Origin of the sequence: Brevibacterium aurantiacum (assembly GCF_900169065.1) — a bacterium.
GTDB classification, from domain to species: Bacteria; Actinomycetota; Actinomycetes; order Actinomycetales; family Brevibacteriaceae; genus Brevibacterium; species Brevibacterium aurantiacum.
The window spans coordinates 57,672-115,342 of sequence record NZ_FXZB01000012.1; the positions used below are offsets into that span (position 1 = coordinate 57,672).

Consider the following 57,671-nt stretch of genomic DNA (forward strand, 5'->3'; position numbering starts at 1 on the left):
GTGGTTCCCCTGACCAACCTCAAGGACCGGTTCGCGCGCGCCGAAAATGCCACACGCCTGCCTGTGCCCCCGAACTCGGTGCTGGTGTCCTGGACCGGCATTGCCCCGCCGAAGGGACAGTGGGCTGTTCGCGACAGGATCTCCGGCAATGAGATTCGGTCCACCGCCGAGGCTGGTGTGGAAGAGATCAGCAGCGGAGCTCCCGAAGGCGCGGGATCACATGCTGTGAAGGCGCTGCGTTCGCGTGTGTGGTCGAAGCCGATGGCTGCTCATGATGGCACCGAGCTGCCCGGCGGGCTCGCGTTCGCCGCGAATGCACTGCGATTCGTACCCGAGACGGGGACCGCCTCGGCGGGGGAGTCCGAGGAATATGACGTCTTCGAGACGTCCGGCTGGCTGCGGATCTCGACACCGGGCGGTCATCTGCTGACCCGAGCGAAGTAGACCCAGCACAGCAGGTCTCCTCAGGTCATGAAGACTGCAGACATAAAGGCTGCAGATGTGAGATGCGGAGTGTTCTGCTCAGACCGGGTTGCTGTTGGTGTTGACCATGGCCGTGGCCGCACGCTGGAAATAGTCCCAGAAGATTTCGTCGTAGAGCGGCGCAAGTGCCACATCGTCGAGAGCTGCCCGCATCGAGGCTAACCACCGGTCACGCGCATCGAAGTCGACAGGGAAGGGGAAATGGCGCATCCGCAGGCGCGGGTGACCCCGTTCCTCCTGATAGGTCGTCGGCCCACCGAAGTACTGTTCTAAGAACATCTGGAGCCGATGCTTGGCTCCAGTGAGGTCGTGCCCCTCCGGGTACATGGCGATGAGCACCTCGTCTTGGTCGACATGCTCGTAGAAGACATCGACAAGACGGGTGAAGGTGGGATGGCCACCGACCGCTTCGAAGATGGTCTCGTTCGATGTCTGAGTCATGGTCAGCTCTCTCCGTCTGCGGCATCGGTGCCGGATTCATCAGTGGTCGACCGGATCTCGTCATCGCTGGGCAGCGGTGAGGGTCCATTGTCGGTCGTCTGCCGTGTCGTGTAGGTGGGCCGAGGCTCGTCCTCGGAGTTGCTGCTCGTGGTCGAATCCGTTGAGTCAGTCTCTCGAGGAAGCGTCCTGAGGACGGTCTCCTGAATGATCGGGATGGTGATCCCACGCCTGTCGAACTCATTCGTGAGTTCCGCGCGGAAGGCACGTTCGACCATCCACTGCAGATTGGGCTTCGTCTTGATCATCGTCCTGATGACCCTGTACTCGGCTGACAGAGACTGGACACCGGCGATTTCGGGGACTTCGAGCATCGCGGAGGCCACCTGCGAGTCCTTGGCCATTTCAGCGGTGACCGTCTCTGTGATCTCACGGTAGGTGTCCATCGAAGTGGAGTAGTTGACTGGGATCTCGAGCACGGCACGCGCCCAGCCCTGCGACAGGTTGCCGACTCGCATGATCTCGCCGTTGCGCACATGCCACAGTGTTCCCGTGAGATCACGGATTGCTGTCTTGCGCAGGCCGAAGTCCTCGACCTCGCCGACGGCTTCTCCCAGGTCCACGGTGTCGCCGATGCCGTACTGGTCCTCGATGACCATGAAGAATCCCGAGAGGTAGTCCCTGACGAGTTCCTGCGCGCCGAAGGCCAATGCCACACCGACAACACCTGCCGAGGCCAGAATGGGTGCGATGTTGAAGTTGAGCTGGTCGAGGATCATGAGGACTGCGACGGCGCTGATGAGGATCGTCGCCACAGACGAGAGCATCCGACCGACAGTCTTCGCACGCTGAGCACGGCGTTCGCGGATCGTCGCCGGGTCGATGCCCGTCCGCTGCGATTCCATGACCGTGGCCGAGAACTTGCCGTTCTCCGCAGCCTTCTGACTGCCGACGGTGCCTTTGGCCACGGCAGTGGAGAAGCGTCGGATGAAGTACCGCATCACCATGTTGAGCACGATGGCGATGACGATGATGATGAGGATCCTCAACGGAGCGTCGAGGAGAAAGTCCCAATCGATCTTGGGTGCGGACAACAGGTCGGTATTCAAAGCATCGAAAGTCATGATGCCACGAGCCTAACGACCGAAGGTCAATGCGCCCTTGGAAGTGCTGGACACTTCCTGAGCATTCAGGGCCCGCTGGGCATCGGCAAGATTCTCACGCATCAGGCGCACGAGCCCCTTGGGCGCGGCAGGGTGATCGGCCAGCCAGCCCTCGGTGGCCTTGACCGTGTGCTCGCTGACCGGGGGGAACAGTCGCAGAGTCATGGTCTGTGCCATTTCGAGGGTGCGGGTCTCCCACCATCCGGAGACTCGTTGGAAGAACTCTGTGGAGAAGTCACACAAGGGCGCTTGTGAGGTGAGGATCTCACCCGTCTCGGTCTGCAGACCGGAGGCGAATCCCAGAGCGAGAGCGGCCAGTTCCGAATTCGGAAGCTCAGCCTCATCGAGGATGCGGGTGAAGGCCTCCGACTTCGCCGCCGAGGTGGGGCGAGCGCTGCGTGCCGTCGCTGCCTGGCGTGCTCCGGTGGCCGAAGGATCGGTCTTGGTCATGGCCGTGATCGCGGAATCATCGATCGCGTCGTGCGCCGCAAGAGCGATGATGAGCTCCCAGGTGAGATCGGTGTCGATGGTGATCCCGTGGACCAAGTCCCCGGACGCGTCCAACCAGGACTGGAGCTGTCCGAGCTGCTCCTGAGTCGTTGCGTGCTTGATGAAGCCGCGCAGGAACTGGAACGCCTGATCGGTGCCGCCGGGTACCGACCCGAGAAGCTCTGCGAATCGATCGGCGACAGCGGTATGAGCCTCTGCACGTGACTCCGGAGGCAGGTAGGACCCGACCGCGGTCTCGAGCTGACGCATCTGAGTGAGCAGACCCGAGGAGTGCGTGACTGCCGCACAGTTGTCGAGGACTGTGGCGATGTAGTCCTGTGCCGGGCGCTGTCCGTCGCGGACGGCGTCCCAGAGTGTGCCGAGGATGAGCAGCTGGGTCAGAGAATCATCGAAGTCGCCCAGTCGGGCGGCGGCGACGTCCATGCTCTCATGATCGAAGCGCACCTTCGCATACGTCAGGTCCTCGTCATTGACGATGATCACATCGGGCTTGGGCAGGCCGCGGGCCTCGTCGAGTGTCGTCGACTCGGCATCGATGTCGAGTGGGAAGCTGTGCGTGCGGACAAGGCGTCCCTGCCCGTTGTCGGAATAGAATCCGATGGACAGACGGTGGGGCCGCAGGGATGGCACCGGCTGCCCCTCGATGATCCACGGTCTCTGGGTCACACGAAGCTCGGTGACCACCTCGGCGTCGTTGTCCGTCTCGGTGTCGACTTCGGCTTCGATGAGGTTGACCCCGGATTCCTCGAGCCACAGCTTCGACCAGGAGGCCAGGTCCCGACCGCTGGTGGCCTCAAGTTCGCTGAGGAGGTCCGGCAGTTCTGTGTTCGACCACGCATGCTTGTCGAAATAGCGCCTGAGACCGGCGAAGAACTCCTCCCGACCGACCCATGCGACGAGCTGTTTGAGCACGGAGGCGCCCTTGGCGTAGGTGATGCCGTCGAAGTTGACCTCGACATCGGCGAGGTCTTCGATGCTCGCGACGATCGGGTGTGTGCTCGGCAGCTGGTCCTGGCGGTAGGCCCACGATTTCTCGATCGTGGCGAAGGTCGTCCACGCGTCGCTGTATTCGGTGGCCTCAGCGGTGGCCAGTGTGGACATGAATTCGGCGAAGGACTCATTGAGCCACAGGTCGTTCCACCACTTCATGGTGACCAGGTCCCCGAACCACATATGTGCCAGTTCGTGGAGCACTGTCACGGTCCTGCGCTCGACGAGGGCCTCGGTGGGCCTGGACCGGAAGACGTAGTTCTCCAAGATCGTCACGGCACCGGCGTTCTCCATCGCACCGGCATTGAACTCGGGAACGAAGAGCTGATCGTACTTCTCGAACGGGTAGGACACCCCGAATTCGCGTTCGTAGAATTCGAAGCCGGCGCGGGTGATGCCGAAGAGGTTCTCTACGTCGAGATGCTCGAAGAGGGAATCACGGCAGTACAGCCCCAAGGGTACAGGGGAACCGTCGGAGGAGGTCAGTTCCGAATGCACGCTGCGGTAGGGGCCGGCCACGATCGCTGTGATGTAGGACGAGATCGGAGTCGTCGGCGCGAACTGCCACACAGCAGTGTCGTCGACCGGAGCTTCGTCGAGTTCGGTGAAGACCTCACTGGGATCGCCGGGAGTCGGGGTGGGGGAGTTCGAGACGACCGTCCAGCGGGATGGAGCGACGACCGTGAAGGAGAACGGCGCTTTGAGGTCGGGTTGTTCGAACACGGGGAAGACACGTCTGGCGTCGGGGACCTCGAACTGTGAGTAGAGGTAGACCTCGTCGTCGATGGGATCGATGAACCGGTGCAGACCCTCACCGGTGTTCATGTAGGAGAAGTGCGCATCGATGGTGAGTTCGTTCTCTGCGGCAAGGCCAGGCAGAGTGATGCGTGAGGGGGAGACGACCTCGGAGGTCTCGAGATCGAGTCCGTTGAGCCGGATGCGTTCGACGCTGGCTGTGATGGCATCGATGAAGGTCGTGGACTCCGGCGTTGCGGTGAAGCGGATGCGGGAGTGAACTCGGAAGCTCTCACCCACTCCCGTGAGAATCAGGGTGTTCTCGTAGCTCGAGACGTCGACGAGTGATGAACGTCTGCGAGCTTCCTCGCGGGTGAGGTTGTATTGGGGCACTTTGAGGTGACCTCCGCTTCGGGTCCGGGTGTACCTGGCCATTCTTTCATGGACGCATTCTTCTTCGGTGGCAAGGCTTGATAAATTGGCCTCGGAGATCGCGGGTGGTCCGCTGCTGCCCGCACCCAGCCTAATGAGGAGTGAAAATGAGCAGAGAGACACTTGACCTGTGGTTCGACACGGCCTGCCCGTGGGCGTGGATGACGTCGCGCTGGGGTCTGGAAGTCGCCAAGGTCCGTGACATCGATGTGAAGTTCCATGTCATGAGCCTGAACATCCTCAACCGGGACAAAGACATCCCCGCCGACTATCGAGCGCTCATGGATCGTGCTCTGGCACCCATGCGCATCGTCACCGCGGCCATCGCCGAACACGGCGAGGAGATCACCGAGCCCCTATACACGGCGATCGGAACCCGCATCCACCCAGGTGGAGAGAAGGACTTCGACAAGGCCGTCGCCGAGGCGTTGGATGAGGTCGGTCTGCCGGCTGACCTGATGAAATACGGCGAACGCGATGACTACGATGCGGCGCTGCAGGAGTCCCATGATGAAGCGCTGGCTCTCGTCGGCGACGATGTGGGCACACCCATCTGCCGAGTGGCCGGCACCGCCTTCTTCGGCCCGGTCGTCACACCGGCTCCGAAGGGTGAGGACGCAGGTCGTCTCTTCGACGGGGTTCTCGCTGTCGCCTCGACTCCAGGGTTCTTCGAGCTCAAACGCACCCGCAACCAGGGCCCGGTCTTCGACTGACTGACCCTCAGACACCACCGCACCATCACACGCACAGTCTTTCCCCGGCACCTCGTCCGGGACATCTCGAAGGAGTGACCATATGAAGGTTCATCTCGGCACGGACCACGCAGGATTCGAATTCAAAGAGACCCTCAAAGCCCACCTCGGCGATTCGGGTTTCGAGGTCGTCGACCACGGTGCCCACGAATACGACGCACTCGATGACTATCCCGCCTTCTGCATCGCTGCGGCCCAGGCCGTCGTTGATGATCAGGCGGCAGGCGTCGAGGCCCTCGGCGTCGTCATCGGCGGTTCGGGCAACGGTGAGCAGATCGCAGCGAACAAGGTCAAGGGGGCACGGACGGCTCTCGCGTGGAACACCGATATCGCCAAGCTCGCTCGTGAGCACAACAATGCCCAGATCGTCTCGGTCGGGGCCAGGCAGCACACAGAGGCTGAGTCCATCGCCATCGTCGACGCGTTCTTGGCAGAACCGTTCTCCGGCGAAGAGCGCCACGAGCGTCGGATTCGGATCATGGACGCCTACGAGGCCGAAGGTCCCTCGGCGCTGTGAAGATCCGAGGTGCGGTGCTTCGCGAGATGGGGGCCGCCCGCCCCTATGCGAGAACTGAGCCGATGTCGATCGAGGAGCTCGAGCTCGATGGGCCCGGCCCCGGTGAGGTGCTCATCCGACTGAGCGCTGCCGGCGTCTGCCATTCCGACCTGTCCGTCGTCGACGGCAACCGTCCACGGCCCCAGCCGATGCTCCTCGGCCACGAAGGCGCGGGCATCGTCGAAGAACTCGGCGAAGGCGTCACCGACCTCGAGATCGGTGAGCAGGTCGTGACCGTGTTCCTGCCCCGCTGCGGCGAGTGTGCGAACTGCCGCACCGACGGCAAACTCCCGTGCACACCGGGAAGCGCCACGAATGGGGCCGGCACGCTCCCATTCGACGGACACAAGGTCCGACTCCACGACGATTCGGGCGCCGAGGTGCTCCATCATCTCGGTGCATCGGTCTTCGCCTCCCATGCCGTGCTCAACCGCGCCTCCGTCGTTCCGGTCGCCTCCGATGTTCCCGCGTCGATTGCGGCAGTGCTCGGCTGCGCGGTGCTCACCGGCGGTGGAGCGGTCCTCAACGCGGGATCTCCCGGACCCGAGGACGAGATCATGATCGTCGGTTTGGGCGGAGTCGGCATGGCCGCTCTGATCACGGCGCTGTCGATTGAGACTGCGGGTGTGATCGGCGTCGATGCGAATCCGGACAAACTGGTTCGAGCCAAGGAGCTGGGCGCGGTCGAGGTGTACACGCCCGAGCAGCTGGGGGAGCGGCGGGCACCGATCGTCATCGAATGCGTTGGTCATGCCCGCGCCTTCGAAACCGCGTTCTCGGTAACAGCTGTGGGTGGGAAGACCGTCACAGTGGGACTGCCCGCCCCCGATGCGCAGTCCCACATCACCCCTGTCACACTCACTGCCGAGGCACGCACCGTCATCGGTTCGTATCTGGGTTCCGCAGTGCCCAGTCGTGACATTCCCGTCTACGCGGATCTGTGGCGTCAGGGCAAGCTGCCGGTCGAAGAGCTGGTTTCGGACACGATCGGACTCGAGGACCTCAACGCGGCCTTCGACGCCCTCGCCGAGGGAACTGTCGTGCGGCAGGTCATCGACTTCCAGCGCTGAAGTCGATTGTGACAGCTGCCCTCAGTCGTCGGTGCTGAAGTCAGCGGGAATGTGCAGGATCCGGTCGTCGGCGGCGGCCGGATCCCCACGTCCGTCGGTATTGTTCGTCAGTAACCAGATCTCGCCTTCGGGTCCGGACACCACGTCGCGCAGTCGACCGAACTCGCCGGCATAGGCGACCTCAGCCTCGGCGAGGTCCGAGAGGGGCACGGTCCGCAGCACCTGGCCGCGAAGATTGGCGATGAGCAGGCGGTCATCACTGATGGCGATTCCACTCGGACTGGCCTCATCGGGCCGCCACTGCTGAACCGGGTCGATGAAATCACCCCCGTCGGCCCCATCCTCTGAGATTCCTTCGACCTCCGGCCAGCCGTAGTTGCCGCCGGGTTCGATGATGTTGAGCTCATCCCATGTGTCCTGACCGAACTCGCTGGCATACATCGTGCCATCGTCATCCCAGGCCAGCCCCTGAGGGTTCCGGTGCCCATAGGAGAAGACGAGTGAGTCGGGGAAGGGATTGTCCTCAGGCACCGTGCCGTCGGGCTTCATCCGAAGGATCGAGCCTGAGAGCGACTCGCGTTCCTGCGCGGAGTCCTGATTCCCTGCGTCACCGACCGTGGCATAGAGCATTCCGTCGGGACCGAACGCCAGACGCCCACCGTTATGGAAGCCGGCCTTCGCGATGCCGTCGACGATCGTCTCCGGTGAGCCGAGCTCAACCCCGTCCGAGCCTGTCCTGAGGGGGAACCGTTGGATCCGGTTGTCCGACTCGGCGGTGAAGTACGCGAAGAGACTGTCCCCACGCACGCTCAGACCCAAGAGCCCGCCCTCACCAGAGGCGGACACGCCGGCGACCGTCGTGACCTCTCTGGGCTGTGCTGGGCGTTCGTCGTCGACTTCGAGGATGCGAGCGGAGTCTCTCTCACTGACCAACGCCGTGCCCTTGTAGAAGGCGATCGACCATGGAGCCTGAAGATTCGTCGCCACCTCCTCGGGGTCTGCGGTGGACCCGCGTTCCTCGCCGGTCGTGTCGCCGGCAGCTGATGTGGGCGACGACGAGGTAGCCGAGGGGGCAGGTGGACGATCGGAGCTGCAGCCGCTGAGAACCAGCGCCAGAATGAGCCCGGCAGCGCGGCTTCGATGATGAGTCGTCGTCGGAGATGTTCCCACCTGCGGGTTGGTGCGCCGTAGAGCTGGGGGTGAAGGACGCGAACTCAGGGGACTGCTGTCGTGGTCTCGGATCGACATGGGCGGCGTACCTTTCGGCCTCGGCAGTCTGCGACTCTGCTCTCCCATTGTCTCCCACACGCGCCCACGGTGTCTTCCGGCGGATCCGGGGTGTCTCCCAGGCAGGTCCGTGGCGTGAATACGAAGAAAGCCACCCGGACTTTGAGTCCGAGCGGCTTCACTATCGTCGGGATGACAGGATTTGAACCTGCGACCCTCTGTTCCCAAAACAGATGCGCTACCAAGCTGCGCCACATCCCGCGACGAAGACAATCTAACCACAGACAGGGGGACAGATGCACATCGATTCGGCCTGATGGCGTGAATGGGATGCAGCTCACAGCTGTCGGTCACGGTCGCGTCGAGCGCTGTGACCCAGCTCATCTTCAATCGATTTGGCGGCCGGTGCGGATGTCGACTATAGTCGTTAACGCAACACGGGGATGTAGCTCAATGGTAGAGCCTCAGTCTTCCAAACTGATGGTGCGGGTTCGATTCCCGTCATCCCCTCCGCTTACCGGCCGGACCATATGGTCCGGCCGGTTTTTTGGTTCTGCGCTCATTCCTCCCGGTGCGATTCCTGCCATGGTGCCGTGCATTCGGACAGAGGTAGAATTCGGGAGGATCCGGAAGTGTGCGCCCGGGTTCCCACGCAGGCTCTCTGCCCGAACGACATTGCATGACACCACGCCGGATGACCGAGGCGGCTCCATTCACAGCCGAAGGCAGCCCACGTCAGAAAGTCCGTTTCCACATGACATCCGATCCCCAGCGCCGTCGACCGTTCCGGTCCCGGCCGAGTCGCCGTCAGCTCCTCACCGGTGCCCTGAGCGGTGCAGGCGTGCTCGGTGCCGGCTTCGTGACATCGTCGGGAACCGACATCCTCGCCGAGGTGGGCCGGAATGATCATCTTCGCTCGGTCACGGTCGCCTTCACATCGGGGACCACTCGGGAGGGTGTTGGGGCAGAAGCGGGACTGGAACTGCAGCCAGATTCCCGTGTCATGCCCGGAATCGAGGATCCGGGGCCGAAGCAGCGGCAGAGGGAATTCCTCGATCGGTGCTCGTCGTGGCTATCGCGGTTGCCCGAACAACGTCGCGATCTTGCCACCTCGGCGCTGCTCGATCTCTGGGTTCTCACCGACTCATTGCCTGCGACAGTGGCCAGCTGGGCCCAACCTTGGCGCTATATCTGGCCACGGGACGCGGCCTTCGCCGCTGTCGCGCTGGCCCGAGTCGGCCTGATCGATCTGGCATGGAATCATCTCCTCCATCTGCAATCTCTGCAGTCATCCGATGGATCGTTCGCCGCGCGTTTCACTCCCGATTCGGGGGAGGCCCCGGACGCGCGCCCCTCCCAATTCGATGCGCTGGGTCTCCTTCTCTGGGGCGTGAGTGAGGTTCATGCCTCGTCGACCCGCGCTGAAGGCGCTGCCGGAGGCACCGTGGACCTCGAGGCCATGGCCCCGATGCTGCGACGGTCCTCCGCGCGTCTGCTCCACCGGACCGAACGCGGCACCGCGCTGCCACCGGTGTCCTCTGACTACTGGGAAGTCAGCGAATCCCAAGTCACTCTGGGCACGGCCGGTCCCACTCTGCTGGGTCTGCAGGCGCTGGTCGATCTCGCCGAGCACACCGATGGGCTGTGGGCACACATCGATGGGGGAGTCGAGGCTCTCGGCGACAGCTGCGCGGCGTACGAGGCGACGTTTGCTCGCACATTCATCGCCAACGGACTGCAGCGCTACCCAACCTCGGGGGGACTCGATTCGGCGGTGGCCTACCTGCCGGCAGCGGGTGCGGGTCTGGGATTGGATGCATCGACGCTTGACCATGTGTGGGACAGGCTGAGCCAACCTGCTGGTGGGATCAAACCCGGCCACGGGTGGATCTTCGACCAGACGAGCTGGACACCGTCAACGTCTCTCATGGGCCTCGGGTTCGCCCGTATAGGGGCCCGAGTGCAGGCCGAAGGGATTCTCGACTGGTTGGGTGAGTACCGCACTCAGGCCGGTTCCTTTCCTGAGAAGGTGAGCGCAGAAGGTGCTGCGCTGTCGGTGGCTCCTCTGTCGTGGACGGCATCCAATGTCATCATCGGCCTTGACGAGCTCCATCCCCGGTGATCCTGACCTTCGGTGGAAGTGCGTGTGCCCGACCCGGTGGCGCAGGCACGGGTCCGGCGGTCCGCCGCCGTCGGTGCGGATTGCGCTCCTCGCGAACTCATGCCCGGCAGTGGCCCGCCTGTTTCGTGTTTTCTCCCAGGTTTCGCGTAATATGGGTGACTGCGTCTTGCGGACGTGCGCGATCTCATCGTGGACTTTCGCTCCCTCCCGGTCACCAGAAGACCGAATATGCATGACTGTCGAAATTGAAAGGTCGCACTGTGAAGAGCTCCGTCGAGCAACTCGACCCCACGCGGGTCAAGATCAGCGTGGATGTCCCATACGCCGAACTCAAGCCGAGCATCGACGAGGCATACAAGACCATCGGTGGCCAGGTGACCATCCCCGGCTTCCGCCAGGGCAAGGTCCCTGCTCGAATCATCGATCAGCGCGTTGGTCGACCTGCAGTGATCCAGGAGGCCGTCAACAACGGTCTTGACGGGTTCTACCGCGAAGCCGTCGAAGAGAACGATCTCAAGCCGCTGGGCCAGCCCGAGGTTGAGATCTCAGAGGTCCCCGGCCTCGACGGCACCGAAGACGGCGACCTGACCTTCACGGTCGAGGTTGACGTTCGCCCGGCGATCGAACTGCCTGCCTACGACACCATCAGCGTCGAGGTCGACCCGATCGAGGTCACCGATGACGACGTCGATGCCGAACTCGAGCAGCTGCGTACCCGTTTCGGGACCCTGAGCTCCGTTGACCGTCCAGCAGCCAAGGACGACTTCGTGACCCTCGACCTCGTCGCCACCATCGACGGCGAAGAGATCGACACCGCCTCCGACATCTCCTACCAGGTCGGTGCCGGAACCATGCTCGATGGCATGGACGAAGCACTCGACGGACTGTCGGCAGACGAGACCACGACCTTCGAGACCACCTTTGCTGGTGGAGAGCACGCCGGCGAGACCGGTACAGTCTCCATCACGCTCAGCGCGGTCAAGGTTCGCGAACTGCCGGAAGCCGATGATGACTTCGCTCAGCTGGCCAGCGAGTTCGACACGATCGACGAGCTGCGCACGGACCTGCGTGAGCAGGCTGCCAAGCAGAAGGAGACCGACCAGGGTGCTCAGGCACGCGACAAGGTCCTCGAATCTCTCATCGAGACCCTCAACGTGCCGGTTCCCGAGAAGGTCGTCACCGACGAGGTCGAGCGCCACCTCGAGTCCGAGAGCCGTGTGGACGACGATGAGCACCGCAAGGAGGTCACCGAGGAGACCGAGCGCAACCTGCGCACTCAGTTCATCCTCGACGCGATCGCCGAGGCCGAAGAGGTCGAGGTGACACAGCCCGAGCTCATCGAATACCTCATCTCCGCTTCACAGCAGTACGGCATGAACCCGAACGAGTTCGCGCAGATGCTCGACAGCTCCGGGCAGGTCAACGCACTGGTCGGAGAGGTCTCGCGTCGCAAGGCCCTGGCCGCCGCCCTCGCCGGTGCCGTCGTCAAGGACACCGAAGGCAACGTCGTCGACATGGAAGAGTTCACCACTCCTCCTGAGGAAGAGGCACCAGAGGGCGCCGAGGACTCAGACGAGACGGCTGAGGACTCAGACGAGACCGTCGTGGCCGAAGGCGACGACGAGAAGTGACGTCGCACCGCCTCGGCGGTGACTGAGCTTTCAACGGTGGGTACGGGAATTATTCCGTGCCCACCGTTTTGCATAGTTCCACCCAGGCACCACAGCGACGTCGGCCCTTGCGTGGCGCCGCGGTTCACGGTCCATGAGTCCGAATCCGATGCACGATCACGCTGATGGCGAACACAGGTGCTTCGACGGACTAAAACGGACCGTTGAGCAGTTAGAGTCCATATCAAAGCAACCAAAGACCAACAGGAGTGAAACGTGAGCGCACACGAAATGACAGCGCCCGTCGGCCTCGACGCCGGTGGGGCAATGGGTCTCGATGACCACATCTTCAACCGTCTGCTCAAGGAGCGCATCATCTGGCTCGGCTCGGAGGTGCGTGACTCCAACGCCAACGCCATCTGTGCACAGATGATGCTGCTGGCGGCAGAGGATCCTGATGCGGACATCTCGCTCTACATCAACTCCCCGGGTGGTTCGGTCACCGCGGGAATGGCGATCTACGACACCATGCAGTACATCAAGCCCGATGTGTCCACCGTGGCCATGGGAATGGCCGCATCCATGGGACAGTTCCTGCTGTCCTCGGGTGCACCCGGCAAACGCTATGCCACGCCACACGCTCGCATCCTCATGCACCAGCCGCTGGGCGGCATCGGAGGCACCGCCACCGACATCAAGATCCAGGCCGAGCTCATTCTGCACATGAAGAAGCAGATGGCAGAGCTGACTGCCGAACAGACCGGCAAGACCCTGGAGCAGATCCTCAAGGACAACGACCGCGACCACTGGTTCACCGCCGAAGAAGCTCTCGAATACGGCTTCATCGACAAGATGGTGACCCGTTCGTCCGACGTCACCGACAACTGAGTGGGAGTCAAGGAAGAATGAATTCAATGAACTTTATGCCTGGGTCCACCGCTGGCAACATGCCGCAGTCCCGTTATGTCATGCCCCAGTTCGAAGAGCGGACTCCTTACGGCTTCAAGCGCCAGGATCCCTACACGAAGCTGTTCGATGATCGTGTCATCTTCCTGGGCGTCCAGGTCGACGACACCAGCGCCGACGATGTGATGGCTCAGCTCCTGGTCCTCGAATCGCAGGATCCGGACCGTGACATCACGCTCTACATCAACTCGCCAGGCGGCTCGTTCACTGCGATGACGGCCATCTACGACACGATGCAGTACATCAAGCCGGAGATCCAGACCGTCTGCCTCGGTCAGGCAGCCTCAGCTGCCGCGGTTCTTCTCGCCGCCGGCACCCCCGGCAAGCGTCTGGCTCTGCCCAACGCCCGCGTCCTCATCCACCAGCCCGCTATGGAGGGCCAGGGACAGGGACAGGCCTCGGACATCGAAATCCAGGCCGCAGAGGTATTCCGGATGCGCCAGTGGCTGGAGACGACATTGTCCGACCACTCGAACAAGTCCCCGGAGCAGGTCTCGAACGACATCGAACGTGACCTCTTCCTCACCGCCGAACAGGCGAAGGACTACGGACTCGTCGACCAGGTGCTGACCTCGCGCAAGGCAGTCTGAGACACACGAACATCTTTGGGCCCGGACAGGCGGCGTCTGTCCGGGCCCAAAGCAGTCTGTGGCGGCGGGAGTTGCCACAGGGTGTGGCGCCGAGTAGTTTGGGCCTTCTCGACAGTTTGGGTGGGTCCGGGCTCTCCGACACACCGAATGACGGTCCTGGCCGCTCATGTCAGTCCCGTATGGGAAGCTATTGAGGTACAGGAAACACGGGCGGTAGAGTTGGGGTCAGGTGCCCCGGCGGAAGGTTGTGACAGTGGCTCGCAGTGCGGACGGAGCAGACCTGCTCAAATGTAATTTCTGTGGGAAATCGCAGAAACAGGTTCGGAAACTCATTGCCGGACCTGGCGTTTACATCTGCGATGAATGCATCGGGCTGTGCAACGAGATCATCGAAGAAGAGCTCAGCGAAGGCACCGCCGAGCACACCGAGATCGAACTGCCCAAACCCCGCGAGATCTTCGACTTCCTACAGGAATACGTGGTTGGTCAGGAGCCCGCGAAGAAGGCTCTCTCCGTCGCCGTCTACAACCATTACAAGCGCATCCGCTCTCTGCAGGGTGCAGAAGACACGAAGACCCTGGGCTCAGACGACACCGAGGTCGAGATCGCGAAGTCCAACATTCTTCTCGTCGGCCCCACCGGATCCGGTAAGACCTACCTGGCGCAGTCGCTGGCCAAGCGGCTCGATGTGCCGTTCGCCGTTGCAGACGCGACCGCACTGACCGAAGCCGGCTACGTCGGCGAAGACGTCGAGAACATTCTGCTCAAACTCATCCAGGCCGCGGACTTTGATATCCAGAAGGCCGAACACGGCATCATCTACATCGACGAGATCGACAAGATCGCCCGTAAGTCGGAGAACCCCTCAATCACTCGCGATGTCTCCGGTGAAGGCGTTCAGCAGGCGCTGCTGAAGATTCTCGAGGGAACCCAGGCATCAGTTCCGCCGCAGGGTGGGCGCAAACACCCCCATCAGGACTTCCTCCAGATCGACACCACGAACGTGCTGTTCATCGTCGCCGGAGCGTTCGCAGGCATGGAAGAGATCGTCGCCGGGCGCAAGGGCAAACACGGCATCGGGTTCGGGGCGCTCCTGCAGTCGAAGAACGACGAAGAGGACCTCTACGCCGACATCCTGCCCGAGGATCTGCTGAAGTTCGGACTCATTCCCGAGTTCATCGGACGTCTGCCGGTGCTGGCCACAGTCTCCACACTTGACCGCGCCGCACTGATCTCGATCCTCACAGAGCCTAAGAATGCTCTGGTCAAGCAGTACCAGCGCATGTTCGAGTTCGACAATGTCGAACTCCGCTTCGAGACCGACGCACTCGAAGCCATCTCCGACCTTGCCCTGCTGCGAGGAACCGGTGCACGCGGCCTGCGGTCCATCCTCGAAGAGGTCCTGCAGCCCGTCATGTTCGATGTTCCTTCACGCGAGGACATCGCCGAGGTGGTCGTGACCAGAGAAGTCGTGGACAAGAACGCAGCCCCCACGCTGGTTCCTCGCGAGCAGCCTCGGGCATCCAAAAAATCAGCCTGACGTCCCTCGCTAGATGCGGCTGTTCGCTGATACCCGGCCCTTAAGGTACGACAACTTCCGCCGCCTCTGGGTGGCCAATATCGTCACCGTCATCGGCGCCCAGATGACTGTCGTGGCCATTCCCGCACAGATCTATCACATCACCGGGTCATCCGGGTACGTCGGCCTCAGCGGCATCTTCGGCCTGGTTCCGCTCATCGTGTTCGGACTGTGGGGCGGTTCACTCGCCGATGTCATCGACCGACGCAGACTGCTCATCGTCTCCACCGCGGGACTGATCATCGCCAGCACCCTGTTGGCAGTGCTCGCGCTCATGCAGGTCGACAACGTGTGGCTGCTGTTGAGCGTGTTCTCCCTGCAGCAGGCCTTCTTCGGTCTCAACCAGCCCGCGAAGGGTGCGCTGCTGCCCACCATTGTTCCGCTGGATCTTCTGCCGTCGGCCAATTCGCTCAATATGACCGTCATGACACTGGGCGCCGTGGCGGGCCCGATCATCGGGGGAGCACTGATCCCGGTGGTGGGCTACCAGATGCTCTACCTCATCGATGCGCTGTTCCTGGCCACCACCCTCTACGCGGTGATGCGTCTGCCTGTTCTGGTGCCGCTGAAGCAGCCCGACACTCGCTCCGGTTTCAAGGGCGTCATCGACGGCTTCCGCTATTTAGGCACGAACACGGTCGTCATGGTCTCCCTGCTGGTCGACGTCATCGCCATGGTCTTCGGTATGCCCAGAGCACTGTTCCCGCAGATCGCCACGGAAACCTTCGGCGGTCCACCCGCCGGCGGCATCGTCTTCTCACTCCTGTTCGCCTCGTTGGCGGCAGGCAGTGCTCTGGCAGGCATCTTCTCCGGTTGGGTCTCCCGTGTCGAACGCCAAGGTCTGGCAGTGATCGCAGCGATCCTCGTCTGGGGCGCCGCCATGTCTGTATTCGGTCTGTCGCTCGAGTTCGCCTCACACTTCTGGACAGCGGCCCTCATCGTCGCACTGTTCGGCCTGGCCATCGGCGGCGGCGCCGACATCATCTCCTCAGCCTTCCGCTCTACGATGCTGCAGGAGGCTGCCAGCGATGACATGCGCGGACGAATGCAGGGCGTGTTCATCGTCGTCGTCGCCGGCGGGCCCCGCATCGCCGATGTCCTCCACGGCACCGTCGCCGAGCTGACGACCACAACCATTGCGGCCTCCGGAGGCGGCCTCCTCGTGATTGTGCTCGTCATCGCCTGTGCACTGATCTTCCCGACGTTTCGGCGCTATCGCGTCGAGCGCGGAGGAGGCCATCACTCACGGACACCCGTGTCCTGACGAACTCTCCAACACAACGACCCCGAGGCAGCCCGGTGAATACCGGGCGACCTCGGGGTCGTAATATGTGCAATCCGAAGCTTCCTGTCGTCCCAGGGCGCCTCGGGCTTGGTCTGACTAGGCCTGAGCCGTATACACGGCGTTCTCAGCAGGCTGGACGACGACGAAGCCTGGGCCGTGGAAGGCAAGCTGAACCGATTCACCCGAACCACGACCGAAGAACGTCCCGACGCTGACATCGGTCTTGATCTGTGGGGCCAAAGACGAGGACCAGCACACCGCAGCCTGCGGATCGACGAAGGTCGGCTGCTGTGAGCAGTCGAGGACCATCGGCTCGCCCTTGCAGCAGATGGCGGCCGTACCCACACCGTTGAGCTCGAGGTTGAACAGTCCCGAACCGCTGGCCATGGCACCGATTCCGCCCTTGATTCGTTTGATCTCCCAGTTGAGAGCATCGTCGAATGCCAGCAGATTCGAGGTGTTGACGGTCAGCGCATCCTGCTGACCTTCGAGCGCCATCATGAAGATGTTCGAGGCCTCACGAGCGAAGAAGACTTCACCGTGACCTTCGACCTTCATCACATTCCCACCCTCGCCGGTGGCGGCCTTCTTCATGAACTGACCCACAGACTTCGATCCCTGGTGGGTGAAACGGACGTCGCCCTGATACGCGACCATGGCACCCTTCGTGGCGATCATGGGGGCGTTGGGGTTGATCACTGTGCGCAGCATCTTGTTCGACTGCAGAGTCCAGCGTTCCTGGTTCTGAATCTCCGCATTCCGCTTCGAAAAGAGTTCGCTTCTCATTGTGCAAGGGCCTTTCGTCCATGAAGAAGATCGTGAGTACTTCTGTTGTCGAGTCCATCGTATGCGTCCGAAGCCGCAGACGCCCGGAAGTTCCTGTTCTTATCTTGGAACACAGGGGGACAGATCAGTCCTGTTCGACGAAGTCGATCGCGGCAACCGTGATCTCCTCGCTCTTCTCCTCAGTGACGAGCTCCTGGATGCGTCCGGCAGCCTGCAGATCGCCTTGAGCGCTGCCGATGGCGGCGACGATAGCTGCAGGGGCATGGATGGTCAGGCTGCGGACCTGCGTCTTCTGGGAGACCTTCGCCTCGGTCTTCGCTCGCCGAATCTCGGTGAGCACCGAGGCGACTGAGACCAACAGTTCCGGGTCCACTGAGGACTCGGGATGTGTGAGCTGCTCGTCACCTGGCCAGGGTGACCTGTGCACAGATCCGGTCCGCCACCAGGACCACACCTCTTCGGTCACGAAGGGCATGAAGGGGGCGAACAGACGCAGCAGGACATCGAGCGCAGTCGCGAGCGTGACGTGGGCAGAGAGCTGATCGTCATCCCCGGTGGCACCGTAGGACCGGTCTTTGACGAGCTCGACGTAGTCGTCGGTGAATTCCCAGAAGAAGCTCTCCGCGGCACGAAGTGCATGCGCGTAGTCGTAGGCCGCCATGTGCGTCGAAGCGGCATCGACCACCTCGGCGAGTTTCTTCAGCAGCGCCCGATCGAGATCGTGGGTCACCGAGCCGAGCTGACCGACAAGACCGGAGTGCACGCCCTGTGCGAGTGCGAACTTCGAAGCATTGAGCAGCTTCATGGCCAGACGCCGCCCGATCTGCATCTGCGTGACGTCGTAGGCGGTGTCGGAACCGAGCTTGGCACTGGCAGCCCAGTAGCGGACGGCATCGGGGCCGAATCCCGGCTTCGTCTCGGCGAGGATGTCGGTGGGAACAACGACATTGCCCTTCGACTTCGACATCTTCTTGCGATCCGGGTCGAGGATCCAACCTGACAGGCCGGCATGCTTCCACGGTGCGGCGTCATTGAGCGAGTTCGCGCGGACCACGGTGGAGAACAGCCAGGTGCGGATGATGTCGTGACCCTGTGGACGCAGATCGAAGGGGAAGACCTTGGAGAAGAAGTCGTCATCGCGGCTCCAGCCGCCCAGCAGCTGCGGGGTCAACGACGAGGTCGCCCAGGTATCGAGCACATCCGGGTCGGCGGTGAACCCGCCGGGCACATCTCGTTGGTCGGCTGTGAACCCGGCGGGCACCTCGGCGATGGGATCGATGGGAAGGGACTCGGGAACGATCGGATCCGAGTAGTCAGGTTCCCCGTCCGAGTCCAAGCGGTACCACAGCGGGATGGGCACGCCGAAGTAGCGTTGACGCGAAACGAGCCAGTCTCCGTTGAGGTTCTCCACCCAGTTCTCGTACCGGGAGCGCATGAACGTCGGATGCCACTCGATCTCGCGTCCGCGTGCGATGAGGGCATCGCGAAGCTCAGCCGAGCGACCGCCGTTGCGGATGTACCACTGGCGAGAGGTGACAACCTCGAGAGGCTTGTCGCCCTTTTCGTAGAACGGCACCGGGTGAGTGATGGCCTCGATCTCGCCGATGAGGTCACCCGACTCGGCGAGCATCTCGGCGATGTCCTTGCGAGCGGTGAAGGTCGTCTTTCCCGCCAGCTTCTCGTAATTGGTTACAGCATCCGGTTTCGGCGATGCCGCGATCCACTCGGGAACTTCGAGGTTGAGTCGTCCACCACGGTTGATGACGGCACGCGTGGGCAGGTCGAGCTCGCGCCACCAGGTGACGTCGGTGAGGTCGCCGAAGGTGCAGACCATGGCAATGCCCGTGCCCTTGTCCGACTTCGCCAGTTCATGGGCGCGGACTTCGACGCTGACGCCGAAGAGCGGTGAGACGACTCTGGTGCCGAAGGATGCGGTGTAGCGCTCGTCCTCAGGATGAGCAACGAGTGCCACCACTGCGGGAATGAGCTCCGGACGGGAAGTGAGGATGATGATCGGATCCGCCGAGGTGTCCGCGAGACCGTCGGGACCTTCGGGGTAGAAGTTCACCTTGTGGTAGGCGCCGTCCTTGTCTCGATCTTCGAGCTCGGCCTGCGCGACAGCGGTGCCGAACGTGACGTCCCACATGGTGGGGGCGTCCTGTGAGTAGGCATGCCCGTTGGCGAGATCGGTGAGGAAGGCCTTCTGGCTGACAGAGCGGGAGGTGTCGTCAATGGTTCGGTAGGTGTACTTCCAATCCACGGACAGGCCGGTGGAGCGGAAGAGTTCCTCGAAGACGTGCTCGTCCTCAGCGGACAGCTTCTCGCAGAGTTCGATGAAGTTCTGGCGCGAGACCTTGACGAAGTCACGGGAGTTCTTCGGAGGCTTTGCCGGTGGTTCGAAGTCAGGATCGTAGCTTTGAGTGGGCTCGCAGGTGACCCCGTAGTAGTTCTGGACGCGGCGCTCTGTCGGCAGGCCGTTGTCGTCCCATCCCAAGGGATAGAACACGTTCTTTCCCTGCATGCGCTGATACCGAGCGATGATGTCGGTCTGCGTATAGGAGAAGACGTGCCCGACGTGCAGGGAGCCCGACGCTGTGGGCGGGGGAGTATCGATCGAATAGACCTGCTCACGATCCGTATCGACGTCGAAGGCATAGACCTCGTTGTCGCTCCACGCGGCATCCCATTTGTCGCGAAGTCCTTCGAGAGCCGGCTTATCCGGCAGGTTCACTGACTCGTGCGTCGAGTCCGAAAAGGCAGGTGTGTTCATAGTTGTTGATTTTCTCACCCGGGCGGCCTGGGGCCAAACCGATGACTGGGTACGAGCGGGTTTCGGCGATTCAAGGGTGTGACACACACGGAACGCGGCGTGAGATGCGGCGGTCGCTGAAAATGAGATTATTGGAGCATGGCGCCCTTGGACAGAATCGGATCAGAGAACCTGCCGCCCACGTCGACCGCGTGGATGAATCCTGCTCGTGCGATCGCGATCGTGGCAGTCGTGACCATCCATTCGCTGGGGACCGTCGTCGAAGAGAACTATGCGGGCATGGGCCCAGACTGGTGGGTGGCCAACGGGTTCGACTCCGCGGCCCGTTGGTCGGTTCCCGTCTTCATCATGATCTCCGGCGCACTCGCCTTGGACCCGGCACGCGGCAACAAGCCACGAAAGTTCCTCAGCAAACGGGTCTGGAGAATCGGGATTCCCCTCGTGTTCTGGACCGCTGTCTACGTCGTCTTCCGCCGCTTCTATCTCCTCCCGACCGATGACGGTTGGAACCCGGGAATCGCCATCCTCACCGGGTCCCCGTTCGTGCAGCTCTACTTCCTCTACGTCCTCGCTGGTCTGACGCTGCTGACGCCGTTCTTCCGACTGCTCAGCGTTCACGGCTCCAGGCGACTGCAATGGGGTACGGGGCTCATCTTCCTGGGCATCGGAATGCTCGACCAGTGGGTGAGCATCGTCTTCGACGTGGGCGAGGCCAATATCGCCACCCGGTTCCTGCCCATGGCCGGGTTCTATATCCTCGGATGGGTGCTGCGGGACGTGGTGCTGTCCCCTCGCGGGGTCGTTCTGGCCTGGCTGGCCCTGGCCGGAGCGATTGCGATGACCATCGTCTGGGCCGGACTCGGCCCGGGGGAGAAACCATGGATCTTCCCCTACGAATATCTCTCACCCGGCGTCGTCATCGCCTCCTTGGCGGCCTACCTTCTGCTCCACCACCATATGAACACCGGTTTCCGGTTGCTGCACTGGTTCTACCCGTACTCCTTCGGGGTGTTCCTGCTCCACCCGCTCCTGCTCTACCCATTGCGCAATGAGATGGGCCTGCCCACGACCGTCCCCGGTGTCATTCTCCATGCGATCGTGATGCCGATCGTCTACACGATCATCTGTGCTGCCATCACCTGGCTGGCGGTCAAGATCCCCGGAGTCCGCGCCGTGTTCGGCGAAGGTGGTCCACGCAATCCCCACGCGAAGCCGAAACCACGGGTGCCGCGGGCAAGGAAATCCACGTCGGCACCGAAGACAGACACCGACACCACCAGTGCCTAGAGGCCACCGTGCTGCGCCAGTCCGGCCGCAGAACTCCGTAGACTGAAGACACGACCTCGGCGAACAAGGCATCGCCCGGTCGAAGCACGCACAGAGGCGGCTGGATCCAACGGATCACCGGGCACCAACCAGAAGGACGGAGAAGCACAGCGATGGAAACACTCAGAGCGGTCGTGACAGGGGCGAGTTCGGGAATCGGCGCCGCAACGGTTCGTCAGCTGCGGGAACAGGGCTGGGACGTCGTCGCTGTGGCCCGGCGGGAGGAGAAGCTGCGCGCACTGGCCGACGAGACCGGCGCCAGCTATATCGTTGCCGACCTCACCGACGACGATGCGGTTGCCGCACTCACCGCCGAGGTGCTGGCTGGGGGACCGGTGCACTCCCTCGTTGCCAATGCCGGCGCCGCGTACGGCACCGACACGGTCGCTGAGGCCTCGGTCGACGGGTGGCGTGACATGTTCGACGTCAACGTCCTCGGAGTCCTCCGGGTCGTCAAGGCCTTCCTGCCCGCACTGATCGAATCCGGGCGCGGAGACATCGTCGTCATGTCCTCGACCGCCGGGCATCAGGCCTACGAAGGCGGCGGCGGGTACGTTGCCGCAAAGCACGGGACACATTCCATCGCAGCGACGCTGCGACTCGAACTCGCCGGTGAACCCGTGCGCGTCATCGAAATCGCTCCCGGAATGGTCGCCACCGAGGAGTTCACGCTGAAGCGAGTCGGCGGCAGCCAGGACAAGGCCGACAAGGTCTACGAAGGGGTGGAGAATCCACTGACCGCCGAAGACGTCGCAGACGCCGTCGTCTACTCGCTGACCAGGCCGCACCACTTCAACGTCGATCTGATGGTGATCAGACCGATCGCACAGGCCGCACAGCACAAAGTCGCACGCAACACAGGACTCTGAGCAGGGAGGCCGGCGGCCCATGCGCGGTGACCGATGCGCGCCTGCGGACGTGGAGTGGTCGACACCCACGGCCAAGGTATACGATTGAGGATGCAGTGATCCGGCCATCACCGGGGAGCATCCGGAAGAACAGCGTATTCGACCCTGACCGACAATGTCGGCAGGGGAGGGGCGCCCAGTAGAACCGGGCGGTTGGACCCGTCATCACTCCGGCTATGAGCGATCCTCCGATCGTCTGTCTCATCCGACAGACGTTCACGGCGGATAAGCGAGGTGGTACCGCGGCAGACATGTCGTCCTCGTGACAGTGACCGCAGTGACTCAAAAGGACGCTCATGACGCAACCGTTGTATCCCAAGGTATCGACCTCGGCCTTCGGCCTCAGTGCCTCGCCGGACTTTCCCGCCATCGAAGACGCCGTACTCTCGTACTGGAAACAGGACGACACGTTCCAAGCCTCGATCGATCAGCGTGATTCAGGTGAGAACGGCTCGAACGAGTTCGTCTTCTATGACGGTCCTCCCTTCGCCAACGGCCTGCCTCACTACGGCCACCTGCTGACCGGATACGTCAAGGACGTCGTTCCCCGCTTCCAGACGATGCGCGGGAAGAAGGTCGACCGCCGATTCGGGTGGGATACACACGGACTCCCCGCAGAGCTCGAAGCCGAGCGTCAGCTGGGCATCACCGACAAATCTGAGATCAGCGGCATGGGCTTGGCTGCCTTCAACGATGCCTGCCGCTCTTCGGTGCTGAAGTACACGAAGGAATGGGAAGAGTACGTCACCCGCCAGGGTCGGTGGGTTGACTTCGAGAACGACTACAAGACGCTCAACGTCGAATACATGGAAAGTGTGATCTGGGCGTTCAAGCAGCTGTGGGACAAGGGCCTCGTCTACGAGGGCTACCGGGTTCTGCCCTACTGCTGGAAGGACCAGACCCCGCTGTCGAATCACGAGCTGCGGATGGACGACGATGTCTACAAGTCGCGCCAGGATCCGGCCGTGACCGTCGGCTACAAGCTCAAGGATTCCGACGAGTGGGTCCTTATCTGGACCACGACCCCGTGGACTGTTCCTTCCAACCAGGCGGTCGCGGTCAATCCCGAAATCCCGTTGGTCGCAGTCGTCGCCGGCGAGGACGGTGCACAGGAGCTGCAGGGCAAGACCCTGATCCTCGCCGAGGCTCGCCTCGGCGCCTATGCGCGCGAGCTGGGGGAGAACCCCGAAGTGCTGCGCACATTCTCCGGCAGTGAGCTGCTCGGACGTGCCTACGAGCCACCCTTCCCCTACTTCGAAGGTCGCCAGGACGAGTTCGGCGAGCGGATGCACACCATCCTCGAAGCCGACTTCGTCACGACCGAGGAAGGCACGGGAATCGTCCACCAGTCGCCTGCCTTCGGTGAAGAGGACAAGGACCTCACCGACTCCTACGGCATCACCGCAGCACGCCCAGTCGACGACACCGGCTGCTTCGACTCCACCGTGGCCGACTACGCAGGCCAGCAGGTCTTCGAGGCCAACAAGGCGATCATCAAGGATCTGCGCAACTCCACAGGTCCGCTGACGGGCCGTTCGGCTCTGCTGATCCGTCACGAATCCTACGAGCACTCCTACCCGCACTGCTGGCGCTGCCGCAATCCGCTGATCTACCGCGCAGTGTCCTCCTGGTTCGTTCGGGTGACCGAGTTCAAGGACCGTATGGTCGAGCTCAACGAGCAGATCAACTGGGTGCCCGACAACGTCAAGCACGGGCAGTTCGGCAAATGGCTGGAGAACGCTCGGGACTGGTCGATCTCCCGCAACCGCTTCTGGGGTTCACCGATCCCCGTGTGGACCTCCGATGACCCCTCATATCCACGCACCGATGTGTACGGTTCCCTGTCCGAGATCGAGGCCGACTTCGGTCGCCTGCCGATCAATGACCAAGGAGAGGTCGATCTTCACCGCCCCTGGGTTGACGACCTGGTCCGACCGAACCCTGATGATCCGACCGGTCAGTCGATGATGCGCCGCATCCCTGAGATCTTCGATGTCTGGTTCGACTCGGGCTCCATGAGCTACGCCCAGGTTCACTATCCGTTCGAGAACTCGGAATGGTTCGACAACCATTTCCCCGCCGACTTCATCGTCGAGTACGTCGGTCAGACGCGCGGATGGTTCTATCTTCTGCACGTGCTCTCCACCGCGATCTTCGACCGTCCGGCGTTCACGAACTGCATCTCCCACGGCATCGTCTTGGGCTCCGACGGTCAGAAGATGTCGAAGTCCCTGCGCAACTACCCCGACGTCAACGAGGTCTTCGACCGTGACGGCTCCGACGCGATGCGCTGGTTCCTCATGGCCTCGTCCATCCTGCGCGGCGGCAACCTCGTCGTGACAGAGCAGGGCATCCGCGACGGAGTGCGCCAGGTCGTTCTCCCGCTATGGAACACCTGGCAGTTCTTCGCCACCTATTCCAACACGGCAGACGGAGCCGACGGTGCAAAGGCCGGCTACCGCGCGGAATCCCGCTACGACTCGAGCCAGGTGCTTGACCGGTACCTGCTGGCGAAGACCCATGACCTGATCGCTGAGTTCGCCGAAGCCATGGAGGGCCTCGACATCTGGGCCGCCTGCGATCTCGTGCGCAGCTACCTCGACATGCTCACGAACTGGTACGTGCGTCGTTCCCGTCGCCGCTTCTGGGACGGAACCGAAGACACCCACGAGTCCTTCGACGTCTTCTACACCTGCCTGGAAGCATTCTGCCGGGTTGCAGCCCCGCTGCTGCCGTTCACCGTCGAAGAGATCTACCGCGGACTCACCGGAGAACGGTCGGTGCACCTGACAGACTATCCGGACGCCGACCTGTTCCCCGCCGATGACGAACTCGTCTCCGCCATGGACCTGACCCGCGACATCTGCTCGACTGCCTCGTCCGTGCGCAAGGCCAACAGGCTGCGGGTGCGTCTGCCGCTGGCCAAGCTCACCGTTGCGGACGACACCGATCTGAGCACCGAGTTCACCGACATCATCTCCGATGAGCTCAACGTCCGCGAGGTCGAGGTCCTCGATGTCGCCGAAGCCGAAGCAGCAGGATTCTCCCTGTCGCAGAACCTGGTGATCAACGCCCGTGCCGCCGGACCTCGTCTGGGCAAGCAGGTGCAGCAGGTGATCAAGGCTTCGAAGACCGGGGATTGGTCTGTTGCCGACGACGGTACGGTCACCAGCGGCGGAATCGACCTGGTCGACGGCGAGTACACCCTGGACTCCGTGGCCCAATCGGGCACGGAAGGGATGGAACTGGCAGCGCTCGACTCCGGCTTCCTCGCCCTCGACACTCGTGTCACCCCCGAGCTCGAAGCCGAAGGCGTGGCCCGAGACGCCGTGCGCGCCATCCAGGGCATCCGGAAGCAGTTGGACCTGCACATCTCGGATCGAATCACGGTCGTCATCGAGGCAGAAGCCGAACTGACCGCCGCGCTGACCACTCACCGGGACCTCATCGCCGGTGAAACCCTGGCCACCTCGCTCGACTTCGCCGCTGTCCACGGTCACGAGCAGGTTTTCACCCCCGAAGAGCTGCCGTCGGGAACACGACTGGCCGTGAGCCGGGCATGAGTGCGGGCGAAAACGCCGAGCAGTCTGACTCTCAGCTCGTCCGGGTGTATGCGTCGCTGCTGGCGCGTGCAGGTGAGACCCAGATCGAGGTTCGTCTCGACGCGACCCGTCGGGCCTGTGAGCTCCTCGGCGATATCCATCAGGCGGCTCCGGTCATCACCGTCACCGGGACCAACGGCAAGACCTCGACCGCGCGGATGATCGACGCGATCGTGACAGCCCACGATCTGAGAGTGGGCCGTTTCACCAGTCCGCACCTGCATTCGGTGACTGAGCGGATCTCTGTGGACGGAGGCCCCGTGCCGGCTGAGACCTTCGTGCGCATCCATGACGAGATCGCACCGGTGCTCGACCTCGTCGATGCTGAACTCCTCGCTGAGGGGCGCGGTCGACTGACGTTCTTCGAAGCGCTGACGATCCTGGCCTTTGCGGTGTTCGCAGACGCCCCCGTCGACGTCGTCGTGACCGAGGTCGGTATGGGCGGTGAATGGGATTCGACGAACGTTGCCGATGCCGAGGTGTGCGTCTTCACGAAGATCGGACTTGACCATCAGGCGTTCCTCGGTGACACCCTCACCGAGATCGCCACCACCAAGGCCGGAATCCTCAACCGCAGCCTCGATCCGTCTCCGGCGCCCAATCCGGTGGCTGTCATCGGCACGCAGACCGACGAAGCCCAGGAGGCTTTGGACGCCGAGGTGGAGCGTCGACAGATTCTCGCGCTGACCGAGGAACGCAGCTTCCGGCTCCTGGACCGCACCCGTGCAGTCGACGGGCAGCTCATCACCGTGCAGGGAATCCGTGATGTCTACACGGACATCTTCCTGCCGCTGCATGGGATTCATCAGGCGCACAATGCCGCCGTCGCGTTGGTCGCGGCGGAGGCCTTCCTGAGCGACGAGGATAAGCCACTGGTTCTCGACACCGTTGCTGAGGGCCTGTCCCACGTGACGTCTCCTGGCCGCGCCGAACTCGTCCGGACGGGACCGGCCGTGGTCGTCGACGGGGCGCACAACCCCGACGCGGCCCATGTGCTGGCCGAGACCATCACCGAGGCCTTTGACTTCGACTACACCGTGATGGTCCTGGCGATGTTCGCTGACAAGGATGTCCTCGGCGTGCTCGAGGAACTCCACCGCAGCGCTGATGTGTTCGTCGTCAGTGAGGCGCTGGACTCTCGAGCGCTGGGAGCCCACGAACTCGCCGAGGCCGCTCGTGAATGGGTGGATGAGGACTCTGTGCTCGAGACGCCGGACCTCAACGCCGCCCTGATGAAGGCCATCGACCTGGCGAACAGTTCCGGGGCGACGAGCCCAGGGATCGTCGTCACCGGCTCACTGCACACCGTTGCCGAGGCCCGCCTGCTGCTCGGAAAGGAAGAATGAGACTGTGAAATCGAAGTTTCCCGTTCTCTGCGGTTCGATCCTCATCTGTGAGCTCTTCGTCGTCTACTTCGCGGTGCTCACCGCCTATGGGCTGGAAGTGAAGGCTGCAGGATCCCTGACGTTGGGCCAGCTCCTCCTCGGCGCTTCCGTGATTGCGGTTCTGGCAATCGTGTCGGTGCTGCTGCTTCCACGCAAGATCGGCCAGAAACGACCGGGTGTGGCACTGGGCTGGGTCGTCCAGGCCCTCCTCGTGGCCTCAGGATTCCTCGTCACCTCGATGTTCTTCGTCGCTGCCATCTTCATCGCCATGTGGGCGGTGTCGGTATATTGGTCGGCGAGGATCGACAGGGAAGTGGCCGAACGAGCCTGAACCGCCTCGGCGATTGACAGGAATGAAACTCACGGCGGTTAAACTGTGACCGCCGATCACCGCACAAACGAAAAGGACTGGAATGGAACGCACTCTCATCCTCATCAAACCCGATGGTGTCGCCCGAGGACTCGTCGGTCAGATCCTCGCTCGGATCGAGGCCAAGGGCTACCGCATCGACGCTCTGTCGCTGCGGACCGCGACAGCCGATGAACTCTCCGCCCACTACGCAGAGCACGAAGGCAAGCCCTTCTACCAGCCTCTCGTCGACTTCATGTCAGAGGGCCCGATCGTCTCGATCATCGCCTCCGGCCAGGGAGTCATCCCCGGCTTCCGCTCATTGGCAGGGGCGACAGATCCCACGGCAGCAGCCCCGGGTACGATTCGCGGCGATCTCGGTCGCGACTGGGGAGAGAAGGTTCAGAAGAACCTGGTGCACGGATCCGACTCCGTCGAGTCCGCCGAACGCGAGATCGGAATCTGGTTCCCCGCCTGATTCCCCTCAAGGCAGCAGTTCTGCGCACATAAATACGGGCGCCCTGTCGCAGTTCCTCTCAAAAAGGGATCTGCGACAGGGCGCTCGAGCAGTCTGTAGGACTGCCTGCTGCGCTGTTCCGTCCGACTGCGCGGTCCCCGTCAGAACAGGGTCGCGAAGAAATTCCAGAACTGGACGACGACGCAGGCTGCGATGACGAGCAACCAGAGCACAAAGATCGCGATGTTCTCCTTGGCCAGGACTCTGGCGATCGGATTGCGAGCGATTCCGGCACCGAAGTTTCCGGCCAGGGCGTTATGGGCCGTGACGGAGACGAACATCGGAATCGTCATCGTCCACACCACCATGCACCACGGGCAGCCGACGCCGATCTTATAGATCGAAATGTAGAACAGGAACATCACCAGAGTGGTGCCGAGAGCCAAGCCGACGTTGAGCCCGACCATGACCCATCCGGGGATCCTCGCTCCGGCAAGAAGCAACACGCCCAGCAGCAGCGGGAATATGAAAGCGGCGATTCCCAGCAGCTGATTGGGAAAGCCGAAGAGCTGGCTCTCGGGGTACTCCATGACCGATCCGCAGGAGAAGAACGGATTGAGATCGCAGGAGAGTACCGCATTCGGGTTCTCCAACTTCTCGTACTTCTCGACAGCGAGGGCGAAGGACGCCAGGAAGCCGACGACAGAGGTGACGACGAGGAAGATGCCAAGGGTGGCCGGCCGAAGCACCCAGGATCGGGTCTGCGGGACTACGTCGATATCGTCATCAGGAAGCGTGTCTGCGGTATTCACACTCCAAGAATGCCTCCCCGGGCATCGAGCGGCAAACGCAGACACCTGTGAATGATCGCAATACGTCAGTGACGGGGACCAGGGGAGATCCTCAACAGCAGGAGCACTTCGGTTGATCTGTGACATAATGGTCGAACGGATACCTGCTCTCACACCGAGCAGGAGAAGTGCCTCCACCGAGTCGAGGGTACGACCTCGCAGGTCGACACCAAGAAGAGGCAGCATGGAAGGCCTACGCGCTGAGCGCGAGCTGGAAGTGCCATCCACAAGTTTCGGTCCGATTTGGACCATGCAAGGATCCGAAGATCCGTGGGGTGTGGACGGAGCCTTCGGTCTGGGAGTAACAATGAATGACGCGTCAAACGACGGCAACGAAGCAACAGAGGGCATCCTCGCGGATCTCTCCAACCTGCAGCAGTCGGTGAATACGGCAGACTCCGCGAACGGAGATGTCGACGAGAGCATCAGGGAGAAGCTCGATCACATCGCGGAGGCCGCAGGATCCCTGCGTCTTCCAGAGCCCGATGAGGACTCGGATGACAGCGACGATGTCGTCCCCGAGCCGAAACGCAGTGCACCGAAGAAGGCACGTGACGCCGTGGCGAACAGAGGACTGGTCTTCGAGCAGTTCGTCCGCGATTCCAACGAAGACTCACAGGACTCTGCAGACTCACCGGAGGCCGCGAGTTCTGTCCGGGGGAGTGAAGCGAACGATTCCTCGGAGGCCGACGACGCTTCGAATGACACCGCTGCAAACGCCCAATCGCCTGCGCCGGCGTTCGATCCTCGCAATCCCTTCGCCGCGCCGACAGCCGAGCCTACGCCCGCGCCGACACCGCGAAGCGCTCCTGCAGTGCCTCACGATGGCGGCCTGATCTTCCAGGTGCCCAAGGCCGAACTGGCTCAGCCCGTTCAGGTGGAGGACACCGGCGACGATTCCGACGACGACTATGACGACTCGGACTATTCCGACTCTTCAGACCACGACACCAGCCGTGTGAAGAATGACGACTCCGAGGACAATGACTCGAATGATTCCGGCGGCCGTCGCCGGCGTCGCGGTGGCCGTGGCCGCCGCTCCCGAGGACGCGATGACAACGGCAGCGATTCCGACGCCGAGGGCTCTGCCGGAGCCTCAACCGAGGGTTCCTCCGACGACGACTCCGCCTCGGGAACGAAGAACAATGAGTCCCGGTCCGGCAGCCGTTCGGACAAGAAGGGCCAGCAGGCAGACTCGAACAAGTCCGCGGAGACGAAGAGCTCCGATGACGAGTCCTCCAAGCAGCCCACGGAGAAGTCCAACGACTCCTCCGATGACGATCACGATGATGACGACGACAACGGTTCGCGTCGCCGTCGCCGTCGTCGCTCACGTACACGCAGCACCGACAACGATGAAGTGACTTCGCTGAAGGGCTCCACGCGCCTGGAGGCCAAACGGCAGCGCCGCAAGGAAGGCCGCGAGGCCGGTCGCCGTCGCCCCGTCATCACCGAGGCTGAATTCCTCGCCCGTCGTGAATCGGTCGACCGGACGATGCTGGTGCGCGAAAGCGGCGAGCAGACCCAGTTGGTCGTCGTCGAGGACGGGATCACCGTTGAGCACTACCTCAAGGAGAACCGCCAGCAGTCCTCCCTCATCGGCAATGTCTACCTGGGCAAGGTCCAGAACGTCCTGCCGAGCATGGAAGCAGCATTCATCGACATCGGCAAGGGCCGCAACGCCGTTCTCTACGCCGGTGAGGTCAACTGGGATGCCCTGGGCATGGACGGCAAAGCCCGTCGCATCGAAGTCGCCCTCAGCCCCGGCGACGCGGTTCTCGTCCAGGTCACCAAGGACCCGATCGGTCACAAGGGTGCCCGCCTGACCAGCCAGATCTCTCTGCCCGGACGTTTCCTCGTCTACGTTCCCGGGAACTCGATGACCGGCATCTCGCGGAAGCTGCCCGATGTCGAGCGCAATCGCCTCAAGAAGCTGCTCAAGGAACTCGTCGGTGACTCGAACGGAGTCATCGTGCGCACCGCGGCCGAAGGCGCCAGCGACAAGGAGCTCAGCACAGACGTCGAACGACTGGCCAAACGGTGGGAGACCATCGAGAAGAAGTCGAAGTCGACGAAGGTGCTCGCCCCCCAGCTCCTCTACAGCGAGCCGGACATGATCGTGCGCATCATTCGCGATGTCTTCAACGAGGACTTCTCCTCGCTCGTCATCGACGGTGACGGAGCCTGGAACACCATCCACGAATACGTCGAGGCCGTCGCGCCGGACCTGCTTGATCGTGTCCACCGCTACAGCGAAGACGAAGACATCTTCGACCACTACCGGGTCGAGGAACAGGTTCAGAAGGCGCTCCAGCGCACGGTCAACCTGCCCTCCGGTGGTTCCCTTGTCATCGACCGCACAGAGGCGATGACGGTCATCGACGTCAACACCGGCAAATTCACCGGTTCGGGCGGAAACCTCGAAGAGACCGTGACCCGTAACAACCTCGAAGCGGCCGAAGAGGTCATCCGTCAGGTTCGCCTGCGTGACATCGGCGGCATCATCGTCGTCGACTTCATCGACATGGTTCTCGAGTCGAATCGGGACCTCGTCGTGCGTCGTCTCGTTGAATGCCTGGGCCGGGACAGGACCAAGCATCAGGTCGCCGAGGTGACCTCGCTGGGTCTCGTGCAGATGACCCGTAAACGCATCGGCACGGGGCTCGCCGAGTCCCTGGTCAGTGCTGGTGCTGACCTCTCAGGCCGGGGGCTGCTGCTGCCTGGCTCGGAAGAGGACGGATCGAAGGCCCACCATGGCAACCGGTCCTCAAACAATGACGGTGGCAACAGCAGGCGTGATCGTAAGCGGCGCGGCGACAACAAATCATCATCGAAGTCCAACGACTCCGACGGCCAGTCGGATACCGTTGCCAACGATGCCTCCCGCTCAGCCGTTGCCGCCATCGCCAAGGCCACACTGAAGAAGGACGAAGCCGAGTCGAAGGAGCCCGGAAGCTCCCAAGACGCGTCGGTGTCTGATAACGCTTCTTCCTCGGCGAACACCGACAGCTCTAAGGACTCGCAGGGCAACGAGCCCAGCGATTCGGCCGGAAACGGCGGATCGGGCCGTTCCCGGACCCGCAGCAACAGGAGACGCTCGCAGGCGAAGTCCGCTGATTCGTCCGACTCCGCACAGGACCAGTCGGCTCAGGACACAACGGTCGACGAGACGCCTGCGCCGGAGCAGCCTGCCCAGGAGCAGCCGGCACAGGCCAAGCCTGCGCGGGCGAAGAAACCTGAGGTTCCCGCAGCCGAGCTGCCGCTGATGATCGGAGCCGACTCGGCGACCAAGGTGGCCAAGGCTGAACCGGTCAAGGCCGCTCCTCGACGCAAGCCTGCCGCTAAGTCCGAGGCCAAGAGCGAGACGGCGCAGCCGTCGTTGCCGACCTCGTTCGTCATCATCGGCGAGGACTGAGCACCGGCTCCAACGGGCTGAGCGCCAGGGCTGTCGCAGTCTGACTGCGACGACCAGGCCGCACAGAAACGTCCCTCCACCGATCATCGGGATCGGTGGAGGGACGTCTTATTTGCCGGATTCCTGATTTCTTGTGGTGCTGATCGTCGGCTGCGCGGCCTGGTCGCCGCAGAGGACGATCATCAGGTTCGATACGAGATCGCTGCGTTCGAGGTGACCGAGCGTGACGATGCCGCGTCCTTCGATCTGCTCGATGGCGGTCTCGACCATGCCGACAGCACCTTCGACGATGAGCTGGCGGGCTGCCACGACGGCTGTCGCCTGTTGGCGTTGGAGCATGGCGCGGGCGATCTCGGCCGCGTAGGCCAGCTGGGTGATGCGCGATTCGATGATGGTCACACCGGCGGCGGCGACTCGCGCTGCGACCTCGCTGGAGAGTTTCGACGTGATCTCATCAGCATTGTCGCGCAGGGACATACGGTTCGGGTCCGAGGAGTCATACGCATAGGAGTTCGCGATGTGACGTACAGCGGTCTCAGCCTGGATGGCGACGAACTCCTCGAAATCATCGACTTCGAACAGTGCCTGAGCCGTGTCTTGGACCTGCCAGACGACCACTGCGCCGATTTCGATCGGATTGCCATCGAGGTCATTGACTTTGAGCGTCGACGTCTCGTGGTTGCGGATGCGCGTGGAGACCTGGATCTTCGAATAGAAGGGGTTGACGAAGCGCAGTCCCGATTGGCGCACTGTGCCGACGTACTTGCCGTAGAGCTGCAGGACGACAGCATTGCCAGGAGCCACGGACGTGCATCCCTTGAACAGGAACATCGCGGCAATGAACATGACGGCACCGAGCACGATGAGGATGACCCCGAGCGCCGCCTGTGCCACTGTCATGATGAGTCCGAACACCGCGAGCAGGAGTGCCAGAATCAGCAGGATGACGCCGCCTACGATGGCGAAGTAGCCCGACACGCCTCCGGCCGAGCTTTCCCTGACACGTTCACCCTCCGCTGACGCAATTCGTGCAGGACGTCCTCGGCCCCGGCCTGGAGGTCCTCCCGGGGGCGCCTGCGGGCCGCCCGGAGGGGATTGATGGGGCCCATTGCCGGGATGCTGTCGAGATCCGCGGTCAGGACGCTGCTGGTTCTGCTGCGGTCCTGGTGGCTGGGCCGGGGGATATCTGTGCTGATTGGGGTTCTGAGTCATGATTTCAGTCTAGGACACAGAATGAGACGTGCATCTCAGAACAGCCCATCAGGTGTGATGTAGATAACAGTTGGATAACTGTATCCGCGGCACGTGGAATAGTGCTTGCTACCTTCCTCGGGGTACGGCAGGTTATTGCACCATGAACACTTTGTTATTGGCAGCAGATGCCCCCAAATCTCCAGTTGATGATGCAATCAACTCCTGGTTCGATCCCATCGCCACCTTCTTCGGTGGCATCATCTTCTTTCCCATTACGCTCGGACCGATTTCCTTCCCCTTCGTCGTCCTCTGGCTCATCGCCGCGGCGCTGATCTTCACCATCTACTTCGGCTTCATCCAAGCACGAGGATTCAAGGTTTCACTCGAAGTGATCCGCGGCAAACATTCGTCCAAGAACGACCCGGGCGAGATCACCCACTTCCAGGCACTGGCCTCGGCGCTCTCCGGCACCGTCGGCCTCGGCAATATCGCCGGTGTCGGTGTGGCTATCGCCCTCGGCGGTCCCGGCGCTACCTTCTGGATGATCATCGCCGGCCTTCTCGGTATGTGCACGAAATTCGTCGAGTGCACCCTCGGTGTCAAATACCGAGAGATCGACGAGAACGGCGTCGTCTACGGCGGTCCCTTCAAATACCTGCCCATCGCGTTCCGTAAGTTCTCCAAGCCCATCGCCGGTCTGCTGACCGGAATCTTCGCAGTCTCCATACTCATCTTCGGCGTCGTGGGCGGCGGAATGTTCCAGGCCAACCAGACCTTCGTTCAGGTTCGCACCGCTACCGGCGGCGCAGACGGCTTCCTCGCTGGCCCTGCGGCGTCATTGATCTTCGGCATCATCTTCGCTGGCCTCGTTGGTCTCGTGATCCTCGGTGGAATCCGGTCGATCGCCCACGTGACTGACAAGCTTGTCCCCGCCATGGGCATCTTCTACGTTCTTTCCTGCCTCTTGGTCCTGGCTATCAACTTCGGCCAGATCCCAACGGCCATCGGCCAGATCTTCGACGGAGCGTTCGCACCGCAGGGAGTTGCCGGCGGCATCGTCGGCGTCATGATCATCGGTTTCCAGCGTTCAGCCTTCTCCAACGAAGCAGGCATCGGTTCGGCCGCGATCGCACACTCGGCAGTCAAGACTCGTCGGCCCATTTCGGAAGGTTTCGTAGCACTTCTCGAACCCTTCGTGGACACCGTGATCGTCTGTACCATGACCGCACTGACCATCATCGTTGCCAACCAGCCCTCGTACACCAACGACCTTGGACAGGGTGAGATCGGCGGCGTGGCCCTGGCCTCGGACGCCTTCTCCACAGTGGCTGGCTGGTATCCGGTGCTGCTGGCGATCGCTGTCGCGCTCTTTGCCTTCTCCACGCTAATCACCTGGGCCTACTATGGTGAGCGTGCTTGGGCTTACCTCTTCGGCAAGTCGAAGGGGGCAGTCACAGTTTTCCGTGTCCTCGTCTGCGTGTTCGTGGTCATCGGCTGCATCGCCAGCTTCAGCAAGATTGTGGAGTTCGCGGATGCCGCACTGTTCCTCTGTGCCTTCATCAACATCCTTGGCCTCTACATGCTGATGCCGGTGGTGAAGAAGGAAATGAAGAAGTACCTGGCCGACCGCAAGGCCGGTACGCTCATGGACCCCGACACCAAGGACGCTGTTCCTGTGGAGGAGATGGTCTGAGTTCAGTTCTCCCCTGAGGCCGATCCCGCGAAGGCGCGAGATCGGCCTCAGTGCGTCGTCGGCGGATTGCTTCGAGTCTCGTTAGACTGGAGCACGTGGATCAGATCAACGACAAGACACATGCCCAGGAGCGACTGTTGGAACTGCGCGGAAGCATTGACAACATCGACGCAGCGCTCATCCATCTGCTCGCTGAGAGGTTCAAGCTCACAGAGAGAGTCGGCGAGCTGAAGGCCGACCACGGTCTGCCTCCCGCAGATCCCGAGAGGGAGCGCAGGCAGGTTGCCCACCTCCGCAGGCTGGCCGAAGATGCGCACCTGGACCCGGAGTTCGCAGAGAAGTTCCTGACCTTCATCGTCGCCGAGGTGATCCGTCATCACGAACGGATCGCTGAGACCCGTGAGGCTTGAGTTCGGCACGACGTACGGTTTGCCCAACGATGGTCGAATCCATTAGACTTGATCGTCGGTGCGTGCTGCGCACCACGGCTGGTGATTCCTCTCAATGGGACACCCGGGGAAATCCTTCTTCGGGAGCCAAGGGATCAACCGCCGTTCGTTTGTGTATGAACAGAAAGGGTTCGACATGGTCTATGCCATTGTCCGTGCCGGTGGCCATCAGGAAAAGGTCAGCGTCGGCGACATCATCACAGTTAACCGAATGAAGGCGAAGGCCGGAGAGAGCGTCGAGCTCGACGCCGTCCTCCTCGTCGACGGTGAGACTGTCACGACCGACGTCGATGCCTTGTCGAAGGTCGCTGTCAGCGCTGAGGTCGTCAACGAGCTTCGCGGTCCCAAGATCATCATTCAGAAGTACAAGAACAAGACCGGTTACAAGAAGCGTCAGGGCCACCGCCAGGACCTCACCCGTCTGAAGATCACGAACATCAAGTAAGAGGAGACTTCACATGTCAAGCAAAAAGGGAGTCAGCTCGTCCCGTAACGGTCGCGACTCGAACCCGCAGTACCTCGGTGTGAAGCGCTTCGGTGGACAGGTTGTCAAGGCCGGAGAGATCATCGTTCGCCAGCGCGGAACCAAGTTCCACCCAGGCGCCAACGTCGGACGCGGCGGAGACGACACGCTCTTCGCGCTGTCCGCAGGAGCCGTGGAATTCGGCAAACGCAACGGTCGTAAGATCGTCAACATCGTCGGCGCTTGATCGACTAGTTCTGTTTTTCCCCTGTTAGGGGTCCATGAAGGGTGAGTCTCGAGACTCACCCTTCATCTGATATAAGGACATTATGGCCACCGAGTTCATAGACCGTGTCACAGTCCATCTCTCCGCCGGTGACGGCGGCAACGGCTGCGCCTCGATCAGGCGCGAGAAGTTCAAACCTCTTGGCGGACCTGACGGCGCCAACGGAGGTCAGGGCGGTGACGTCAAATTCGTCGTCGACACCCAGACCACCACGCTGCTGCCATTGCACCACCGTCCGCACCTGACCGCAGACGACGGCGGAATCGGGAAGGGCGATCTGCGTCATGGCGCTGACGGGGGAGATCTCGTCATCGCTGTCCCAGAGGGCACGGTTGTGAAGAGCAAGGACGGCGAGATCATCGCTGACCTCGTCGAACCCGGAACCGAATACGTTGCTGCCGCAGGTGGCCGCGGCGGACTCGGCAACGCGGCTCTGGCATCGTCGAAGCGCAAGGCTCCGGGCTTCGCCCTGCTGGGCGAACCTGGCGAAGCACTGAGCTTGGTGCTGGAACTGAAGACGATTGCGGACATCGCGCTCGTCGGATACCCCTCAGCCGGCAAATCCAGCCTCATCGCCGCTATGTCTGAGGCCAAGCCGAAGATCGCGGACTACCCGTTCACGACACTCGTGCCCAACCTCGGCGTGGTCCAGGCCGGGGATGTGCGCTACACGATCGCCGATGTCCCGGGACTCATCCCGGGTGCGTCGGAGGGCAAGGGGCTGGGCCTGGAGTTCCTGCGCCACGTCGAACGCTGTGCCGCTTTGGTCCACGTCGTTGACATGGCGACGTGGGAGCCGGGCCGTGATCCAGTCTCGGACCTGACGATCATCGAATCCGAACTCGCCGCCTACGCGGTCGACCTCGACGACGGAAGCGGGCTGCTGCCTCTGTCCGAACGTCCGAAGCTGGTGGCGCTCAACAAGGTCGACATTCCCGATGGCCATGACCTAGCCGATATCGTCCGCCCGGACCTCGAAGCCGCTGGCTATCGGGTGTTCGAGATCTCCGCCGTCAGCCACACCGGTCTGCGGGAACTCTCATTCGCCATGGCAGAACTCGTCACCGCTGAACGTGAGCGTCGGGCAGAGTTCGAAGCCACGCCGCAGCGCGTCGTCATTCGTCCTCGGGCAGTCGACGACCGCGGATTCCAGGTGCAGGCCGAAAGCGATGACGACGGTCCTGTCTTCCGGATCCGCGGAGTCAAGCCCGAACGCTGGGTGCGCCAGACAGACTTCGCCAATGATGAGGCTGTCGGTTATCTCGCCGACCGGCTCGATCGTCTCGGCGTCGAAGAATCCCTGTTCAAGGCCGGTGCCAAGCCCGGCGACACGATCGTGATCGGCGGAGATGACGGTGTCGTCTTCGACTGGGATCCGACAAGTGTGGGCGGTGCCGAGCTGTTGGGCAGCCGCGGTACAGACCTGCGTTTGGAAGACGACACACGGTCGACACGCAAGGAGCGCAAGGCGGCATTCCACGACCGCATGGATGCCAAGGCCGCAGTCCGGGCCGAGCAGGAACAGGAGCGTCTTGCTGAGCGCGCTGTCCGCAGCCGGGAAAGCTCGGGCGCGTCCGTCTCCGATGCGGAGTCCGGTCAGGAATGATCGAGAGTTCGTCCTCCGTAACTGAGAACCACCCGGTGCGCACGGATATCGCCACGGCCCGGCGCATCGTGATCAAGGTCGGCTCCTCGTCGCTGACGACCCTCGACGGAGGTTTGGACGAGGCGAAGCTGATTGCGCTGACCGATGTCATCGGTGCCCATCGTGCCGCAGGTCATGAGGTCATCCTCGTGTCCTCCGGTGCGATCGCCGCCGGACTCGAACCCATGGGGCTGTACAAACGGCCACGTGACCTGGCCACACAGCAGGCTGCGGCCGGAGTCGGCCAAGGTCTGCTGATGGCCGCCTACACTCGGGCTCTTGGTCGCTACGATCTGGTCCCAGGACAGGTCCTGCTCTCCGCCGATGATCTGATCCGTCGCACCAGATACAAGAACGCCCAACGCGCCATCGACAAGCTGCTTGCGCTCGGGACCTTGCCGATCGTCAATGAGAACGACGCTGTGGCGACCGAAGAGATCCGTTTCGGCGACAATGATCGCCTTGCCGCTCTCGTCGCACATCTCTCACACGCCGATGCTCTCGTGCTCCTGTCCGACGTCGACGCCCTGTACTCCGGGCCGCCGAATCTGCCTGAATCGGTGCGCATCGAACACGTCTCCAGCATCGCCGACCTCGGGGACATCGCCATCGGCGGAACCGGATCGGCCGGCACGGGAACCGGGGGCATGGCGACGAAGGTCGAAGCCGCGCTGATGGTGGCCGACTCAGGGATCCCAGCAGTACTGACCTCCGCGGAGAAGGTCTCTGGAGTGCTCGGCGGTGAACATGTGGGCACCTGGTTCGCCGTGACGCACAAACGGCGCGGGACCCGGCTCCTGTGGCTGCGGCATCTGGCTCGCACCTTCGGCTCGGTGACGATCGACAAGGGCGCCGAATCGGCAGTGCTCTCCAGAGGAACCTCCCTGCTGGCTGCCGGAGTCACAGGTGTCACCGGTGACTTCGAGGCGGGTGACCCCATCGAGATCAGAAGCCTCGACGGCACGGTCATCGCCCGTGGAATGACCAACTTCTCAGCCCATGAGCTGCCCGCGATGTTCGGCTTCTCCACGGACGAACTTGGCACCCGACTGGGAAATGATTACCGTAAAGAGGTCATCCATCGCAATGATCTCGTACTCACTCACGTGAGCGGGGGGAGATAGTCCATGACCGCTGTATCCGAGATACACCCGAAGACCGTCCGGGGTGTGACGAGAGTCGTCCGCAACGCCAAGAGCGCCGCAGCTCACTTGGCCACCTCGTCGACGGCAGAGAAAGACGCCGGTCTGCGCGCGATCGCAGATGCTCTGCGTGAGAATTCAGACCGAATCGTCAAAGCCAATGAAGTCGACATCGCCGCCGGTATCGACAACGGGATGAACGCCGGTCTCCTCGACCGACTTCGACTCGATCATGATCGCATCGAAGCCATCGCCACATCGGTCGGAACGATCATCGATCTTGACGACCCCGTGGGCAACGTCGTGGTCGGAAGGGTCCTGCCCAACGGCATCCGTCTGACCCAGAACCGTGTGCCGATGGGCGTGATCGGCGCGATCTACGAAGCTCGCCCCAACGTCACCGTCGACATCGCGATCCTGGCACTCAAGGCCGGCAACGCCACTGTGCTGCGCGGAGGCTCCGCCGCACAGAACACCAACACTGAGATCGTCTCTGTGCTGCGCAAAGCCGTGGAGTCGGCAGGTCTTCCCGCAGATTCGATCAACGGAATCGACCAATACGGACGCGACGGCGCCACAGTGCTCATGAACGCGCGTGACTACGTCGACCTCCTCATTCCACGAGGCGGTGCCGAGCTCATCAACACTGTGGTGCAGGAATCGCTGGTTCCGGTCATCGAAACCGGAATCGGGAACGTCCATATGTTCATCGATTCATCCGCTACGGTGAAGAACTCGGTCGACCTCGTCGTCAACTCGAAGACGCATCGACCCAGTGTCTGCAACTCGTTGGAAACTCTGCTGGTTCATGAGAAGGCAGCCAAGCGCGTCCTTCCCAAGATCCTCGACCGACTCGACAAGGCCGGGGTCGTTCTGCACGCCGACACCACCGTCGCGGCACTGGCACCAGAGACGATGAAGGTCAAGCGCGTGTCTCGACGCGACTGGGCGAAGGAATATCTGGACCTCGAACTCGCGGTGAAGGTCGTGTCGGGAATCGACGAAGCCATCGAGCATATCCGCGCCTATTCCTCCGGCCATACCGAGGTGATCGTGACCAAGGACCTCGACAACGCCGAGACATTCGTCACAGCCATCGATGCCGCAGCGGTCGGAGTCAACGTCTCCACACGATTCACCGATGGGGGAGAGCTCGGCTTCGGCGCCGAGGTCGGTATCTCAACCCAGAAGCTCCATGCCCGTGGACCCATGGGCGTCGAACAGCTGACGACCACGAAATGGGTCATGATAGGCAATGGACAGATCCGGAACTGACACGGCCCAGGTCAGAGAGCGCCGACGGCGAACTCCGATCACGCTCAACCTCATGTCGATGTCCACTTGTCTCACAGTTCATGAGAAACTGAAGCCATAAGCACTGTGACGCAGACACACCGCGTCAGCATCACTGATAAGGAGAGAACACGTGAATGCAGCACTGTTGACCACCGTCGCCGAAGGCGCGGAGAAGGCAGCCCACCACACCGAATTGCCGATGGACCCGATCTTCTTCGGACTCATCACCCTCGCGATCTTCCTCTCGATGGCAGCAGTGACGCGGTCGTGGAAGGGCATCTCCAACCGCCACTGATATGGCAAAGCAAACACGCAGGGTCGGTGTCATGGGCGGCACCTTCGACCCCATTCACCACGGTCACCTGGTCGCCGCCAGCGAGGTGCAGTCGACCTTCGATCTCGACGAGGTGGTCTTCGTGCCCACCGGCCGTCCGTATCAGAAGGACGTCGAAGAGGTCACCAGCGCCGAACATCGGTATCTGATGACAGTCATCGCAACCGCGTCCAACCCGCGCTTCACCGTCTCCCGGGCCGACGTCGATCGCCCGGGGCCGACCTACACGATCGATACGCTTCGTGACCTGGCCAGAAGCTACGGAACCGGCACAGAGATGTTCTTCATCACCGGCGCGGACGCTTTGGCTCAGATTCTGACGTGGAAGAATGTAGATGAGCTGTTTTCCTTGGCTCACTTCGTCGGAGTGAGCCGACCGGGACACGAACTTCGCAGTGAAGGTCTTCCGGTGGATCGATTGAGCTTGGTGCAGATTCCTGCACTGTCGATCTCTTCCACGGATTGCAGACTACGGGTGATGGATGGGGCGCCTGTCTGGTATCTCGTACCGGATGGGGTCGTTCAGTACATCGCGAAATACGAGTTGTACAGGAGTGAAAATGGCTGAGGAGCAGTTCACGTCACGTCGCGCCAGGCGAGAAGCCGAGCGGCTGGCTGCAGAACAGGCGTTCGAAGCACGAGAGACACCTGAGCAGCCGAGCGAACCGTCACCGACCAATCGGGCCGAACTGCTGAACCCGCCGCCCGCACCCGCTCAGGCGCCGGAGCCGCGAACGACGACGCCCGAGCCAACGCCGACCGGATCGGAAGCGGAGCCTGCTGAGGTCACGGACCAGCCGCAGGAATCACAAGCTCCTGTCGACACCGAGGACCGCCTCGACCCGCAACGAGCCCCACTGCCTCATTTCGAATCACGCACCGCGCGAAAGAAGTACCTGCGCGACAACGGGCTGTCCCTGGAAGGCGACGTCTCCACCGGCGCGATTCCGGTCATCGCCGGGCCCGAGGAGACAGCAGAGGACGAGACCTCCCCAGAGGGTCCGGACAGCGCAGCTGTCACCGACAGCGATTCCGTTGATGCGGCAGGATTCGGCGGATCGGCTGATGAAGTCGCCGCACGAGACTTCGAAGCTCCCGTCACCGCCGATTCGGCCCCCCGTCCCACCGCTCTCGACGATGACCCACAGGACGCACTGTCCCAGCCGATTGAGCAACTGGACGTCGAAGAGCCAACGGCAACACCTATCGCAGGAACACCTGCCCCCGGAGCCACCTCGGCGCCGAAGCAGCACGAGGTTCCCGCTGCCGAAATCGCTTCAGCTGAGACAGCCGACTCCGCGACAGCGGCGCCCGAGCAGCCCGCACACGGGGACCGCGATGAGCGTGTCGACGCCGATGCGCTCACCGATGAGACCGAGGAAGAGACCGGCGAGACGAGCCGTTCACGACGGATGCCCATCGTGAAGCCGCCGAGCAGCTCGGGAGTGCGAGTCGTCACGGCTGCCTCGGCCCAGATTCCTGCAGTCGACGACGCAGACACCAGTACCGATGCTCGCCCGGGATCCGGCGGGCCGAATACGAACCGTTCGGACTCGAATGAGGCACGGGACTCGAACGAGACGAGGGACTCGAAAGTCGATTCCTCGGCTCCTGGCACGCCGGGCACCGGAAGCACCGCGAACGGATTCGCCCCTGTTCCCGAGGCACAGTCCGCGGAAGAGTCTTCGACCTCATCCGATGATGCCGCCCGCGCGCTGGCAGCCAATCCGGAAACACGTCCGATGGAGACCGTGCCAGAGGCCTGGGCACTGCCCAACTCTGACTATGAGGACGAAGAGACCGAGAATCCTCCGGGAACGCGCATCCGCGCCAGCGAGGTCACCGGTCACGACGGTCGCATTCTTGTTGGCGAAGAACCATCCAAAGTACCCTATGTAGTGCTGGGTGTCGCTGCGCTCTTCGCAGTCGCACTCATCGTCATTGCACTGGTCATGTTGCTGTAATCATCTGAAAGGCTCTTGTGAGCGAGATCGTTGAATCAACCCAAATGCTGAGGACCGCCGCACGTGCGGCGGACGACAAGCTCGGCACCGATCAGGTGGCTCTTGATGTGAGTGCCACTCTCTACATCACTGACGCCTTCCTCATCATCTCAGCGGAGAACGATCGGCAGATCGGATCGATCGTCGACGCTGTCGAAGAAGCTGTGCAGACGACCTATGGTCGCACACCCCTGCGTCGTGAAGGCCGGGGGAGCGGTGATTGGGTGCTGCTCGACTTCGGCGACATCGTCGTCCATGTCTTCTCGCCCGAACAGCGCGAATACTACGCGCTCGAACGTCTATGGAAGGACTGCCCGGTCATTGATCTGGAGCTGCCGGAACATTCCGGCGCTGACGACGCTCGATGACCAAGACCGTCATCTTCTGGCGCCACGGCCAGACGGACTACAACGTCGAACGCCGGTTCCAGGGGCAGTCCGACATCCCCCTCAACGACCTCGGCCGGAGACAGGCAGCGCAGGCAGCGAGCTACCTCAGCGAACTGGCACCTGAACTCATCGTCTCCTCAGACCTGTCACGAGCCGCTGACACGGCCGACGAACTGGCTTCCCGTCTGAACATCCAGGTGACCCGCGATGACCGTCTGCGGGAGACTGCCTTCGGCCAGTGGGAAGGCCACACTCGCGACGAACTCAGCACCACCTGGCCCGACGCACTCGAACAATGGCTCAGCGGAGCCGATATGAACCCTCCCGGCGGGGAATCACGATCCGAGTCAGGCCAGCGCGTCGCCTCGGCGATCACCGAGATCGTCAATGGAACTCAAGCACAGACGATCGTCATCGCCGCTCACGGCGCGGTCCTGCGGGCAGCTGCAGAACTGCTGCTCGGCATGGACGGGCCCGGTCGTCTGGCTGTCCTCGGCAACTGCGGACACGGGGAATTCGCGTTCACCGGAACCAACTGGATCCTGCGCAGCTGGGGCACTGTTCCTTCCTGACACGCGCGCCCACCGGGCCTACTGTCGCAGTGCGTGCACCTGGCGGATCATTCCTATCAGCGCCTGAGCCGATGAGTTCCAGTCGAAAGACGTTGCCTGCTTCTGGCCCGCAGCAGAGAGTTCTGACCACAGCTTCGCATCGGTGAGGCGAGCGATCCCAGCCGCCACGTCACCGGCATCATCGGGGTCGAAGTATACGGCGGCGTCCCCGGCGATTTCGTGGAAGATCGCAATGTCCGAGATCGCCACCGGCACACCCTGGGCCATCGCCTCGATGACGGGGAGTCCGAATCCCTCTTCCTGAGACGCCGTGACCAGAGCGGTCGCACCCTCGAGCAGCGCAGCGTATTCCTCATCGCTGACACCTCGGTGGAAGATCACCTTCGCCCGGTCAGGGATGAGAGCTCGCAGCGCGGCCTCGCGCCTTCCGTCGATGCGGCTGGCAATGTGCAGGGTCCACCCCGGCAGGTGCTGCAGCGAACCGATGAGGGTTTCGACGTTCTTATACGGCAGGAACGTACCCATGTAGACCAAAGACCGTGCATCGTGTCGGTTCACTGACCTGGATCCGGCAACAGCAACCTCGGCGGCATTGGAGACCACGGTCACCGGCTTCGACGACAGGCGGTGATCGGCGATGAGCCCCTTCGTCGTCTGGCTCACCGCTGCGATCGCGTCGGCGCGACCCAGCAGCAGTCGCTGCGGGGCAAAGCTGAGGTGGTAGGCCCGCCACAGCAGTCGCACAGCTGCCGGGAGATCTGCCGGGGGCAGGGGATGCGAATAGTAGATGAGGTCGTGGACGGTGAGAATGAGCCCGTAGCGGCGTCCCGTGGACCCCATGACCTGCATGGTGGAGAAGACGACGTCGGCGCCGAGGTCGTTGAGCTTCTTGGCGATGACGACCTCCTTTGCGGAGGTGGGGGAGTTGAGCTTGACCCACCGGCATTTCGGCAGAAGAGCGAGCTGATCTTCGTCACTGATGATCGCAGTAACCTCGATGTCAGTTCCGGCAACGGCGTTGAGCAGGGCCTCAAGCAGGCATGAACCATAACGGGAGATGCCGTCATGATGGGTTGTGCGGGTGAAGCGAGCATCGAAGAACACGCGGATCGTGTCGCTCGTCTGAGGGCGGCCTGTGCTTTTGCTCATGGAACTCCGAGTCGATAGTCTGATCATCTGTAAGTCTGCGTCTGCCAGAGTCTGCGTTCTTTTTGTCGAAGGGTCAGTGAGTGAAGGAAGCATCACCTGCGTCCGGGGCCCTGAGGTCTCGACCATGATCCTAACGGTTGTCGCTCTCGCCGCCCTCATCATTGTCACACCCTTCATCACGCGTGTGCTGGGCCGGGCCAGTGGTTGGCTCCTGGCCGCGGCCTACCTGGGCATCGCAGGCCTGTTCACCCCCACCGCCGCCGAGGCGATGGCCGGGTCCACCCCGGAAGTGAGCTACCAGTGGATTCCCACCTTCGGTGTCGACCTGGCGCTGCGCGCCGACGGCATCGGCGTCATCTTCACCTACATCGCGCTGATCATCGGGGCCGTCGTCTTCGTCTATTCGACCGGATACCTGGAACGTGGACGGAACACGAGCTTCTACTGGCTGATGGTGATCTTCACCTTCTCGATGGTCATGCTCGTCCTCAGCAACGACCTTCTGGTGCTCTTCGTCTGCTGGGAGCTGACCTCCCTGGCCTCGTTCTTCCTCATCGCCAGGTCCGGCTCGCCCGGTCAAGCGCCGGCGCTGCGCACCATGTTCATCACCTTCATCGGCGGATTGTCCCTCCTGGTGGCCACCGGTGTGATCATCGCAGTGACCGGCACCACGAACGTTCACGAGGCACTGAGCTCGCCGGTCTGGTCAGCCCAATCGCCGGTGACGAGCTTGGTCGCAGTCCTCATCGCCGTTGCAGCGATGACCAAGTCGGCTCAGTTCCCGTTCCACTCGTGGCTGCCCGATGCGATGGCCGCTGCTACTCCGGTCTCCGCGTATCTGCACGCGGCCGCCGTGGTCAAGGCCGGCATCTTCCTGCTGTTGCGTTTCACCCCGGCATTCCATGCCACGCCGGCGTGGAACACTCTGCTCATCGTCGCCGGTCTGATCACTGCCTGCATCGGCGGGTGGTTCGCCCTCAATCAATACGACGTCAAGAAGCTGATGGCCTATTCCACGGTCTCTCAGCTGGGACTCATCACTGCGGTGATCGGCATCGGCTCCGAGGCAGCGATCGCCGCCGCGACGTTGCACGTCATCGCCCACGCCCTCTTCAAATCCGGTCTGTTCATGATGGTCGGCGTCGTCGATCACCTCGCCGGAACCCGCGAACTGACCCGAATTCCACAACTGATGCGCGCGGCACCGGCATCGTTCATCGTCATGATCGTCGGCTGTGCCTCCATGTCGGGCATACCGCCGCTGCTCGGGTTCGTGTCGAAGGAGGCACTGTTCACTGCCTTCGGCGATACTCCCGGTTCTGCCTGGACCGGGTGGGCGGCTCTGCTGGTGGCCGTCGGTGCCTCGGTGCTCACTTTCGCCTACTGCGCGAAGACCGTGTGGGGTGCGTTCATCGACGGCAAGCCTGTGGAGCGAGCGCGTCTGGGTCACGGTTCTCCGGTCATGCTTATTGCCGCCGCGGTGCCGATCCTCGCCTCGCTTCCGCTGAGTTTCGCACTGTTCGTCTTCGACAACCCCATCAGCCAGGCGGTCAGGGCTGCCCTGTACGAATCAACGGGTTCCGTACATCTGGCATTGTGGCACGGGGTGAACGTCGAACTCATCGCTTCACTGCTGATCATCGCGATCGGTGTGATCATCATCCTCAATCGGTCCCGCGTGTTCGTCTTCTTCCACCGCGCCACCCTCGGCTTCGATGGAGCCGACGTCATCAACGGTCTCACCTGGGCCCTGCGCAGGGCCGGCCGAAGCCTCGGCGTCTTCGTCAAGCCGATGAATTCCGGTCCCTACCTGGCAATGTCGCTGGGCGGTCTCGCCGTGCTCGCCTTCACCGCGGTGCCGATCATCTATCCGGAGCTGCCTCCGCTGCAGGAAGGTCTGTGGCGTCCCATCGACATCGTTCTCCTTGTCCTTATCACCATCGCCGTCCTCGTCGTCTGCACCTCGCATTCGCGTCTGACCACGGTCGTGGCCCTCTCCGGAGTCGGCATTCTGGCGACCGTGCAGATTCTGGCACTCGGCGCCCCGGACGTCACCCTTACCCAGCTGTTGGTCGAGGCGATGACGATCATCGTCATCATGCTGGTGCTGCAGAAGCTCCCGCGTTCGTTCTGGAGATATCCCAAGCGTCTGCAGGCCACACGGGCGATCTTTGCGATCATCGTCGGCCTCGCAGCGACGGTACTGACTCTGGCTCTGAATGGACGCCGAGAACGGTCCGACCTCGGCCAGTTCTATATTGAGAACGCCCCCGACATCAGCGGCGGACACAACATCGTCAATACCATTCTCGTCGAGTTCCGTGCCCTGGACACACTCGGAGAGCTCACCGTCCTCGGCATGGCCGGGATCGCGATCGTTGCGGTGATGTCGACGGTCAAGGACAAGTTCATCGACCCGCCCGCCGAGAACATTCCCGAACCCCCGCGGCAGGCCTGGGTCTCCATCCGACCCCGCGGCACAACCGCCTATCGAGCCGTCCATGAGGCCTGGCCCAACGTGATACCGCCTAAGCTCGCGATCAAGATCCTCGGCCCCCTGCTGGCGATCACCTCACTCGTGATCTTCTGGCGCGGCCACAACGAACCCGGCGGAGGCTTCATCGCGGCGCTGGTCGGTTCAGCGGTCATCGGACTGCTGTACATGTCGACGGCCAAGGACCGAGCGATCGGTCCGCCGAAGGCGCCGCTGTACCTGATCGGGTTCGGTGTCGCCACTGCGGTGGCCACCGGTTTCATCGGTCTCATCTTCGCCGGCTCGTTCCTCGAGCCGATGCACGGCTACTTCCTCGGGCAGCACTTCACAACATCGATGATCTTCGACCTCGGGGTATATCTGGCGGTGGTCGGACTGATCCTGCTGTCGTTCAACATCCTCGGCGTCTCGGACTCTGCGGCCACGCCCGCTGGCGACGATGTTCTCACCAATGGCATCATCCATCGTGACGTGGAACTGACCCGCGAGCGTGCCGACGAACTGATATACGGAGAGCTGAGCGGACCGATGGACGCGATCAGAGGGGAACGTCCGACTCACGAACGTCGATCAAGGGCCGGCAACCCCGATGCGAAGGTCAAGGCCTCGTCAACGCATATCCTGCACGGCGATGCGCCCATAGAGCGGTCGAGCGACACTCAACCGGATCAGCCACCAACAGATGCACAGGAGGGTGCGAAATGATCCTTGCCCTCACGATCGGTGTGCTCACCGCAGGCGGCGTGTATCTGATGATGCAGCGATCCATGGTCCGAGGCGTCTTCGGACTGACACTCATCTCCCATGCTGCGAACTTCATCCTGCTCTCCGCAGGGGTCAGCGCCTGGCGCGTCGAGCCCTTGAGCAATCGTGGGGACCAGAGCGTGGCAGCCGACCCGTTGCCGCAGGCCTTCGTTCTCACCGCCATCGTCATCACCCTGGCGGTGACGATCTTCATGCTTGCACTCGCTGTTCTCGGCCACGACGATGATCAGAGACGGGCCCCTGAGACCGGGGAGGAGCGCGAATCATGAATCCGGCACTCCTCCTCCTGCTCATCGGCGTGCCATTGTTGGCATCAGCCCTGAGCGTGCTCATCACCTCACGCACCGTCGATCGCGTCCTGCTGCTGGCGGCTCCGAGCTTCGTCGGCATATTCGGCGTCGTGCTGCTCTTCGTCCACCAACATGAGCCGGTTCTTGCCCACTCTGTGGGCGGCTACGTCCCCGGGTTGGCGATCCCGTTCGTTTCCGATACATTCACCGCTCTGATGCTGGTACTGACGTCCGCCACCGCTATCGCGAGCTGCATCTTCCTGATCACGACGGGTGAGGACCAGTACCGTTTCGTCCCTGCCCTGATCCTGATGATGCTCACCGGCGTCTACGGTGCACTGCTGACAGGGGACCTCTTCAACTTCTTCGTCTTCGTCGAGGTCATGGTGCTGCCGGCCTACGCACTCATCGCGGTCACCGGAACCTGGCGCCGCCTCGGCGTGGGTCGCATGTATGTCATGGTCAACCTCCTGACCTCGACGATCCTGCTCATCGGTGTCGGCTTCGTCTACGGAGCCACGGGCACCGTGAACATCGCGGTCCTCGCCGAGATGGGGGCACCGACCGGGCAGGGGGCTCTGGCCATCGGCGTCGTCCTCTTCGCGCTGATCATCAAAGCCGGGGGCGCACCCTTCCACGGTTGGCTGGTGCGCAGCTACCCGAACACCTCGGCCGGAATGATGTCGTTGTTCTCAGGTCTGCACTCGAAGGTCGCCCTCTACGCGATCTACCGGATCTACACCACCATGTACGGCGAGCCTGCTGCCTGGGTCAACGTCATCGTCATCATCGCTTTGGCCAGCATCATCATCGGTTCGCTGTCCGGAATCGGGCAGAACAGGGTCCGCAATGTCCTCGCCTTCCAGATGACGAGCGGCGTCGGACATATTCTGCTTGGTGTTGTGCTTCTGACCTCGACGGCGTTGGGCGCAGGAGCCTTCTACATGGTCCACCACATGATCACGATGTCGGGCCTTCTGCTGATCATGGGAGCGGTCGAACAGACCTACGGCAGCGGCTCGTTCAAAAAGCTGACCGGGCTGGCCGGCAGAGAGAGGTGGGCGACGATCCTGATGGTCCTCGGCCTGTTCTCACTTATCGGCCTCCCACCGACCTCCGGACTCTGGGGAAAGGTCGGACTCATCACGGCCGCCACCGGCAGCGGAGATGCACTGGGCTGGTGGCTGGTCGCGGCGATCGTGATCGGAGCGGTCATCAGTCTGCTCACTCTCCAGCGCATGTGGCGCAACACCTTCTGGGGACCGCCGATGCAGACGTACCGCCCCGATTCGGCTGAGACCGGCCGCGCCCCGGCCGAGCCCATTCCGAACAGCGTCCGGATTCCCGCACGCCTGCTGGTCCCGGGTACGATCATGATCGGAGTGTCCGTGGCCATCTTCGTCTACCCCGAGCCGCTGTTCGAGATCACTGCCCGCGCCGCGGCTGGGCTGCTCGACCACAGCGCCTACATCGAGGCGGTGACGACGCCATGATGCGATTCGTCCACGGCATCGCCTATCTCGCCTACATCGGCTGGGCCATCGTGACCGGGTCGGCGACCATCGTCACCCGACTGTTCCGGCCCGGTCAGTACGCGCAGCCGATGATCGTCGAGGTCCCGTTGAGGTGCGTCACCGACCTTGAGGTAACCATGTTCGCCTCGTCGATCACGATCACCCCCGGAACCTTGGTCACGGCCATTGCCGCAGGTACCTCCACACAGCCGCCGGTGCTCTTCGTCCATGCCCTGTTCGAAGATTCCGAGGAATCCGCATTGGAGGGCCTGTACGACATGGAGTCGCGTCTGCTCGCGATGACGCGAGGCCGGGCTCCAACGACTGCCGCAAGCACCGTCACCGAGGTCGAACACGAGGAAGGAAGCCCATGACCATCGTCGTCAGCATCTGCATCATCATCCTCGCCGCGGCTGTCATTGTGGGCCTGGTCCGCGTGCTGACCGCCAAGGACCTAGGTTCACGCGCGATCGTCAGCGATCTCATGTACTTCTCCGCCATCGGCATGCTCACCATGTTCGGAATTCTCGTCTCCTCCTCGATCATCCTCGACGCGATCTTCCTGTCGTCCATGGTCGGCATTCTTGCCACCATCGCACTGTCGCGGATCCTCACGAGGGGGTTGCGTTGATGAATGATGCTGTGGCAACCACTCTGGTCGGTATTCTCGGGATCACTGGCTCCCTGCTCATGCTGTTCTCCGCAATTGCGATGTTCCGGGTACGTGACGCTTTGTCCCGGATCAACGTGTTCTCACCGGCCACGGGCCTGGGGATGCCGTTGATCGTCGCGGCCGCCTACGTCTATGACCTTCATTCGGAGGGATTCAGCTGGGGCTCGCTGCTCATGGCCCTCATCGCCGTGCTGTGCCTGATCATCGTCTCGTCCGTGGCCAGCAACACGCTTTCGCGAGCCAGTGTGCTCTCCGGGCAGCCCGTCTACCGCAAGACAGCGCCGAATCGGTTGGCCCGCCCACCAGCAGGCATCGTTGACGACGACCCCGACTATCCTGATCATCCGAGGGCTGGGGCCTGATCTGGTGGGTCCTGGCAGTTGAGTTCGGGACCCCGACAGGCTAGTTCCTGCCGGTGGTGCGCATCGTGATGTTGATCCTGCCCCCGCCGAGGTGATCCAGCCGTCCGTGCTCGGGTGCGGTAGCGTCGAGGATCTTCGTCACCCCGTGAAAAGCGAAGCGGGCGGGCCCTCCGAAGACGAAGGCATCGCCGGAGGCCAGACGAATGTCCTCATAGGGCTTGTTGCGGTTGTCGGTGTTGCCGAACCGGAAGATGCAGGTGTCACCGAGGGACAGTGACACGACAGGAGCGGGATCGAGCTCGTCCTTGTCCTGGTGCATTCCCATCTTCGCCTGACCGTCGTAATAGTTGACGAGCGCCACATCGGGACTGTATTCCTCGGGCAGAAATCCCCACAGGTTGGGTGCATCAGCGGGGGAGTCGGGATCATCGGCGACCACCTCGGCGGCGTGGGAGACGACTCGGCGGCCCAGGCGAGTCATCCAATCCGGGAACGACAGGACGCGCTGGCCGTTGACGTCACGCGCGTGCCGATCATAGCGGCCGGGCTGCCAGTGCCAGCCGAGGCCGATGGTTCTCACACTCATCGGATGCCCGGCGATCGACGTCGCATGTGCCGGCACCGGTCCCGACTGCCACTTCGCGTACTGCCGGATGATCCAGGTCTGAGCAGCGGCATCGAGGAACCCCGGTACCCACACCGCCCCCGGTGCGATGACACGGGGGCGGCGGTCGAAGGCCTCGTCGGCGAAGAGTGACTCCATGGCAGGACGATTCGAACTCAGAGGTCTGTGAGCTCGATCGACTGATCCTGCAGCTGTGCGGCGGACACCTTCTTGCCGATGAGTGCCCGGAGTTCGTCACCGACATCCCAGATGTTGACGTTCATTGCGGCGGTGACGTCTCCGCCGCGAGTCCAGAAGACAATGAACTCCCCGCTTGATTTGTCGCCGCGGATGACGACGTCATCGTCACTTGAGCCGTGGCCGACGTACTCCATGCCGAGATCGTACTGGTCGGTGTAGAAGTAGGGTTCCCAGTCGTATTCCTTGTCTCCACCGGTGATGGTCGCTGCTGCGACTTCGGCCTGACGAACCGCGTTGTCCCAGTGCTCAACGCGCAGACGCTGGTTGAGCAGCGTGTTCTGCGCCGCCGCGATGTCACCGATGGCCAGGATATTGGCATCGCTGGAGCGCATATGCTCATCGACGAGGACGCCGTTATCGGTCTCCAGACCAGCAGATACGGCAAGGTCAATGGTGGGATCTGCACCGATTCCCACGACGACCAGGTCGGCAGGAAGGTCACCGGCACTGGTCTTGACGGATTCGACGGCCTTCGTTCCCGAGAACCCGTTGGTCTCAGCCTCGGTGACGAACTTGATGCCGTTGGCCTTGTGCAGCTCTTCGAAGTACTCGCCGATCTCCTTCCCGAGGGCCGACTTGAGTGGGGGAGTCGAACGCAGGACGACGGTGACATCGCTGCCGGCATTCTGGGCAGCCGCAGCGACTTCGAGGCCGACCCAGCCGCCTCCGATGATGACGACCTTGCTGCCCCGACTGAGCTGCGAGCGGATGGCCACGGCATCACCGGCATCGCGCAGGGTATGGATATTGCCCAGATCGGCACCCGGAACATCCAGGGTGCGCGGGGTGGCACCGGTCGCCAGGATCACCTGTCCGTAGACCAGGTTCTCGCCGTTGTCGAGGGTGAGGCGCTGCTGCTGGGGATCCAGGCCTGTGACCGTGGTGCCGAAGAACGTCGTAACATCGTGGGCGGGGTACCAGTCCTCACCACGCAGCGCGGACTCCGCAGGATCCGAGCCTTCGAGCATGACATTCTTCGACAGATCCGGACGGTAGTAGGGGGCTGCCGGATCGGCGCCGATGAGAGCGATCGACCCGGTGTAGCCACCGTCGCGAAGAGCCTCGACTGCGGTTCCGCCGCCGATTCCTGCACCGATGATGACGGTTCCGAATTCCTGAGCCATTGTCTGTCCTTCCTCGAGGGGGTTTCTTCCACCTTGTACCGCCTGCCTCAGCGAGTCAACCGATGCCGGACCTGCGCTGGTAGGACGCCGTTTTGTGCACGACGGGACCTTCGGCGTAAAGTGAAGAACGAAGGGGCTGTAGCTCAGTTGGTAGAGCGTTTCGTTCGCAATGAAAAGGTCAGGGGTTCGATTCCCCTAAGCTCCACAGAATGGTTTCGCATATGCGCAGAGGTGATCGCGAGATGAAGCCACAGGCAGTGCGGCGACAATCAGCGACCATGACCGGAATTCTCGGGCTTGCCGGTCTCACACACTTCTTCAGACCCGAGACTTTCGATTCGATTGTTCCGCCCCGTTTGGGTGATCCACGCTTCATCACCTACGCCAGTGGTGTCGCCGAACTCGGATGCGCGACTCTCCTGGCGCTGCCACCCACACGCCGACTGGGCGGAATGGCAGCCGCTGTACTCATGGTCGCGATCTACCCTGCCAATATCTATACGGTGAAGAAGCACTGGCACAATCCTCGTGGACGTGCGATCGCCCTCGCCCGTCTGCCGCTGCAGGTTCCGCTCGTGTGGATGTCATGGAACATCGCGAAGGATCGGACCAAAGTCTCGCGCTGAGATCCGCACCTCTGACACGGAGAACTGAACTTGGGATTGAGATTCGCGTGATTCCAGTGTTCACCCTGGCCACCGTCTTGCGGCAGGGCCTCTTCCATGACATATTCTGAGAATGGCAGGGACACCGGAGTTTGCCCCACGGGCACTGCAGACATTGAGCGGTCTGCGCTTCTCAACAGCCACCTCCGCGTTCCAGATCGAGGGCGCACGAACACTGGACGGCCGAGGGCGGTCGATCTGGGATGAGTTCGTTGATGAGCCCGGCAACGTCATCGACTCCAGCACCGCAGACCCGGGACCCGACAGCTATCACCGCAGCGCTGAGGATGCAGCGTTGCTGGCCGGTCTCGGCGTGGACCGCTACCGATTCTCCATCTCCTGGGTCCGTATCATCGCCGATGGTATGGCTGGGACGAAGCCCAACACAGCCGGCCTGGACTATTACGATCGCGTCGTCGACGAGCTTCTGGGTGTCGGAGTCACACCGGAACCCACTCTCTATCATTGGGACCTGCCCACTGCACTTGAAGCAGCGGGCGGCTGGTTGAACAGGGACACTGTTCATCGCTTCGGCGACTATGTCGATGCCGTGGCGGACCGCCTCGGCGATCGTGTCCGCCATTGGTACACGATCAACGAACCGGCCTCGACCTCGCTTCAGGGCTATGCACTTGGAGAACTCGCACCGGGGCACACGATGCTCTTCGACGCGCTGCCCACGGTCCATCACCAACTCCTGGCTCACGGGACTGCCACGACGATACTGCGTGAGCACGGCGCCGAGCAGGTGGCCCCGGCAATCAACCACAGTCTCATCCTTCCCGAGACGGATGCTGAGGCTGACCACGAAGCGGCGGCGACCCTCGATCTCATCTACAACCGTCTCTTCGCCGATCCGCTGCTGCTGGGGGAGTACCCGGATCTTGAAGCACTCGGCGCCCAGATGCCGATCCGCGACGGGGACATGGAACTCATCTCCACACCCTGCGATGTGTACGGGTTCAACTACTACAACCCGACCACGGTGCGCGGAGTCGGCGAAGGGCCACTGCCCTTCGAGATGGTTCCGACCCCGGGTGCTGCGACCACCGGATTCGGGCCGCTGTGGCCGATCCGACCGGATACGCTCAGAGACTTCCTCATCGATATGCGCACACGCTATGGGTCCAAGCTGCCACCCATCGTGATCTCTGAAAACGGTGCGTCCTTTCCCGAACCCGAGGTGGGCACCGAACCGATCAGAGACGATGAGCGCATCGCCTACCTACACGAACATCTCGAGGCTGTCGCCGAGGCGATCGTGGCCGGTGTTGCCATCGTCGGCTACACCGTGTGGTCGCTGCTGGACAACTTCGAATGGGCGGACGGATACACCCAGCGCTTCGGGCTCGTTCATGTGGACATGAACACCGGGCACCGAACCCCGAAGTCCTCATATCAGTGGTACCGGGACCTCATCGCTTCGGTTCGGGCATGAGCGCGAACCTACCAGGAACGGGCCACCGAACGGGAAAAAGGGTCGGGCCCCTGTGGATGGTGTGGTTCACTCTGGCCTGGCTGGCCATCTGGACGGTTCAGCTGACTCCTATCCAGCTGCTCCTGCCTTTGCAGCTGGATACGCAGAGCGGGCACTGGCTCCACGGAGTCGTCTGGTCCGGAGTCGTGCTCTCCGCAGGCGGACTCGCCGGCATCGTCGCGGCCCCGATCGCAGGGAGTCTCTCCGACCGCACACGCTCGCGTCTCGGACGCCGCCGCCCCTGGGCCATCGGCGGATCGCTGGGGGCCGCCATCGGCCTCCTACTCACCGGGTGGGCGCAGGGACCGCTGTTCGTCGGAGCCGCCTGGGTCGTCGTCTCAGTCTCGGTGGCCATCGCCTCTGCCGCGCTGACGGCCCTCATCGCCGACCAGCTGGACTCACAGCGGGGAACGGCATCGGCATCGGCGAGCTCGGCCCAGGCTGTCGGGATCGTCGTCGGCGTCGGGGCGGTCGTGCTCCTGGGCCTTGGACTCGGTGCCTCCTATGCGCTCCTGGCTGCGATCATCACCGTCGTCGGGGTGGGCACCGCGTTCCTCCTGCCCGATCCCGCTCCGGACCACCCGAGGATCCTCGCCCTGCATGAGGGACGGGAGCCGATCACCCGGGCTCGGATCTCTTCGCTGCTCGACCACAACTTCAAGTGGCTGCTCGTCTCGAGGTTCGTCGTCAACGTGGGCAACGCCTTCGGCACCTCGCTGCTGCTCTTCTTCCTCATCTACGGAATCGGAGTCCCCGCAGACAGTGCCGAGGACAAACTGCTCGTCCTGATCGTCATCTACACGATCTTCGTCGTGATCTCCTCGATCGTGCTGGGAACCATCTCGGATCGTTCCGGGAATCGTCGCTTCTGGACGATCGCCTCGGCGCTGGTGCAGGCCTGTTCTGGTGTCATCATCCTCATCAGCCCGGAATTCCTCACCACCGCTATCGCAGCTGCTGTCATGGGCACCGGTTACGGCGCGTACATGGCGGTCAGTCTGGCCTTCGCCACCGACCTGCTGCTCGATCCCGATGACCACGCACGCGATCTGAGCATGGTCAACAATTCCGCCGCTCTCGGACAGCTTGTCGGGCCACTGCTGGGAGCGGGACTCGTGGCCCTCGTCGGAGGTTTCTGGCTGCTCTTCGCCGCAGCCGCGTGTGTCTCGATCCTCGGTGCGGTGATGACGCTGACGGTACGCCCGAAGACCCTTCCGGTGCGCTGAGGCTGCTCGCCGGGCGACGTCAGGAGATGCCGAGGAGCTTCCCGCTCTTCGCCAGCTCGGGATCGGTGCAGGACGCCAGATCGAAGCAGCAGGGACGGCGTTTCCCTGACTCCAACTTCGAGATCGCAACCTCGACGCGGCGGGCACGAGTCTCAGCGTTCTTCGTCGCCTGGATCCATCTCACCCATTCCCACCGCGCCATCGGCGTCAGGCTCGCCCAGACCTCGGTGAGTTCGGGTGCGTCTTCGAGGGCTGCCCCGAAGTCATCGGGGATCGAGGTCTCCGGCCATTCCTTTGTAGGAGTCAGCGACACATCCACTTCATCGTCCACCTTGGCATTGAGCGCTGCAGACAGCTCGTTGGTGACATTGATCCAATGTCCGCGCATGCCGTCGGGCTCGACCACCGTAGTGAAGTCCACACCGCCCGCCGTCCCCTGAGCGGCAACCTGCCCGCGGGAGGGCAGCTCCGCGCTGGCCTCGGCGGGCAGGCGCAGGATGGTCCTCTCGTTGATGACCTCCAGCGTTGCGGAGAACTCGATGGCCGTGGGTGTGTTCGTCTTCGTGCTCATGGTCACCAGAATAGCGCCCCACCCGGCAGGTGACTTCTTGATTCCTGACCGGTTGTGGCGCCACCTGTGTTCGGATCATCCCAGCTGTGAGCCCACCCAGTCGGGCGAGGCACATCGGATCTGCCCGATGCGTTCACTCACCTCTGTGGGGAAAGGGACGGTCGTGCCCGATTCTTGGTCCACATGCAGGGCGACGATCTCCTCAGTGGCCACGAGTTTCCCCTCGACTCGCATTTCGTAGGCCAGGTGCAGCTTCTTCGCCCCCGCCGCGACGAGAGTGGGCGTGACCTGCAGCTTCTGGCCGAGGCTGACCTCGTCGAGGTAGCGGATGTGGGATTCGACGGTGTAGAGCGAGGTGGAGTGCGCCTCCCGGTATGCCTGGTCGAGGCCGATCTGGTCCATGACCTGGTTGGTGGCGAAGCCGAAGACCAGGACGTAGAAGGCCTCGGACATGTGGCCGTTGTAGTCGATCCACTCAGCGACGACCTGGGTCTGATAGTCATCAAGCTCGCTCGGCTCGCTGTTCCCAGGAGAAGCCGTATCCGGGTGCACTGATCCTGCCGGGACATTGGTCGCCGAGGTGGTTCGGGCCTTGGTCTCTCGCGTGGACTCTAGGTCGGCGGTGAGCCTGCGCAACGCGATGATGCCCGCATCCCGGGTGGCGATGAGGTCG

Annotated in this window: 51 protein-coding genes and 3 tRNA genes (2 of these 54 cut by a window edge); 40 read left to right on the forward strand and 14 right to left on the reverse strand. The window is 62.5% G+C overall.

From position 1 onward, the window contains the following. Positions 1-444 carry the 3' portion of a DUF8185 domain-containing protein gene (locus BAUR9175_RS09785; RefSeq protein ID WP_009884071.1) on the forward strand. The gene continues 231 nt to the left of window position 1, outside the view, so the window shows 444 of its 675 coding nt (coding positions 232-675); the start codon falls outside the window, past its left edge; it ends in the stop codon at positions 442-444. A 78-nt stretch (positions 445-522) separates the two neighbouring features. On the opposite strand, the gene BAUR9175_RS09790 is transcribed toward BAUR9175_RS09785, so the two are convergent. The 3 genes from BAUR9175_RS09790 to pepN are packed head-to-tail and all read right to left on the reverse strand — an operon-like array spanning position 523 to position 4,754. Further along, complete coding sequence (locus BAUR9175_RS09790; protein WP_009884072.1) at positions 523-924, reverse strand: globin; 402 nt, start codon at positions 922-924, stop codon at positions 523-525. 2 nt (positions 925-926) lie between these two features. Beyond that, positions 927-2,045, reverse strand: coding sequence for a mechanosensitive ion channel family protein (locus tag BAUR9175_RS09795; RefSeq protein ID WP_101556722.1), 1,119 nt, complete (start codon positions 2,043-2,045; stop codon positions 927-929). A gap of 12 nt (positions 2,046-2,057) precedes the next feature. Then, on the reverse strand, positions 2,058-4,754 hold the full coding sequence (gene pepN / locus BAUR9175_RS09800; protein ID WP_101583645.1) for an aminopeptidase N: 2,697 nt from the start codon (positions 4,752-4,754) through the stop codon (positions 2,058-2,060). Positions 4,755-4,858: 104 nt separating this feature from the next. On the opposite strand from pepN, the gene BAUR9175_RS09805 reads away from it, so the two are divergent. The 3 genes from BAUR9175_RS09805 (at position 4,859) to BAUR9175_RS09815 (ending at position 7,129) form a co-directional block, all read left to right on the forward strand. Further along, positions 4,859-5,464: a mycothiol-dependent nitroreductase Rv2466c family protein gene (locus BAUR9175_RS09805; protein ID WP_069600058.1), complete on the forward strand. Its 606-nt coding sequence runs from the start codon at positions 4,859-4,861 to the stop codon at positions 5,462-5,464. An 82-nt stretch (positions 5,465-5,546) separates the two neighbouring features. Continuing rightward, positions 5,547-6,020 carry a ribose-5-phosphate isomerase gene (locus BAUR9175_RS09810; RefSeq protein WP_069600059.1) on the forward strand — a complete coding sequence of 158 codons (474 nt, stop codon included), beginning with the start codon at positions 5,547-5,549 and terminating at the stop codon, positions 6,018-6,020. Next, positions 6,017-7,129, forward strand: a complete 1,113-nt coding sequence (locus BAUR9175_RS09815; protein WP_101583647.1) for an alcohol dehydrogenase catalytic domain-containing protein — start codon at positions 6,017-6,019, stop codon at positions 7,127-7,129. The genes BAUR9175_RS09810 and BAUR9175_RS09815 overlap by 4 nt, the downstream gene beginning before the upstream one ends. 21 nt (positions 7,130-7,150) lie before the next feature. Here the strand turns inward: BAUR9175_RS09815 and BAUR9175_RS09820 are convergent, their stop codons facing one another. Together BAUR9175_RS09820 and BAUR9175_RS09825 are read right to left on the reverse strand one after the other, a co-directional pair. Next, complete coding sequence (locus tag BAUR9175_RS09820; protein WP_164743172.1) at positions 7,151-8,299, reverse strand: PQQ-dependent sugar dehydrogenase; 1,149 nt, start codon at positions 8,297-8,299, stop codon at positions 7,151-7,153. 244 nt (positions 8,300-8,543) lie between these two features. Further along, positions 8,544-8,617, reverse strand: a tRNA-Pro gene (locus BAUR9175_RS09825). A gap of 178 nt (positions 8,618-8,795) precedes the next feature. Here BAUR9175_RS09825 and BAUR9175_RS09830 point away from each other — a divergent pair. The 7 genes from BAUR9175_RS09830 (at position 8,796) to BAUR9175_RS09860 (ending at position 16,487) form a co-directional block, all read left to right on the forward strand. Then, positions 8,796-8,866, forward strand: a tRNA-Gly gene (locus BAUR9175_RS09830). A gap of 244 nt (positions 8,867-9,110) precedes the next feature. Continuing rightward, on the forward strand, positions 9,111-10,478 hold the full coding sequence (locus BAUR9175_RS09835) for a hypothetical protein (RefSeq protein WP_096146480.1): 1,368 nt from the start codon (positions 9,111-9,113) through the stop codon (positions 10,476-10,478). A 260-nt stretch (positions 10,479-10,738) separates the two neighbouring features. Beyond that, positions 10,739-12,109, forward strand: a complete 1,371-nt coding sequence (tig, locus tag BAUR9175_RS09840) for a trigger factor (protein ID WP_069600062.1) — start codon at positions 10,739-10,741, stop codon at positions 12,107-12,109. A gap of 270 nt (positions 12,110-12,379) precedes the next feature. Further along, positions 12,380-12,976 (forward strand): ATP-dependent Clp protease proteolytic subunit, encoded by a 597-nt coding sequence (locus BAUR9175_RS09845; RefSeq protein WP_009884093.1) that lies wholly within the window; start codon positions 12,380-12,382, stop codon positions 12,974-12,976. 26 nt (positions 12,977-13,002) lie between these two features. Next, a complete protein-coding gene (locus tag BAUR9175_RS09850) occupies positions 13,003-13,644 on the forward strand; it encodes an ATP-dependent Clp protease proteolytic subunit (RefSeq protein ID WP_029417364.1) in 642 nt (213 codons plus the stop codon). Positions 13,645-13,897: 253 nt separating this feature from the next. Further along, a complete protein-coding gene (gene clpX / locus BAUR9175_RS09855; RefSeq protein ID WP_069601336.1) occupies positions 13,898-15,184 on the forward strand; it encodes an ATP-dependent Clp protease ATP-binding subunit ClpX in 1,287 nt (428 codons plus the stop codon). Between the two features lie 13 nt (positions 15,185-15,197). Further along, entirely contained in the window at positions 15,198-16,487 is a 1,290-nt protein-coding gene (locus BAUR9175_RS09860; protein ID WP_101583650.1) for an MFS transporter, read from the forward strand. A 117-nt stretch (positions 16,488-16,604) separates the two neighbouring features. On the opposite strand, the gene BAUR9175_RS09865 is transcribed toward BAUR9175_RS09860, so the two are convergent. Both BAUR9175_RS09865 and valS read right to left on the reverse strand, forming a co-directional pair. Further along, positions 16,605-17,294: an AIM24 family protein gene (locus BAUR9175_RS09865; protein WP_009884154.1), complete on the reverse strand. Its 690-nt coding sequence runs from the start codon at positions 17,292-17,294 to the stop codon at positions 16,605-16,607. Between the two features lie 124 nt (positions 17,295-17,418). Beyond that, positions 17,419-20,064 carry a valine--tRNA ligase gene (gene valS / locus BAUR9175_RS09870; protein ID WP_101583652.1) on the reverse strand — a complete coding sequence of 882 codons (2,646 nt, stop codon included), beginning with the start codon at positions 20,062-20,064 and terminating at the stop codon, positions 17,419-17,421. Between the two features lie 138 nt (positions 20,065-20,202). Between valS and BAUR9175_RS09875 the strand changes: the two genes are divergently transcribed. From BAUR9175_RS09875 to ndk, 6 genes are all read left to right on the forward strand, one after another. Beyond that, entirely contained in the window at positions 20,203-21,351 is a 1,149-nt protein-coding gene (locus BAUR9175_RS09875) for an acyltransferase (protein ID WP_009884156.1), read from the forward strand. Positions 21,352-21,503: 152 nt separating this feature from the next. Next, positions 21,504-22,259 carry an SDR family oxidoreductase gene (locus BAUR9175_RS09880; protein ID WP_009884157.1) on the forward strand — a complete coding sequence of 252 codons (756 nt, stop codon included), beginning with the start codon at positions 21,504-21,506 and terminating at the stop codon, positions 22,257-22,259. 335 nt (positions 22,260-22,594) lie between these two features. After that, positions 22,595-25,861: an isoleucine--tRNA ligase gene (gene ileS / locus BAUR9175_RS09885; RefSeq protein WP_101583654.1), complete on the forward strand. Its 3,267-nt coding sequence runs from the start codon at positions 22,595-22,597 to the stop codon at positions 25,859-25,861. Beyond that, positions 25,858-27,246: a bifunctional folylpolyglutamate synthase/dihydrofolate synthase gene (locus BAUR9175_RS09890; protein ID WP_009884159.1), complete on the forward strand. Its 1,389-nt coding sequence runs from the start codon at positions 25,858-25,860 to the stop codon at positions 27,244-27,246. The genes ileS and BAUR9175_RS09890 overlap by 4 nt, the downstream gene beginning before the upstream one ends. A gap of 4 nt (positions 27,247-27,250) precedes the next feature. Beyond that, positions 27,251-27,616 carry a DUF4233 domain-containing protein gene (locus BAUR9175_RS09895; RefSeq protein ID WP_009884160.1) on the forward strand — a complete coding sequence of 122 codons (366 nt, stop codon included), beginning with the start codon at positions 27,251-27,253 and terminating at the stop codon, positions 27,614-27,616. Between the two features lie 82 nt (positions 27,617-27,698). Then, the gene (gene ndk / locus BAUR9175_RS09900) at positions 27,699-28,112 is read left to right on the forward strand and encodes a nucleoside-diphosphate kinase (RefSeq protein WP_009884161.1); all 414 of its coding nucleotides are present in this window, start codon (positions 27,699-27,701) and stop codon (positions 28,110-28,112) included. Positions 28,113-28,252: 140 nt separating this feature from the next. Here ndk and BAUR9175_RS09905 read toward each other — a convergent pair whose 3' ends face one another. Then, on the reverse strand, positions 28,253-28,903 hold the full coding sequence (locus BAUR9175_RS09905; RefSeq protein WP_009884162.1) for a vitamin K epoxide reductase family protein: 651 nt from the start codon (positions 28,901-28,903) through the stop codon (positions 28,253-28,255). A gap of 346 nt (positions 28,904-29,249) precedes the next feature. Between BAUR9175_RS09905 and BAUR9175_RS09910 the strand changes: the two genes are divergently transcribed. Next, the gene (locus BAUR9175_RS09910) at positions 29,250-32,357 is read left to right on the forward strand and encodes an Rne/Rng family ribonuclease (protein ID WP_035279194.1); all 3,108 of its coding nucleotides are present in this window, start codon (positions 29,250-29,252) and stop codon (positions 32,355-32,357) included. A 108-nt stretch (positions 32,358-32,465) separates the two neighbouring features. Here BAUR9175_RS09910 and BAUR9175_RS09915 read toward each other — a convergent pair whose 3' ends face one another. Further along, positions 32,466-33,569 (reverse strand): SPFH domain-containing protein, encoded by a 1,104-nt coding sequence (locus BAUR9175_RS09915; protein ID WP_205676682.1) that lies wholly within the window; start codon positions 33,567-33,569, stop codon positions 32,466-32,468. Positions 33,570-33,711: 142 nt separating this feature from the next. Here BAUR9175_RS09915 and BAUR9175_RS09920 point away from each other — a divergent pair, with 142 nt between their 5' ends. From BAUR9175_RS09920 to BAUR9175_RS09970, 12 genes are all read left to right on the forward strand, one after another. Continuing rightward, complete coding sequence (locus tag BAUR9175_RS09920) at positions 33,712-35,244, forward strand: alanine/glycine:cation symporter family protein (protein WP_029417390.1); 1,533 nt, start codon at positions 33,712-33,714, stop codon at positions 35,242-35,244. Between the two features lie 95 nt (positions 35,245-35,339). Beyond that, a complete protein-coding gene (locus BAUR9175_RS09925) occupies positions 35,340-35,654 on the forward strand; it encodes a chorismate mutase (protein WP_009884166.1) in 315 nt (104 codons plus the stop codon). 175 nt (positions 35,655-35,829) lie between these two features. Further along, positions 35,830-36,138: a 50S ribosomal protein L21 gene (rplU, locus tag BAUR9175_RS09930; RefSeq protein WP_029417392.1), complete on the forward strand. Its 309-nt coding sequence runs from the start codon at positions 35,830-35,832 to the stop codon at positions 36,136-36,138. A 13-nt stretch (positions 36,139-36,151) separates the two neighbouring features. Further along, the gene (gene rpmA / locus BAUR9175_RS09935) at positions 36,152-36,403 is read left to right on the forward strand and encodes a 50S ribosomal protein L27 (protein ID WP_009884168.1); all 252 of its coding nucleotides are present in this window, start codon (positions 36,152-36,154) and stop codon (positions 36,401-36,403) included. Between the two features lie 82 nt (positions 36,404-36,485). After that, complete coding sequence (obgE, locus tag BAUR9175_RS09940; RefSeq protein ID WP_009884169.1) at positions 36,486-38,048, forward strand: GTPase ObgE; 1,563 nt, start codon at positions 36,486-36,488, stop codon at positions 38,046-38,048. After that, complete coding sequence (gene proB / locus BAUR9175_RS09945) at positions 38,045-39,211, forward strand: glutamate 5-kinase (protein ID WP_009884170.1); 1,167 nt, start codon at positions 38,045-38,047, stop codon at positions 39,209-39,211. The genes obgE and proB overlap by 4 nt, the downstream gene beginning before the upstream one ends. 3 nt (positions 39,212-39,214) lie before the next feature. After that, positions 39,215-40,504, forward strand: coding sequence for a glutamate-5-semialdehyde dehydrogenase (locus tag BAUR9175_RS09950; protein ID WP_009884171.1), 1,290 nt, complete (start codon positions 39,215-39,217; stop codon positions 40,502-40,504). 151 nt (positions 40,505-40,655) lie between these two features. Beyond that, the gene (locus BAUR9175_RS19360) at positions 40,656-40,820 is read left to right on the forward strand and encodes a hypothetical protein (RefSeq protein WP_009884172.1); all 165 of its coding nucleotides are present in this window, start codon (positions 40,656-40,658) and stop codon (positions 40,818-40,820) included. Between the two features lies 1 nt (position 40,821). Further along, positions 40,822-41,427, forward strand: coding sequence for a nicotinate-nucleotide adenylyltransferase (gene nadD / locus BAUR9175_RS09955; RefSeq protein ID WP_035279184.1), 606 nt, complete (start codon positions 40,822-40,824; stop codon positions 41,425-41,427). After that, positions 41,420-42,823, forward strand: coding sequence for a hypothetical protein (locus tag BAUR9175_RS09960; RefSeq protein ID WP_009884174.1), 1,404 nt, complete (start codon positions 41,420-41,422; stop codon positions 42,821-42,823). The genes nadD and BAUR9175_RS09960 overlap by 8 nt, the downstream gene beginning before the upstream one ends. 44 nt (positions 42,824-42,867) lie before the next feature. Next, on the forward strand, positions 42,868-43,230 hold the full coding sequence (gene rsfS, locus BAUR9175_RS09965) for a ribosome silencing factor (protein ID WP_009884175.1): 363 nt from the start codon (positions 42,868-42,870) through the stop codon (positions 43,228-43,230). Continuing rightward, entirely contained in the window at positions 43,227-43,823 is a 597-nt protein-coding gene (locus tag BAUR9175_RS09970) for a histidine phosphatase family protein (RefSeq protein ID WP_101583657.1), read from the forward strand. Before rsfS ends, BAUR9175_RS09970 begins: the two co-directional genes overlap by 4 nt. Positions 43,824-43,841: 18 nt before the next feature. On the opposite strand, the gene BAUR9175_RS09975 is transcribed toward BAUR9175_RS09970, so the two are convergent. Continuing rightward, complete coding sequence (locus BAUR9175_RS09975; protein WP_101583659.1) at positions 43,842-44,972, reverse strand: glycosyltransferase family 4 protein; 1,131 nt, start codon at positions 44,970-44,972, stop codon at positions 43,842-43,844. A gap of 124 nt (positions 44,973-45,096) precedes the next feature. On the opposite strand from BAUR9175_RS09975, the gene BAUR9175_RS09980 reads away from it, so the two are divergent. The 6 genes from BAUR9175_RS09980 to BAUR9175_RS10005 are packed head-to-tail and all read left to right on the forward strand — an operon-like array spanning position 45,097 to position 51,070. Further along, the gene (locus BAUR9175_RS09980; RefSeq protein WP_101583664.1) at positions 45,097-48,171 is read left to right on the forward strand and encodes a DUF4040 family protein; all 3,075 of its coding nucleotides are present in this window, start codon (positions 45,097-45,099) and stop codon (positions 48,169-48,171) included. After that, the gene (locus BAUR9175_RS09985; protein ID WP_009884179.1) at positions 48,168-48,500 is read left to right on the forward strand and encodes a sodium:proton antiporter; all 333 of its coding nucleotides are present in this window, start codon (positions 48,168-48,170) and stop codon (positions 48,498-48,500) included. The genes BAUR9175_RS09980 and BAUR9175_RS09985 overlap by 4 nt, the downstream gene beginning before the upstream one ends. Continuing rightward, positions 48,497-50,014 carry a monovalent cation/H+ antiporter subunit D family protein gene (locus BAUR9175_RS09990; protein ID WP_009884180.1) on the forward strand — a complete coding sequence of 506 codons (1,518 nt, stop codon included), beginning with the start codon at positions 48,497-48,499 and terminating at the stop codon, positions 50,012-50,014. Before BAUR9175_RS09985 ends, BAUR9175_RS09990 begins: the two co-directional genes overlap by 4 nt. Next, complete coding sequence (locus BAUR9175_RS09995; protein WP_371860660.1) at positions 50,011-50,409, forward strand: Na+/H+ antiporter subunit E; 399 nt, start codon at positions 50,011-50,013, stop codon at positions 50,407-50,409. The genes BAUR9175_RS09990 and BAUR9175_RS09995 overlap by 4 nt, the downstream gene beginning before the upstream one ends. Further along, a complete protein-coding gene (locus BAUR9175_RS10000; protein ID WP_009884182.1) occupies positions 50,406-50,666 on the forward strand; it encodes a monovalent cation/H+ antiporter complex subunit F in 261 nt (86 codons plus the stop codon). Before BAUR9175_RS09995 ends, BAUR9175_RS10000 begins: the two co-directional genes overlap by 4 nt. Further along, on the forward strand, positions 50,666-51,070 hold the full coding sequence (locus BAUR9175_RS10005; RefSeq protein ID WP_009884183.1) for a cation:proton antiporter: 405 nt from the start codon (positions 50,666-50,668) through the stop codon (positions 51,068-51,070). The genes BAUR9175_RS10000 and BAUR9175_RS10005 overlap by 1 nt, the downstream gene beginning before the upstream one ends. Before the next feature lie 40 nt (positions 51,071-51,110). On the opposite strand, the gene BAUR9175_RS10010 is transcribed toward BAUR9175_RS10005, so the two are convergent. Together BAUR9175_RS10010 and BAUR9175_RS10015 are read right to left on the reverse strand one after the other, a co-directional pair. Beyond that, positions 51,111-51,833 carry an alpha-ketoglutarate-dependent dioxygenase AlkB family protein gene (locus BAUR9175_RS10010; protein WP_009884184.1) on the reverse strand — a complete coding sequence of 241 codons (723 nt, stop codon included), beginning with the start codon at positions 51,831-51,833 and terminating at the stop codon, positions 51,111-51,113. Between the two features lie 17 nt (positions 51,834-51,850). After that, positions 51,851-53,059: an NAD(P)/FAD-dependent oxidoreductase gene (locus BAUR9175_RS10015; RefSeq protein WP_069600073.1), complete on the reverse strand. Its 1,209-nt coding sequence runs from the start codon at positions 53,057-53,059 to the stop codon at positions 51,851-51,853. A gap of 132 nt (positions 53,060-53,191) precedes the next feature. On the opposite strand from BAUR9175_RS10015, the gene BAUR9175_RS10020 reads away from it, so the two are divergent. The 4 genes from BAUR9175_RS10020 (at position 53,192) to BAUR9175_RS10035 (ending at position 56,427) form a co-directional block, all read left to right on the forward strand. Next, positions 53,192-53,264 (forward strand) — tRNA-Ala (locus BAUR9175_RS10020). A gap of 73 nt (positions 53,265-53,337) precedes the next feature. After that, positions 53,338-53,685: a DoxX family protein gene (locus BAUR9175_RS10025; protein ID WP_241212407.1), complete on the forward strand. Its 348-nt coding sequence runs from the start codon at positions 53,338-53,340 to the stop codon at positions 53,683-53,685. A 112-nt stretch (positions 53,686-53,797) separates the two neighbouring features. Further along, a complete protein-coding gene (locus tag BAUR9175_RS10030; RefSeq protein WP_180959227.1) occupies positions 53,798-55,162 on the forward strand; it encodes a GH1 family beta-glucosidase in 1,365 nt (454 codons plus the stop codon). A 56-nt stretch (positions 55,163-55,218) separates the two neighbouring features. Continuing rightward, the gene (locus BAUR9175_RS10035) at positions 55,219-56,427 is read left to right on the forward strand and encodes an MFS transporter (protein ID WP_009884188.1); all 1,209 of its coding nucleotides are present in this window, start codon (positions 55,219-55,221) and stop codon (positions 56,425-56,427) included. A gap of 19 nt (positions 56,428-56,446) precedes the next feature. Here the strand turns inward: BAUR9175_RS10035 and BAUR9175_RS10040 are convergent, their stop codons facing one another. After that, positions 56,447-56,998 (reverse strand): YdeI/OmpD-associated family protein, encoded by a 552-nt coding sequence (locus tag BAUR9175_RS10040; RefSeq protein ID WP_069600076.1) that lies wholly within the window; start codon positions 56,996-56,998, stop codon positions 56,447-56,449. A gap of 75 nt (positions 56,999-57,073) precedes the next feature. Further along, positions 57,074-57,671: the end of a 3-hydroxyacyl-CoA dehydrogenase NAD-binding domain-containing protein gene (locus tag BAUR9175_RS10045; RefSeq protein WP_069600077.1), read on the reverse strand. The gene runs 899 nt beyond the window's last position; 598 of the gene's 1,497 nt are visible here — the last part of the coding sequence; its start codon lies beyond the right edge, outside the window — the gene reads right to left on this strand; it ends in the stop codon at positions 57,074-57,076.

Coding starts and splice junctions, on each gene's coding strand:
- BAUR9175_RS09880 (WP_009884157.1), top strand. CDS start 21,504: ATGGAAACACTCAGAGCGGTCGTGACAGGGGCGAGTTCGGGAATCGGC.
- BAUR9175_RS10005 (WP_009884183.1), top strand. CDS start 50,666: ATGAATGATGCTGTGGCAACCACTCTGGTCGGTATTCTCGGGATCACT.
- BAUR9175_RS09835 (WP_096146480.1), top strand. CDS start 9,111: ATGACATCCGATCCCCAGCGCCGTCGACCGTTCCGGTCCCGGCCGAGT.
- BAUR9175_RS09850 (WP_029417364.1), top strand. CDS start 13,003: ATGAACTTTATGCCTGGGTCCACCGCTGGCAACATGCCGCAGTCCCGT.
- rpmA (WP_009884168.1), top strand. CDS start 36,152: ATGTCAAGCAAAAAGGGAGTCAGCTCGTCCCGTAACGGTCGCGACTCG.
- BAUR9175_RS09805 (WP_069600058.1), top strand. CDS start 4,859: ATGAGCAGAGAGACACTTGACCTGTGGTTCGACACGGCCTGCCCGTGG.
- BAUR9175_RS09915 (WP_205676682.1), bottom strand. CDS start 33,569: ATGACTCAGAACCCCAATCAGCACAGATATCCCCCGGCCCAGCCACCA.
- BAUR9175_RS10025 (WP_241212407.1), top strand. CDS start 53,338: ATGACCGGAATTCTCGGGCTTGCCGGTCTCACACACTTCTTCAGACCC.
- BAUR9175_RS09875 (WP_009884156.1), top strand. CDS start 20,203: ATGGCGCCCTTGGACAGAATCGGATCAGAGAACCTGCCGCCCACGTCG.
- BAUR9175_RS10030 (WP_180959227.1), top strand. CDS start 53,798: ATGGCAGGGACACCGGAGTTTGCCCCACGGGCACTGCAGACATTGAGC.
- BAUR9175_RS09910 (WP_035279194.1), top strand. CDS start 29,250: ATGAATGACGCGTCAAACGACGGCAACGAAGCAACAGAGGGCATCCTC.
- BAUR9175_RS09980 (WP_101583664.1), top strand. CDS start 45,097: ATGATCCTAACGGTTGTCGCTCTCGCCGCCCTCATCATTGTCACACCC.
- BAUR9175_RS09810 (WP_069600059.1), top strand. CDS start 5,547: ATGAAGGTTCATCTCGGCACGGACCACGCAGGATTCGAATTCAAAGAG.
- BAUR9175_RS09795 (WP_101556722.1), bottom strand. CDS start 2,045: ATGACTTTCGATGCTTTGAATACCGACCTGTTGTCCGCACCCAAGATC.
- rsfS (WP_009884175.1), top strand. CDS start 42,868: ATGCTGAGGACCGCCGCACGTGCGGCGGACGACAAGCTCGGCACCGAT.
- proB (WP_009884170.1), top strand. CDS start 38,045: ATGATCGAGAGTTCGTCCTCCGTAACTGAGAACCACCCGGTGCGCACG.
- BAUR9175_RS09985 (WP_009884179.1), top strand. CDS start 48,168: ATGATCCTTGCCCTCACGATCGGTGTGCTCACCGCAGGCGGCGTGTAT.
- BAUR9175_RS09790 (WP_009884072.1), bottom strand. CDS start 924: ATGACTCAGACATCGAACGAGACCATCTTCGAAGCGGTCGGTGGCCAT.
- ileS (WP_101583654.1), top strand. CDS start 22,595: ATGACGCAACCGTTGTATCCCAAGGTATCGACCTCGGCCTTCGGCCTC.
- pepN (WP_101583645.1), bottom strand. CDS start 4,754: ATGGCCAGGTACACCCGGACCCGAAGCGGAGGTCACCTCAAAGTGCCC.
- rplU (WP_029417392.1), top strand. CDS start 35,830: ATGGTCTATGCCATTGTCCGTGCCGGTGGCCATCAGGAAAAGGTCAGC.
- obgE (WP_009884169.1), top strand. CDS start 36,486: ATGGCCACCGAGTTCATAGACCGTGTCACAGTCCATCTCTCCGCCGGT.
- valS (WP_101583652.1), bottom strand. CDS start 20,064: ATGAACACACCTGCCTTTTCGGACTCGACGCACGAGTCAGTGAACCTG.
- BAUR9175_RS10010 (WP_009884184.1), bottom strand. CDS start 51,833: ATGGAGTCACTCTTCGCCGACGAGGCCTTCGACCGCCGCCCCCGTGTC.
- nadD (WP_035279184.1), top strand. CDS start 40,822: ATGGCAAAGCAAACACGCAGGGTCGGTGTCATGGGCGGCACCTTCGAC.
- BAUR9175_RS09990 (WP_009884180.1), top strand. CDS start 48,497: ATGAATCCGGCACTCCTCCTCCTGCTCATCGGCGTGCCATTGTTGGCA.
- BAUR9175_RS09845 (WP_009884093.1), top strand. CDS start 12,380: ATGACAGCGCCCGTCGGCCTCGACGCCGGTGGGGCAATGGGTCTCGAT.
- BAUR9175_RS09890 (WP_009884159.1), top strand. CDS start 25,858: ATGAGTGCGGGCGAAAACGCCGAGCAGTCTGACTCTCAGCTCGTCCGG.
- BAUR9175_RS09960 (WP_009884174.1), top strand. CDS start 41,420: ATGGCTGAGGAGCAGTTCACGTCACGTCGCGCCAGGCGAGAAGCCGAG.
- BAUR9175_RS09995 (WP_371860660.1), top strand. CDS start 50,011: ATGATGCGATTCGTCCACGGCATCGCCTATCTCGCCTACATCGGCTGG.
- BAUR9175_RS09950 (WP_009884171.1), top strand. CDS start 39,215: ATGACCGCTGTATCCGAGATACACCCGAAGACCGTCCGGGGTGTGACG.
- BAUR9175_RS10000 (WP_009884182.1), top strand. CDS start 50,406: ATGACCATCGTCGTCAGCATCTGCATCATCATCCTCGCCGCGGCTGTC.
- BAUR9175_RS10035 (WP_009884188.1), top strand. CDS start 55,219: ATGGTGTGGTTCACTCTGGCCTGGCTGGCCATCTGGACGGTTCAGCTG.
- BAUR9175_RS10040 (WP_069600076.1), bottom strand. CDS start 56,998: ATGAGCACGAAGACGAACACACCCACGGCCATCGAGTTCTCCGCAACG.
- BAUR9175_RS09975 (WP_101583659.1), bottom strand. CDS start 44,972: ATGAGCAAAAGCACAGGCCGCCCTCAGACGAGCGACACGATCCGCGTG.
- BAUR9175_RS10015 (WP_069600073.1), bottom strand. CDS start 53,059: ATGGCTCAGGAATTCGGAACCGTCATCATCGGTGCAGGAATCGGCGGC.
- BAUR9175_RS09970 (WP_101583657.1), top strand. CDS start 43,227: ATGACCAAGACCGTCATCTTCTGGCGCCACGGCCAGACGGACTACAAC.
- BAUR9175_RS09860 (WP_101583650.1), top strand. CDS start 15,198: ATGCGGCTGTTCGCTGATACCCGGCCCTTAAGGTACGACAACTTCCGC.
- BAUR9175_RS09920 (WP_029417390.1), top strand. CDS start 33,712: ATGAACACTTTGTTATTGGCAGCAGATGCCCCCAAATCTCCAGTTGAT.
- ndk (WP_009884161.1), top strand. CDS start 27,699: ATGGAACGCACTCTCATCCTCATCAAACCCGATGGTGTCGCCCGAGGA.
- BAUR9175_RS09865 (WP_009884154.1), bottom strand. CDS start 17,294: ATGAGAAGCGAACTCTTTTCGAAGCGGAATGCGGAGATTCAGAACCAG.